This is a genomic window from Oceanobacillus alkalisoli (assembly GCF_022213125.1).
GTDB lineage: Bacteria > Bacillota > Bacilli > Bacillales > Amphibacillaceae > Oceanobacillus > Oceanobacillus alkalisoli.
Genome location: NZ_JAKNRA010000018.1, coordinates 1 through 42,958 on the forward strand (window position 1 = coordinate 1; position 42,958 = coordinate 42,958).

Annotated in this window: 41 protein-coding genes, 1 tRNA gene and 1 pseudogene; 40 read left to right on the forward strand and 3 right to left on the reverse strand. The window is 41.8% G+C overall.

The features are described 5' to 3' along the window. Positions 1-154: 154 nt before the first annotated feature. A pseudogene (locus tag L3V42_RS16270) lies at positions 155-325 on the reverse strand (glutaredoxin family protein); the annotation flags it as partial. Between the two features lie 153 nt (positions 326-478). Here L3V42_RS16270 and L3V42_RS16275 point away from each other — a divergent pair. Together L3V42_RS16275 and L3V42_RS18370 are read left to right on the forward strand one after the other, a co-directional pair. Next, a complete protein-coding gene (locus tag L3V42_RS16275; RefSeq protein ID WP_238472474.1) occupies positions 479-1,642 on the forward strand; it encodes an RNA-guided endonuclease InsQ/TnpB family protein in 1,164 nt (387 codons plus the stop codon). A 257-nt stretch (positions 1,643-1,899) separates the two neighbouring features. Beyond that, a complete protein-coding gene (locus L3V42_RS18370) occupies positions 1,900-2,025 on the forward strand; it encodes a hypothetical protein (RefSeq protein ID WP_255771100.1) in 126 nt (41 codons plus the stop codon). Here the strand turns inward: L3V42_RS18370 and L3V42_RS16280 are convergent. After that, a complete protein-coding gene (locus L3V42_RS16280) occupies positions 2,018-3,712 on the reverse strand; it encodes an FAD-dependent oxidoreductase (RefSeq protein WP_238472475.1) in 1,695 nt (564 codons plus the stop codon). The genes L3V42_RS18370 and L3V42_RS16280 overlap by 8 nt on opposite strands. A gap of 217 nt (positions 3,713-3,929) precedes the next feature. On the opposite strand from L3V42_RS16280, the gene L3V42_RS16285 reads away from it, so the two are divergent. The 24 genes from L3V42_RS16285 (at position 3,930) to L3V42_RS16400 (ending at position 25,748) form a co-directional block, all read left to right on the forward strand. Beyond that, a complete protein-coding gene (locus L3V42_RS16285) occupies positions 3,930-4,190 on the forward strand; it encodes a metal-sensitive transcriptional regulator (RefSeq protein ID WP_235763592.1) in 261 nt (86 codons plus the stop codon). A gap of 24 nt (positions 4,191-4,214) precedes the next feature. After that, on the forward strand, positions 4,215-4,586 hold the full coding sequence (locus L3V42_RS16290; RefSeq protein ID WP_235763633.1) for an Lrp/AsnC family transcriptional regulator: 372 nt from the start codon (positions 4,215-4,217) through the stop codon (positions 4,584-4,586). A gap of 163 nt (positions 4,587-4,749) precedes the next feature. After that, positions 4,750-6,081, forward strand: a complete 1,332-nt coding sequence (locus L3V42_RS16295) for an alpha/beta hydrolase (protein ID WP_235763591.1) — start codon at positions 4,750-4,752, stop codon at positions 6,079-6,081. Positions 6,082-6,158: 77 nt separating this feature from the next. Next, positions 6,159-7,073 (forward strand): sporulation peptidase YabG, encoded by a 915-nt coding sequence (yabG, locus tag L3V42_RS16300; RefSeq protein WP_235763590.1) that lies wholly within the window; start codon positions 6,159-6,161, stop codon positions 7,071-7,073. 507 nt (positions 7,074-7,580) lie between these two features. Then, entirely contained in the window at positions 7,581-7,823 is a 243-nt protein-coding gene (gene veg / locus L3V42_RS16305) for a biofilm formation stimulator Veg (RefSeq protein ID WP_235763589.1), read from the forward strand. Positions 7,824-7,977: 154 nt separating this feature from the next. Further along, positions 7,978-8,157 carry a small, acid-soluble spore protein, alpha/beta type gene (locus L3V42_RS16310; protein WP_156857427.1) on the forward strand — a complete coding sequence of 60 codons (180 nt, stop codon included), beginning with the start codon at positions 7,978-7,980 and terminating at the stop codon, positions 8,155-8,157. Positions 8,158-8,265: 108 nt separating this feature from the next. Next, the gene (gene ispE / locus L3V42_RS16315; protein WP_235763588.1) at positions 8,266-9,120 is read left to right on the forward strand and encodes a 4-(cytidine 5'-diphospho)-2-C-methyl-D-erythritol kinase; all 855 of its coding nucleotides are present in this window, start codon (positions 8,266-8,268) and stop codon (positions 9,118-9,120) included. 65 nt (positions 9,121-9,185) lie between these two features. Further along, positions 9,186-9,995 carry a pur operon repressor gene (gene purR, locus L3V42_RS16320; RefSeq protein WP_235763587.1) on the forward strand — a complete coding sequence of 270 codons (810 nt, stop codon included), beginning with the start codon at positions 9,186-9,188 and terminating at the stop codon, positions 9,993-9,995. A 132-nt stretch (positions 9,996-10,127) separates the two neighbouring features. Next, a complete protein-coding gene (gene spoVG, locus L3V42_RS16325; protein ID WP_156857424.1) occupies positions 10,128-10,418 on the forward strand; it encodes a septation regulator SpoVG in 291 nt (96 codons plus the stop codon). A gap of 396 nt (positions 10,419-10,814) precedes the next feature. Further along, positions 10,815-11,759, forward strand: a complete 945-nt coding sequence (mdh, locus tag L3V42_RS16330) for a malate dehydrogenase (RefSeq protein ID WP_238472476.1) — start codon at positions 10,815-10,817, stop codon at positions 11,757-11,759. Positions 11,760-12,074: 315 nt separating this feature from the next. Next, a complete protein-coding gene (glmU, locus tag L3V42_RS16335) occupies positions 12,075-13,448 on the forward strand; it encodes a bifunctional UDP-N-acetylglucosamine diphosphorylase/glucosamine-1-phosphate N-acetyltransferase GlmU (protein WP_238472477.1) in 1,374 nt (457 codons plus the stop codon). An 18-nt stretch (positions 13,449-13,466) separates the two neighbouring features. Beyond that, complete coding sequence (locus L3V42_RS16340) at positions 13,467-14,420, forward strand: ribose-phosphate diphosphokinase (RefSeq protein WP_235763584.1); 954 nt, start codon at positions 13,467-13,469, stop codon at positions 14,418-14,420. Positions 14,421-14,517: 97 nt separating this feature from the next. Continuing rightward, complete coding sequence (locus tag L3V42_RS16345; protein WP_235763583.1) at positions 14,518-15,144, forward strand: 50S ribosomal protein L25/general stress protein Ctc; 627 nt, start codon at positions 14,518-14,520, stop codon at positions 15,142-15,144. 325 nt (positions 15,145-15,469) lie between these two features. Next, entirely contained in the window at positions 15,470-16,033 is a 564-nt protein-coding gene (gene pth / locus L3V42_RS16350; RefSeq protein WP_238472478.1) for an aminoacyl-tRNA hydrolase, read from the forward strand. A 73-nt stretch (positions 16,034-16,106) separates the two neighbouring features. Continuing rightward, complete coding sequence (fin, locus tag L3V42_RS16355) at positions 16,107-16,337, forward strand: anti-sigma-F factor Fin (protein ID WP_235763581.1); 231 nt, start codon at positions 16,107-16,109, stop codon at positions 16,335-16,337. A gap of 68 nt (positions 16,338-16,405) precedes the next feature. Beyond that, a complete protein-coding gene (gene mfd, locus L3V42_RS16360) occupies positions 16,406-19,930 on the forward strand; it encodes a transcription-repair coupling factor (RefSeq protein ID WP_238472479.1) in 3,525 nt (1,174 codons plus the stop codon). 113 nt (positions 19,931-20,043) lie between these two features. Then, complete coding sequence (spoVT, locus tag L3V42_RS16365) at positions 20,044-20,580, forward strand: stage V sporulation protein T (RefSeq protein WP_235763579.1); 537 nt, start codon at positions 20,044-20,046, stop codon at positions 20,578-20,580. Positions 20,581-20,681: 101 nt separating this feature from the next. After that, positions 20,682-22,259 carry a putative polysaccharide biosynthesis protein gene (locus L3V42_RS16370; RefSeq protein ID WP_235763578.1) on the forward strand — a complete coding sequence of 526 codons (1,578 nt, stop codon included), beginning with the start codon at positions 20,682-20,684 and terminating at the stop codon, positions 22,257-22,259. Next, positions 22,256-23,695 (forward strand): bifunctional methyltransferase/pyrophosphohydrolase YabN, encoded by a 1,440-nt coding sequence (gene yabN / locus L3V42_RS16375; protein WP_238472480.1) that lies wholly within the window; start codon positions 22,256-22,258, stop codon positions 23,693-23,695. The genes L3V42_RS16370 and yabN overlap by 4 nt, the downstream gene beginning before the upstream one ends. A gap of 2 nt (positions 23,696-23,697) precedes the next feature. Continuing rightward, positions 23,698-23,952: an RNA-binding S4 domain-containing protein gene (locus tag L3V42_RS16380; protein WP_235763576.1), complete on the forward strand. Its 255-nt coding sequence runs from the start codon at positions 23,698-23,700 to the stop codon at positions 23,950-23,952. Between the two features lie 52 nt (positions 23,953-24,004). After that, positions 24,005-24,310, forward strand: a complete 306-nt coding sequence (yabP, locus tag L3V42_RS16385) for a sporulation protein YabP (protein WP_235763575.1) — start codon at positions 24,005-24,007, stop codon at positions 24,308-24,310. Next, positions 24,307-24,906 carry a spore cortex biosynthesis protein YabQ gene (yabQ, locus tag L3V42_RS16390; RefSeq protein WP_238472481.1) on the forward strand — a complete coding sequence of 200 codons (600 nt, stop codon included), beginning with the start codon at positions 24,307-24,309 and terminating at the stop codon, positions 24,904-24,906. Before yabP ends, yabQ begins: the two co-directional genes overlap by 4 nt. A 5-nt stretch (positions 24,907-24,911) precedes the next feature. After that, positions 24,912-25,292, forward strand: coding sequence for an FtsB family cell division protein (locus L3V42_RS16395; protein ID WP_235763573.1), 381 nt, complete (start codon positions 24,912-24,914; stop codon positions 25,290-25,292). 72 nt (positions 25,293-25,364) lie between these two features. Then, positions 25,365-25,748, forward strand: a complete 384-nt coding sequence (locus L3V42_RS16400) for a S1 domain-containing RNA-binding protein (protein WP_235763572.1) — start codon at positions 25,365-25,367, stop codon at positions 25,746-25,748. Between the two features lie 469 nt (positions 25,749-26,217). Here the strand turns inward: L3V42_RS16400 and L3V42_RS16405 are convergent. Further along, positions 26,218-26,291: transfer RNA gene (locus tag L3V42_RS16405), tRNA-Met, on the reverse strand. Positions 26,292-26,705: 414 nt separating this feature from the next. Between L3V42_RS16405 and spoIIE the strand changes: the two genes are divergently transcribed. The 14 genes from spoIIE to lysS all read left to right on the forward strand — a co-directional run bounded on the left by spoIIE (position 26,706) and on the right by lysS (position 42,572). Continuing rightward, the gene (spoIIE, locus tag L3V42_RS16410) at positions 26,706-29,153 is read left to right on the forward strand and encodes a stage II sporulation protein E (RefSeq protein ID WP_238472482.1); all 2,448 of its coding nucleotides are present in this window, start codon (positions 26,706-26,708) and stop codon (positions 29,151-29,153) included. A gap of 61 nt (positions 29,154-29,214) precedes the next feature. After that, positions 29,215-29,955, forward strand: coding sequence for a VWA domain-containing protein (locus L3V42_RS16415; protein ID WP_238472483.1), 741 nt, complete (start codon positions 29,215-29,217; stop codon positions 29,953-29,955). Continuing rightward, positions 29,918-30,835, forward strand: coding sequence for a serine/threonine protein kinase PrkT (gene prkT, locus L3V42_RS16420; RefSeq protein WP_238472484.1), 918 nt, complete (start codon positions 29,918-29,920; stop codon positions 30,833-30,835). The genes L3V42_RS16415 and prkT overlap by 38 nt, the downstream gene beginning before the upstream one ends. Before the next feature lie 57 nt (positions 30,836-30,892). Beyond that, complete coding sequence (tilS, locus tag L3V42_RS16425) at positions 30,893-32,284, forward strand: tRNA lysidine(34) synthetase TilS (RefSeq protein ID WP_238472485.1); 1,392 nt, start codon at positions 30,893-30,895, stop codon at positions 32,282-32,284. A gap of 25 nt (positions 32,285-32,309) precedes the next feature. Further along, positions 32,310-32,852, forward strand: coding sequence for a hypoxanthine phosphoribosyltransferase (gene hpt, locus L3V42_RS16430; RefSeq protein WP_238472491.1), 543 nt, complete (start codon positions 32,310-32,312; stop codon positions 32,850-32,852). A gap of 104 nt (positions 32,853-32,956) precedes the next feature. Beyond that, positions 32,957-35,038: an ATP-dependent zinc metalloprotease FtsH gene (gene ftsH, locus L3V42_RS16435; protein WP_235763567.1), complete on the forward strand. Its 2,082-nt coding sequence runs from the start codon at positions 32,957-32,959 to the stop codon at positions 35,036-35,038. Positions 35,039-35,422: 384 nt separating this feature from the next. Next, on the forward strand, positions 35,423-36,199 hold the full coding sequence (locus L3V42_RS16440; RefSeq protein ID WP_235763566.1) for a type III pantothenate kinase: 777 nt from the start codon (positions 35,423-35,425) through the stop codon (positions 36,197-36,199). Positions 36,200-36,212: 13 nt separating this feature from the next. After that, positions 36,213-37,082, forward strand: a complete 870-nt coding sequence (gene hslO, locus L3V42_RS16445; RefSeq protein ID WP_238472486.1) for an Hsp33 family molecular chaperone HslO — start codon at positions 36,213-36,215, stop codon at positions 37,080-37,082. 21 nt (positions 37,083-37,103) lie between these two features. Continuing rightward, a complete protein-coding gene (locus L3V42_RS16450; RefSeq protein ID WP_235763564.1) occupies positions 37,104-38,009 on the forward strand; it encodes a peptidylprolyl isomerase in 906 nt (301 codons plus the stop codon). Positions 38,010-38,154: 145 nt separating this feature from the next. Then, positions 38,155-39,081, forward strand: a complete 927-nt coding sequence (cysK, locus tag L3V42_RS16455) for a cysteine synthase A (protein ID WP_238472487.1) — start codon at positions 38,155-38,157, stop codon at positions 39,079-39,081. Positions 39,082-39,303: 222 nt separating this feature from the next. Beyond that, positions 39,304-40,131, forward strand: coding sequence for a dihydropteroate synthase (folP, locus tag L3V42_RS16460; RefSeq protein ID WP_235763562.1), 828 nt, complete (start codon positions 39,304-39,306; stop codon positions 40,129-40,131). Next, positions 40,124-40,489 carry a dihydroneopterin aldolase gene (gene folB / locus L3V42_RS16465; RefSeq protein ID WP_235763561.1) on the forward strand — a complete coding sequence of 122 codons (366 nt, stop codon included), beginning with the start codon at positions 40,124-40,126 and terminating at the stop codon, positions 40,487-40,489. Before folP ends, folB begins: the two co-directional genes overlap by 8 nt. After that, positions 40,486-40,974, forward strand: coding sequence for a 2-amino-4-hydroxy-6-hydroxymethyldihydropteridine diphosphokinase (gene folK, locus L3V42_RS16470; protein ID WP_238472488.1), 489 nt, complete (start codon positions 40,486-40,488; stop codon positions 40,972-40,974). The genes folB and folK overlap by 4 nt, the downstream gene beginning before the upstream one ends. A 113-nt stretch (positions 40,975-41,087) precedes the next feature. Next, entirely contained in the window at positions 41,088-42,572 is a 1,485-nt protein-coding gene (gene lysS, locus L3V42_RS16475; protein ID WP_238472489.1) for a lysine--tRNA ligase, read from the forward strand. Positions 42,573-42,958: the final 386 nt, after the last annotated feature.

Here is a 42,958-nt window from a genome sequence, read left to right on the forward strand (position 1 = left end):
ATATGGAATTTTATAATGAAGAACGATACCAAACGAAATTAAACAGCCTAACACCGTTAGAATATCGGTACCAGGCTGCGGCATAGATTTTTATTTTTTTACTGTCCACTTGACAGGGCGCAGTTCAATTTTGTCCCAGCCTTTTGTATAGTAATTAATCATTCAATGCCTGCATCATCTTCTCCGGATTAAAACCGGAAATCAATTTCCCATTTATCTTCGTTTGTGGCACAGACAGTCTTCTTGTTTTCGTGATTAGTTGAAGCATGGCGACCGGATTCATATCCACATTCACTTCCTTGTACGGAATTTCTAATGTATCGAGAAAGCTTTTAACTAATTAAAACGATTCATCTCCCTCCTCTTAGTATAGCGTAGGTGGGAGATGAATCGTTTATTTTGTCTGAAAGCATTGATAATGATTTTCCTTTCGGGTATAATAGAACATAAGTTCTGGTAGAAGGGAGTATCATGTATCATGTATCGTGGAAAGCGAGTTTCTTTTCATGCATCGAAGGAAACAATCAATCGCTTGTTTGCATGCAATCGTCTGTCCGCTGATGTGTGGAATGCTTGTTTAGAAGTTGCCAAAAACTATCATCTCCAAACAGGGAAGTGGATCAATCGAACCCACTTACAAAAAGCAATCAAGAAAACGGTCCCCCTTCACAGTCAAAGTATCCAAGCAGTGGCACATAAATACTTAGATGCCAGAGATAGCACTAAGGAAGCGAGAGAAAAGGGAATTTCTGCCGCGCGCTATCCCTACAAGAAAAAGCGCCATTACAATACGAAGTGGGTGGACAAAGCCTTCAAAATAGAAGGAAACAAAATCATCTTATCCATGGGGGCTAAACGTAAACCGATTGTTGTTTTCACCTCGGATTTACCATCTGGCGATATCAAAGAAATCGAGCTTTGTTATGACAACGGCTTATATATGTCCGTTTCTTTTGATGATGGCCAGCTTCCCGAGGAGCGGGCAGGAACCCAGGAGGCGGGTGTCGATATGGGAGAAATCCACTCCTTCGCTTCGATCACGGAACATGGGGAAGGTGTCATTCTGTCTGGCCGGAAGCTGCGAAGTATTCACCGTTTCCGCAATCAAAAGCTAAAAGAACTGCAAATCAAAATGAGTAAATGTAAAAAAGGCTCGAACCAATGGAAAAAATACCAGCGTGCTAAAAAGTACATCCTCTCAAAAAGCGATAAACAATTACGCGATGCGAGCCACAAAATCACGAAAAATTTCGTGGAGTGGGCTGTGGAAGAATCGGTCCACACGTTACATGTTGGTGATGCACGGAATGTCAGCAAACATACGAAAAAGAGAAAACGACTGCACAGAACCAATCGACAAAAAATGTCGAATTGGAATGTAGGACAGCTCCTGGGTTACCTCGTCTACAAGGCGGAGGCAAAAGGTATCCAGATCGAATTAGTAGATGAATCCTACACGACACAAACATGCCCTGTTTGTGAAAAGAAACGAAAACCATCCGGTAGAAACTATCATTGCCCTTGTGGTTACAAGGCGCATCGTGATTTGCATGGTGCGGCAAACATCTTAACGAAATCCAAATACAAAAAGATGCTGCCGGTACCAGTGAGCACCGAGATAACGTATCTACGAGTTGCATAAAGCAATGAGTAGTAAATGGCGTGTTCCCGCCCACATGTATTGATGTGTTGCTTATTATGAGATCAAGAACACCCACCACCATCAGGTGGAGCATCTCCTAACCAATGCGCAAGGGAACTCTTTTTCTTTAAGATAAGAAACCCCCACCTCAAAAGATGTTCATCTTTAAGTGGAGGGAGGCTCATCCATGCCGCATACTGGACATAGTGCTGATGTATATACGATTGTCGTCTGATTCACGATGAATACCCCATTGAATGAATTTCATAATTACCAAAGTCGGCTTTTCCATCGCCATATATAGTTGGGAACGAACCAACTCAACTACATATGGTGATGGTGAAGTATTAAATACGTATTATGAAATTCATTTCATTAGTTAAAGTTATATGCTGTTACAATTTTTTCTCTTCCAGTAACGAGATCATTAAAATATTCATAGAGATTAATACCTAAATAGGAACCGGAAATGTTGTATATGTTTGTATAGCCGAGGTTATTTAAAGCGATGACCATATTATAGCTTCGTTGACCAGAACGGCAGTGGACATACACGGGTTCGTTTGTAGGGATTTCATCTAATCGGTTCCTGAACTCACTTAATGGAATATTGACTGCATGCTTCAGGTGACCTGATTCAAATTCGCCTTTTTCCCTAGCATCGATTATAAAGGCATTGTTCTCAACTAATCCGCGGACTTCGGAAACCTTTACCTCTTGGTAGCGTCCCTCCAGCTGATTAAGGGCTACGAGTGCTGCATGGTTTACAACATCTTTAGCTGTTCCTAACATTGGAGAGTATGATAGTTCGAGGTCTTTTAAGTCTTCCAATGTTCCATTCATTGTGAGCATCGTTGCAATGATATCAATCCGTTTATCGACATTTCCTTTTCCGATTGCTTGGGCGCCGAGAATTCTTCCTGTCGGGTATTCGTAGACTAATTTAAAATGCATCGGATTACTGTCCGGCATCAAGCCCACTTTATCTGCAGGCATGACATAAACCGAATCGTGAGATATACCAGCTTGCTCAGCGGTTGTCACATTCAGTCCAGTTGAAGCTGCATTCAAATCAAAAAGCTTGATGGATGACGAACCGATCACACCCTGATTCCTGTTCGAAATGCCATACATATGATCAGCTGCCGCCCTCGCTTGCTTTTGGGCAGGACCTGCGAGTGCAAGTCTTGTCGGTTTGTGTAAGAGGCGATGATGCACTTCGATTGCATCTCCGACAGCATAAATATCTTTATCGTTTGTTAAATAGTTATGATCGACTTTAATTGCTCCAGTCCCACCAATTTCAAGTCCGGATTCTTCTGCTAGAGTTGTTTCCGGCCTCACACCGATAGCCAAGACGACCGCGTCTGCTTTTATCCTTTTTTCTGAACTTGTTTCGATATAACCGTCTTCAATTTTTGTCAATCCATCATCTAAAATGAGCTCAATTCCGTTATCCACCATTTCTTTATGAAGGATTTGTGCCATATCGTAATCGTACGGTGCCATGACTTGGTTGGCAAATTCAACTAACGATACATTGTGACCAGCTAGTTTGAGATTCTCAGCAACTTCCACGCCAATGAAGCCACCGCCAACAACTGCGATATCTTTCAAGTCCTTTTGCTTAATGAAATTACTCACATTCTCAATATCGACGACGTTACGGATTGTAAACACATTGTCATTATCGATACCTTCCAAGTTTGGCTTAATCGGTTTTGCTCCAGACGACAATACTAATTTATCGTATGTTTCTTCATATGTTTCATCAGCTATTAAATCTTTTACGGTGATTGTTTTTTGATCCCGATTAATTGTAATAACTTCTTGATTGACCTTTGCTTGAATATTGTAGCGTTGTTTAAATATATCTGGATTGATTAGAACAAGCTGCTCGCTATTTTCAACAATCCCACTCAAATGATAGGGTAAGGAACAATTGGAAAAGGATACATGAGGCCCTTTTTCAAACATGATAATTTCTGCATTCTCATCCAATCTTCTCACTCTGGCGGCCACGGAGGCACCACCAGCAACTCCGCCAATGATTACTATTTTTTTTTCCATAAGCACACTCCTATTTTATTTTTCCTTGGATTACCTAACGGGGTATATGTTGCACCTTGTAATACATAATACATCTGACTTCTCGTTAATATCATATACCCCTAAGGGTAATTTGTCAACACTTACGAAGGTGAGTAGCCATGCGGTTATGTTGACAAAATACGGGTTAGGGTATAATATAATGTTGCTTACCATATGTAAAAGAAGGAGAATAACGATGGAATATAATGATCAAATGAAAAATAGAGTAAAGCGCATGGAAGGACAACTCCGCGGCGTTTTAAGAATGATGGAAGAGAGTAAAGATTGTAAGGATGTTGTTACACAATTATCAGCTGTTCGGTCAGCGGTCGATCGAACACTAGGTGTAATTGTAAGCACGAATTTAGTTGAATGTGTCCGTGCGGCAGAAGCAGACGGCACGGATGAAGGAGAATTAATAAAAGAAGCTGTCAACCTACTTGTTAAAAGCAGATAAAAAACAAGAGGTTGATTTTTTTTGATTAACTGTCTATTCCGGGTATTTACCGACAATGTATTAAGACAGGGGGCAGTACATGAAGCGGCGACAGCGCGAGTATTAAAATTAGAAGATGCTGGAGTGATTGAAGGATACACCATCAAAGTGGACCAAGCGAAATTAGGATATGAAGTCCATGCCTTTATTACAGTTTTCGCCCATCATATGAATCATCAGCCTTTCCATACTTTCATCAAAAAACAAGAATCATATGTGCAAAACAATTATAAAATAAGTGGTGAAGGGTGTTATCTTTTAGAATGTAAATTTCCATCCAATGACTTGTTGGACAGTTTCTTAAAAGAACTGAACAAGTATGTAAACTATAAATTGTCGATCGTGATTAGCAAATAGAAGGAATTACGTTAATGTGATAATGGAAAGGTTTTTAATGATAAAATGAGTGGAAGTATTAATGATAGGTGAGAAAAATTCTTATTGGGTGATGTAAATGGTGCTAGGAGAGAAGAAGGAACGCTTATACAGGGCTTTATGGAGGGCATCAGGTGGATTGCTGATGCTTCACGTATGGCTTGAAGGGTATTATGTAGATGCAGTCCGGTCCATAGGTGTAATTATTTTATGTTTGCTTATTTGTTTTATTGTCTTTAGTTTTGTTATTAAAAACAATACAGAAAGGATCCGCGGCACGGCTCTTATTCTCGGTGTGCTTGCTATTTCATTTGAGGTAGCTTGGCTTGCCATGAATTGGTATCCCGCTTTTGTAATTGCCCAAATACTTGTAATTGGGCTTGGGCTCTATTGCCTTATTATCGGCAAAAGTCGATTGGGAAGAGCTAAGAACAAAAGTGGTCGATTGAATGGATGGAAAATTACAGGACAGATACTTAAATCGGCGGGTATTGTTATGTCGTGTTTGATTTCGTTCATTGTGATTGTAAACTTTATAACACCCGCTCCATTGATGAGTATCACACAATCGCAATTAGGATATGGCAATCGTGATTATGCACCTGCTATGGAACAGACAATCCTCGAGCACGGTCATTTAAAGGTAAATGATATTAAATATGGCGAGGAATACCCAAATAGTTATTTGGATGTGTACATTGTGAACAATGATCTGGATACGGAAAGACCAACGTATTTCTTCGTTCATGGCGGTGGCTGGACAATAGGTGATAAGAAGCTTGAGGACAATGCCTATTATGAGCAGATGCTTGGAGCAGGATATAATGTTGTTTCCATCAATTATGCCCTATCCCCTGAATATACTTATCCTGTGCCGTTAGAACAACTGTCTCAAGCCGTCGAATTTATGCAAGAACATGGGAATGAATTCGGAATAGATATGTCAGAAGTTATCTTTGCGGGCAGTAGTGCAGGAGGGCAAATTGTCGGACAGTTTTTGAACGTGCAAACGAATGAGGCATATGCGGAGAAAATTGGCATTGCTCCGGTAATTCATCGAGATGCTATTAGGGCTGCTGTATTAGACTCCGCGGCGCTTGATATAAGGAGGATGGGGAAAACAAAATCCCCAGTCGCTTCTTCTAATTGGACTTTCTATCAATTCAGCAGAAATTATTTTAAAAAAGAACATTTAATTAATGGTACGGATAAAAATGCTGAAGAAGCGAATGTCATTGTCCATGCAACAGAAAGTTTTCCACCTGTTTTCCTGGCAGATGGAAATACTGGAACATTTCCGGATCAAGCGAAAGATTTTGCCGCAAAGCTAAATGATCTGGGGGTAAAGCATGAGCTGTATCTGATTGATAAAAATAAAGCAAGACTGGGACATGTTTTTATGGATACTCCTTCCAAATATACAATTGATTATACGAAGAAAAAGATAGCCTTTTTAACGAATGTATTAAAGCAGTGAAGCCATTGATTTACAAGCACAGATTGTAGACACCTCTCATAGCCTATAAAAGGAATGCTGGGCTGGGAGGTGGATATATGGATATAAAGATTGGTGATATCGTGACACGGAAATCCTATAACCACGATGTAGTTTTTCGTGTGTCCGAATTAGAAAAGCAACTGGTGCTGCTAAGCGGGACAGAAATGCGACTGCAGGCCGATGCACCGCCGGACGATCTAACGAAAGTGAATCGGAAAGATTTGGAAAGCAGGCAAAAGACCTCGAAGGAAAAAGAAGAATTTTCTTATCGTTTATTCCGCCAGGATTATCAGTTGATGCGAGAGAAGAAGGCCCATCAGATAAGCGGTGGTTATGAGCGGAACTTTTCATATTTCCAGCTTCCTGCCAAGGTTTTGCATTTGGATGGCGACCCGATTTATTTACGGAAATGCATCAGTTTGTATCAGCGGATGGGTCTGCATGTGCATGGTGTTCATTTACTTGAAAAAGATATGCCTCAGGCAGTTGGCCCGTTAATTGAACGGATTCAGCCGAATCTGATTATTGTAACCGGTCATGACTCCTATTCGAAAAATAAAGGCGAGAAGAAAGATTTACGTGCTTACCGGAATTCTAAGTATTTTGCAGAAACGGTACGGGAAGCAAGGAGAGTGAATCCTCATCTTGATCAGCTCGTTATCTTTGCAGGTGCGTGTCAATCCCACTTTGAGTCGATTATCAGGGCTGGTGCAAATTTTGCCAGCTCGCCGTATCGAATTAACATTCACGCATTAGACCCCGTTTATATTGCGGCAAAGATTGCTTATACCTCTTTTATGGAGAGTGTCAATGTTTCAGATGTTCTTCGCAATACATTGACCGGAGAAAAAGGCATGGGTGGCATTGAAACCCGCGGTCTCCTCCGAACCGGAATGCCGTACCTCGATGGCACAGAGGAAGAAGAACCTGCTGATCCAAATACCCCAACAAACAATATCATCGAATTTTAATACCAAAAGATGTATCGAGCCTGTCAGTGACCTATTATGCTAAGGCAAAGCGAGTCGGGTTGATGATAGGCTCTATCTGTGTCCTGTAACGGCGATACTGCGTGGAATGCATCACTGACAAGCTATGTCAGTAGCGAAGTGCATGAAAAAGGCCACGGATAAGCTTCCCCAAGTACCAATCGTAATGAGAAAATAAAGGAAATGGAACTGATGCGAGCTGTCAGTGCTCAGGTAAGTTAAAATCAATTACTTCAGGGGTACAGACTTTTTAACCGTGTTCTAGGTCAGGGTATTTACCTGTTTTTTTTACCGGGTTGGCTAGCTATAAAGCGTTATACGGCAAATTTTCATGTAAACCGTACATAAAAAGTTAATAATTACTAATAATACGTAATAAGACCTAAGTTTTATTGTTGACAGGTAAAATACAATCCTGTTATAATATTTAGCTTTATTTGACTAATGAACGAGCCTGTGCTATAATAGGATGCAGTGAGGTGGAGTGTATTGGCTAAAACATTGAACGAAATTAAGCAAGGTCTTGACTGCCAAATAGGTAGACGTTTGCGTTTGAAAGCAAACGGTGGCAGAAGAAAAACGATTGTAAGATCCGGGGTATTAGCAGAAACTTATCCTTCTGTATTTATCGTGGAACTTGATCAAGACGAAAATGCATTCGAACGTGTGTCATACAGCTACGCAGACATTTTAACAGAAACAGTCGAACTAAGTTTTTTAGAACAAAAATAAAGGACGTGCATAAAGCGGTGGAGCGGTAACATTCCACTGCTTTATTTTTTTACGGATTTTCCCACTATTCCCGTAAGCTTCCACGGTTCATTATCCAAAGAACGGTCAAACTATACATGTCGTAACGAGACTAACGAAAAGGAGCTGTTTTTTCATGGGAAGGCGTCGAGGAATCATGTCAGACCAACTGAAAGAAGAAATTGCTAAAGAGTTAGGGTTTTACGACACAGTCCAGCAAGAAGGCTGGGGTGGCATTAAAGCACGAGACGCTGGAAATATGGTGAAACGTGCGATCGAGATGGCAGAGGAGAACCTCGAGAAAGGCAAGCGCTAGTCGCTTGCCTTTTTCTTATGTATTCGCTTTCGCTATTGAAGGTCGCACCTCTTTTTGGATTATGATACAATTTGTTTAACTTTTCGTTTTTGAAGCAGGTGAAGGAGCATGATGATCATAGAGAAGGCACCAGCAAAAATAAATCTGTCGCTTGATGTTATACGTAAACGGGAAACCGATGAATATCATGATGTGGAAATGATCATGACGACCGTTGATCTGGCCGACCGGCTGGAATTCACTTCTCTTGAAGAAGACCGAATTACGATTTCTATGGAAAGCCGTTATGTCCCGAATGATGAACGGAATTTAGCATTTCGGGCGGCGAAGCTTTTTAAGGAAGCATTCGGTATAACAAAAGGTGTCCATATTGCGATTGATAAACATATTCCTGTCTCGGCTGGTCTCGGTGGCGGTAGTACCGACGCAGCAGCTGTGATTCGAGGACTCAATCGTTTATGGTCCCTCGGTCTGGAACTAGCGGAATTAGCTCCGATAGCAGCTAAATGCGGGTCTGATGCGACATTTAGCCTGTACGGAGAGACAGCAATTGCGCGGGGGTTCGGTGAAATTGTGGAAAAGCTTCCCTCTCCGCCACCTTGTTGGGTTATTTTGGCAAAACCGGATATCGGTGTATCGACCCGAACCGTTTTCCAGCATGTGAAGGTGGAGGAGCTGACACATCCAGATAATGAAGCGCTTATACAAGCACTTTATGCAAGAAACTTTTCCGAGATTTGCAATCATATTGGCAATTCTTTAGAAGCGGTTACAGTCTCACTCCACCCCGAAGTAAAACAAATTAAAGATACAATGAAAAATTTGGGAGCACCAGGTGTTTTGATGAGTGGGACAGGCCCGACTGTTTACGGGTTAGTCGAACAACAACAAAAGGCGAAGAAAATTTATAACGGAATGCGTGGCTTTTGTAATGAAGTGTATCTCGTTCGTCTCCTCGGGTGAACATTGCCAAAACACGTATGAAAATGGTATATTTAGATAAAATATACGGGTTTTGAGGTGTCATTATGAAAAGAAGTAACCGTCTAATCGTGTTAACTCAGTTTTTTCTGGAAAATCCCCATACACATACACAATTACCTTACTTTGTGGAATTATGCGGTACGACGAAATCTTCCATTAGTGAGGATCTTGATATTATACATGCTGTGTTTGAGCAGCAAGGGCTCGGAATGCTTTATCGGACGACAGGAGCTGGAGGTGGCGTCCGTTATATTCCAAAAAATACGGAAGAGCATGACGAATCTTTCATTTTGGAATTATGCGAGGAACTGAAAGATCCAGAACGAATTCTGCCAGGCGGCTATTTATATATGAGCGATCTATTAGGTGACCCGAAAACCGTTCGGGAAATTGGCCGGATCTTTGCTTCCAGATTTTCTGAGATAGAATTGGATGCAATTGTTACGGTAGCAACGAAGGGAATTCCGCTTGCCTATGCGGTTGCATCCTTTCTCCAAGTGCCGGTCGTGATTGCAAGAAGGGACCCGAAAGTGACGGAAGGTTCCTCGGTCAGCATCAATTACGTCTCTGGTTCATCCCGGAGAATTCAAACGATGGTCCTTCCAAAGCGGAGTCTGAAAGAAGGATCAAATGTATGTATCATTGATGACTTCATGAAAGCGGGCGGAACGATAACCGGAATCACGAATCTGCTTGCCGAGTTTGATGCGGAAGTGAAAGCGATTGGAGTATTTGCAGAAGCAGATGATGAAGATGAAGAAAGAAAAGTAACGAACTATACATCACTTATCAAAATTTCCGAAGTAGATACAAAGGAAAATCAAATGGAAATTGTGCCTGGTAATTTCACCTAATCTTGAATAGCCTTTTCCCTTTTTTAAATTTTTAGTAAGAAAATTAATTTTTTTATGAATTAAAGCAGGAGTTTTAAGAGTTTTGTTGAACTATACATGTAGAGTTCAAATGGGAAAAGGTGGTGAAACATCGTGGAAGTTACTGACGTAAGATTGCGCCGCGTAAATACAGAGGGCAGAATGCGAGCGATTGCATCAATTACTTTGGACCAGGAATTCGTTGTCCATGATATTCGTGTGATTGACGGAAACAATGGACTATTCGTAGCAATGCCGTCTAAGCGCACGCCGGATGGAGAATTTAGAGATATTGCCCATCCTATTAATTCCAATACGAGAAATAAGATTCAAGAGGCAGTGCTGGAAGCTTATCGGCTATCGGGAGAAAATGAGGTCGAATTTGAAGAAGCAGGTGCTTCCTAAGATGATCAATGATAAACAGGGGGGACTAATCTTACATAGGTTAGCCTCTTTTTTTGTTTTACTTTCCCAATACCCACCTTTCACAGTCTTAAATAGCTAACTATTCCAATAACTCTCCTTCAAAAGTCACACACTTCCATTCATCGTATGTGTTTTGCTCGTTCTCATGAATGGCTCTCTAGTTGCCGTTTAGTTGCCCGGTGGATGGATGCTTTCCGCGGGCATACCAGCCGCTCAGCAGGTGCGAGAGGTGTCTGGACTGCGGATCTTCAGTAGAAAGTTGCAAACACTTACGTTGAATTTCATATTTCGATGAGTGAAAGTTGAGTGATTGGGAACTTTCAGATTGTTATTTGAAATAGAATCATGTTTAAATAGTGGTGTAGAGGTGATGAAATGACGAATTTTAAACGGAGAAAGTTCGCGGTGATTGGAGCTGGATTCACTGGAACGACGACAGCGTTTTTATTAGCGCAAAAAGAATTGGGAGATGTTGTATTAGTCGATATACCTGATGCTGAAAATCCGACGAAAGGAAAAGCATTGGATATGCAGGAAGCTGGCCCGGTGGAAAAATTTAACAGCTCAGTCGTTGGAACGTCAGATTATGCCGATATTGCCGATGCAGACATGGTTATTGTTACAGCAGGAATCGCAAGAAAGCCAGGAATGAGCAGGGATGATCTTGTATCAATCAATGCGAAGATTATAAGGGACGTAGCAAAGCAAGTCGTAACCTATGCAAAAGACAGTTATGTTCTCGTGTTAAGTAACCCGGTGGATGCGATGACCTATACGATATTCCGGGAAACTGGTTTTCCAAAGCATCGTGTGATTGGTCAATCGGGTGTGCTTGATACAGCACGGTTTAATACGTTTGTAGCACAAGAATTGAATGTGTCGGTGGAAGATGTAACTGGATTTGTACTTGGTGGTCATGGTGATAGTATGGTTCCACTTATCCGTTATTCAAATGTAGGGGGCATTCCAATTGAACATTTACTTCCCGAAGACAGAATCAAAGCTATTGTAGAACGGACACGAAAAGGCGGCGGAGAAATTGTCAATCTGCTTGGTAATGGAAGCGCTTATTATGCTCCGGCAGCCTCCCTTGTAGAAATGGCCGATGCGATTGTAAATGATAAAAAACGCGTTCTACCGAGTATTGCTTACTTGGAGGGGGAATATGGTTATCAAGACATCTATCTTGGCGTTCCTACCGTTTTAGGTGGTGGGGGAATCGAACGTGTGATTGAACTGCCACTTACAACTGACGAGAAAAAGCAACTCGATCAATCGGCAGAAGATGTAAAAAAGGTTATCGATTCGTTGCCGCTTTAGTAAATGAGCACTTATTTTATAAAAAAACTTATCAATTTAATGAATTTCATAATACGTATTTAATGCTTCACCATCACCATATATAGTTGAGTTGGTTCGTTCCCAACTACATATGATGGAAAAGCCGACTTTGGTAATTATGAAAATCATTCACTTATTGGATAACATAGGTTTGGGACATAACTCGTCCCAAACTCTTCCTTCTGGTTTACCTTTTCCAGCAATAAAAACATTCATATCCCCAACAATTCTTGAAATCCTCAAACGTTTGCGATATATTTTAAGGTGGACAAATAGAATAATGGAGGTTTCTTTATGACAAATCGCTATGCGGTAATTCTTGCTGCAGGACAAGGTACAAGAATGAAATCAAAGCTTTATAAGGTGCTGCACCCTGTGGTGGGAAAGCCGATGGTACAGCATGTCATTGATCAGTTAAATGCCGTTAATTTAGATAAAAATATTACAGTTGTTGGTTTTGGTGCAGAAAAAGTGCAAGAAGAGCTTGGAACACAAACAGAATATGTCGTGCAGAAAGAACAATTAGGAACAGCCCATGCCGTTCTCCAGGCGAAAGAGCTATTGCAAGATGCTAAAGGAACGACAATTGTTGCATGCGGAGATACCCCGCTTATTACAGGAGAAACGTTTCGTAAGCTAGTTGAGCATCACGAGGAGGTGGAAGCTAGCGCAACCATATTAACAGCCAACACTCCTGACCCTGCTGGATACGGGAGGGTTATTCGGAATGCGGATAAAGAAGTGGAGCGCATTATTGAACATAAAGATGCGAATGATGACGAATTACTCGTTAATGAAATAAATACTGGTACATACTGCTTTAATAATCAGGATTTATTTGAAGCTCTTGAGAAAGTTTCCAATGATAATGCTCAAGGTGAATATTATTTGCCGGACGTTATTGAAATTTTAAAAGCTGAAAAGAAATTAGTTACCGCTTATCTTACCCCAAACTTTGAGGAAACGCTTGGGGTAAACGACCGGGTAGCACTTGCTGAAGCGGAACGGATTATGAAGCAACGTATCAATGAATTGCATATGCAAAACGGCGTTACATTCATTGACCCGAACAATACGTATATCGAACCGGATGCTGTAATCGGTCAGGATGTGACAATTTATCCGGGTACGTTGATTACTGGGGAGACAACCATTGAAGCAGACGCTATAATTGGGCCGGATAGTGAACTGCATAACGCAACGATTGGACAAGGGACAGTAATCAAGCGAAGTGTTGTTCACGACAGTAAAATCGGTGAGGGTGTTGTGATTGGTCCATTTGCTCATGTGCGCCCAGAATCTGTCATCGGTAACCATACGAAGGTCGGTAACTTTGTCGAATTGAAGAAAACCTCTCTCGGCAATAATAGTAAAGTATCCCATTTAAGCTACATGGGTGATGCGAATATTGGAGAACATGTAAATATTGGCTGCGGTACGATTACAGTGAACTATGACGGGAAGAATAAACATCTTACGACAATTGAAGACCATGCATTTGTTGGCTGTAACTCCAATTTGATTGCGCCAGTTACAATCGGTGAAGGTTCTTATGTCGCTGCAGGTTCAACAATCAATAAAGACGTACCGAAAAATGCACTATCGATTGCAAGAGCAAGACAGACAAATAAAGAAGATTATGCAGAACGATTTAAAGGGAAAAAATAACAACGGAGGGTTCATTCCATGGCATCTAAATATGAGGATGGTTCGCTAAAACTATTTACACTCAATTCAAATCCCGCGCTGGCAGAGGAGATAGCAGAACATCTTGGCATTCCACTAGGGAAATGCACCGTATCAAAATTCAGTGACGGTGAAGTTCAAATCAACATCGAAGAAAGTATTCGTGGCAGTGATGTTTACGTTCTGCAGTCGACTTCAGCACCAGTTAATGATCATGTAATGGAATTACTCATTATGATCGATGCACTGAAACGTGCTTCAGCAAAGTCAATCAATATTGTGATGCCTTATTACGGCTATGCAAGACAGGACCGGAAAGCACGCGCCCGTGAACCGATTGCAGCTAAACTCGTTGCTGATATCTTGGAGACAGCTGGTACGACTCGCGTTATCACGCTCGATCTCCATGCACCACAGATTCAAGGATTCTTCAATGTACCAATTGACCATTTACAAGGTGTGCCAATTCTTTCTGACTACTTTGAGGAAAAGGACTTACAAGACATTATTGTTGTCTCCCCTGACCACGGTGGTGTAACAAGAGCGCGGAAACTAGCAGACCGTCTGAAAACACCACTCGGAATTATTGATAAGCGCAGACCGAAACCGAACGTTGCGGAAATCATGAATATCATCGGAAATGTAGAAGGTAAGACTGCGATTTTAATTGACGATATTATTGATACGGGTGGCACAATTACACTTGCAGCAGACGCTTTAATTGAAAATGGTGCGACAGAAGTGTATGCTTGTTGTACGCATCCTGTTTTATCAGGGCCAGCTATTGAGCGAATTGAAAACTCTGCGATTAAAGAGTTGGTTATTACAAACAGTATTCCACTCCCTGAAGAGAAGAAGTTGGATAAAATCACTGCTTTATCTGTTGCACCTTTAATTGGTGAGGCGATCATTCGTGTCCATGAAGAGCAATCTGTAAGTATTCTATTCGACTAATAGTTTCAATCATTACCCAAGAAGGTATATATTTATATTTATTAATATGAAAAGATTTGCTTGTTTTTAGCAGAAAAATATTTGGAGGATGATGAAGATGGCAATAAAGCTTAAAGCCTTAAAAAGAGATGATTTTAGTAACTCAGTAACAAAACAATTACGTGCAGACGGCCAAGTTCCTGCAGTTGTTTATGGAAAAGGTAAAGAATCAAAAACTGTTGCAGTAGATAGCATTGAACTACTCAAAACAGTTCGTGACGAAGGAAGAAACGCAATCATCACATTGGACATCGAAAATGACACTTCTGTTGATGTGATGCTTCACGAATATCAAGTCAATCCAATTAAAGACTCTTTAATTCACGTCGACTTTTATGTTGTCGATATGTCCGAGGAAATGGAAGTTTCTGTTCCAGTGCGTATCGAAGGAGAAGCAGCTGGTACAAAAGAAGGCGGCGTTATGCAGCAGCCACAGTACGAAGTGCTTGTTAACGCAAAACCTGCTAACTTCCCGGATGAAATCACAGTGGATGTATCCGAACTTCAAATTGGAGATGTGATCGCTGTTCAAGATCTGCCGACATCTGATAAGTATGAGTTCGTGGATGAGCCGGATGCGGTTATCGTTACAATCGTACCACCGACTGAAGAAGAACCTGAATCACAGCTTCCAGACGAAGGTGCAGAACCTGAACTTGTCGATGCAAAAGAAGACGAAGAATAATTTAAGCATTTCAATGATATATTAAAGAACAACCCTCCTATCAGGTGCATATTGGTTTCCTGTGGGAGGGCTTGTTAAGTGTTAAAGGCTGTTCAAAAAGTCCGGTAAAAATGACACATCGAAGGGAAGTTCTACTAAAACCGTCCACGGTCCTGTGGACAACGTAGAACTCACGACATCCTGTGGAAGCAACAGGACGTTGCTTATTTAGCCGACCTCGGTCCTTTTTATCCTCCTTTTTGAACAATGAAAACACAGGAGTCAGTTTTTGGAAAATTCTGTTTGCGTATAGGGAATAAAATTTTTACAAAAGGAAGAAGTAATCATGAAATTAATTGTCGGGTTAGGGAACCCTGGAAGAAAGTACAAGAAAACACGTCACAATATTGGGTTTATGGTCGTTGACGAGCTGCTTTCCCGCCATGGATTCGAATTAAATAAGAACAAGTTTAATGGCGATTATGCAATGGAGAACCTTGCTGGGGAAAAAGTGATTTTCTTGGAACCTCAGACCTTCATGAACTTGTCCGGTAATGCTGTTCGACCATTGATGGAGTACTTCGGTGTTGAGGCGGAAGATGTGCTCGTTATTTATGATGACCTCGATTTACCGACTGGAAAGATTCGTTTGCGGGCAAAAGGCGGACATGGCGGTCACAATGGAATGCGCTCTCTCATCGAACATCTTGGTACGAAAGAGTTTAACCGGATTCGTTTCGGAGTGGGGAGACCAACAAATGCAGTCGCTGTCGTTGATTATGTGCTTGCTGACTTTGCGAAGCAGGAGCAGGAAACGGTCAGGGAAAGTATTGCAAAAGCAGCAGATGCCTGTGAAGATTGGGCTGGGGGTAAGGCGTTCATTGATGTTATGAATGATTATAACCAGTAAGTGCAGGAGCTTGCGTATAATTGGGGCTGAATCGGATAAACTTTTATTATAGATATCCGAGGAGGCGATTAACGTGGCAATTATCTATCAATGCAGACATTGCACCCAAGAGATTGGCAGACTGGAGGAACAAGTTCTAGATGCCGCGCTTCTGGGAATTGATCGATTAACAGCAAAGGAAAAACAAGAAATGATGGAATATCAGGCAAATGGTGATATAAAAATTTATGCGATTTGTGATACGTGTGAGGCTGCCCTACAGGAGCATCCCCATTATCATGAACTCGATTACTTTATACAATAAGTTGAACGGGCTTTGGTACGGACCAAAGCGTTTTTGCATTTATTTTGATATAGGTAGAGTGGTATGAGATGAAAGAAATATATCAGTTTTTACAAGAAAAAGAAGATTTCCAGTCGATTATGAATGGATTATCGGGCGGCATGAAGGAGCAGCTCGTGGCAGGTCTTGCTGGACCTGCCAGGAGTATGCTCGTTTCTGCTATTAATGCGTCGTTAAAACGGCCGGTATTATTAGTGACCCATCAGCTGCTGCAGGCGGAGCAATTATATGACGACATAGCTGGACTCGTTGGGGAGGAGCGAGTACATCTATACCCGGTGAACGAACTGATCGCCTCAGAAATTGCGACAGCCAGCCCCGAATTAAGAAGTCAGCGTTTGGAAGCACTTACCGCATGGACCGAGGGGAAGGCAGATATTTTGATTGCTCCGATTGCGGGTCTGAAACGAATGCTGCCGGACCGTAATGAATGGTTGAAATACCAACTGTATTTCAAAGAAGGAGAAGAAATTGATATAGATGCTTATTTTTCTTTTCTAGTGGAGATGGGGTATGAACGGACACAGATGGTGACAACACCGGGAGAATTCAGTCAACGTGGTGGAATTATTGACATTTATCCCTTGACGGAAGAACATCCTGTCCGGATTGAACTATTTGATGTAGAAATCGATTCCATCCGCTTTTTTGATGCGGACACTCAACGATCCCTTGAACGTACGGAGGAGATTACAATTGGTCCTGCAACTGAGCTGCTTCTCACCCAAGAAGAGCTGCTTGCTGCTGCGGAACGGATTGAAAAGGCGCTTGCAGAAAGCTTAAAAAATAAAACATCGAAAGAAGCAAAGGAAGAGTTGCTGGAAACAGTCGAGTATGATATTAGTCGACTCAAGAACATGGAGCGCTTCCAGGAAATGTATAAGTATATTGGATTTTTCTATGAGAATCCTAAGAGTTTACTAGATTATCTTCCGAGCAATGGCCTGCTTATTTTAGAAGAGATGGGAAGAGTTCAAGAAACGGCTATGAATCTTGATACAGAAGAAGCGGAATGGTACAGCAGCTTACTTGAATCGAACCGCATGGTGAAGGATAGTCATTTTTCCTTTGACTGGCAGGCTGTAGTGGAGAAAATGAAGCATCAACGCATTTATATGTCTGTTTTTCTCCGTCATCTCCCAAATACACAACCGGAAAATATTATTAATCTCTCATCCCGTGCGATGCAAGAATTCCACGGTCAGATGCATTTGTTTAAAAGTGAACTCGAGCGCTGGGAAAAAGGCGACGTATCTGTCTTGATTCTAGCTCCAAGCGCGGAACGAGCCGGAAAAATACAATCCATCTTAGAAGATTATCAAATCGAAGCAGCTATTTCGAAACAATTACAGCTTCCGGTTACGAAACCAACGATTGTGGCGGGTAATTTATCAAGCGGTATTGAGCTTCCGATGCATAAGTTAGTCGTCATTACGGAAAGTGAACTCTTTAAAAAACGGACGAAACGGAAACCGAAGTCTCAAAAAATCTCTAACGCAGAGCGTATTAAGAGCTATCAAGAGTTAAATGTCGGGGACTTTGTTGTCCATGCGAATCATGGAGTAGGGAAATATTTAGGAATTGAAACATTAGAAATGAATGGCATGCATAATGACTACATGCTGATTCATTACTCTGGGGATGACAAGTTATTCGTCCCGATTGATCAGATCGATCTCGTACAGAAATTTGTCGGTTCGGAAGGAAAGGAACCGAAGCTTTATAAACTTGGCGGATCAGAGTGGACAAAGGTAAAACGCCGGGTCCAGTCTTCAGTTGAGGATATTGCAGATGATCTTATTAAACTTTATGCTGAACGGGAAGCGCGTATTGGATATGCCTTTTCCCCGGATACTGAAATGCAGCGGGAGTTTGAAGCGGCCTTCCCGTATCAAGAAACGGAGGATCAACTGCGCTGTATTGTGGAAATTAAGCAGGATATGGAGAGACAACAGCCAATGGATCGGCTGCTTTGCGGCGATGTTGGATACGGGAAGACAGAAGTGGCCATTCGGGCTGCATTCAAGGCGATTATGGACGGAAAGCAAGTCGCTTTCCTTGTCCCGACAACGATCCTAGCCCAACAGCATTACGAAACGGTCCGTGAACGGTTCCAGGATTACCCGATTAATATCGGATTATTAAGCCGTTTCCGCACAAGAAAACAACAAACAGAGACATTGAAAGCCTTGAAGAAAGGTACTGTTGACATTGTTGTAGGTACTCACCGGTTATTATCAAAAGACGTGGAGTATTTTGATTTAGGCTTATTGATTGTTGACGAAGAGCAGCGCTTTGGTGTGAAGCATAAGGAGAAGATTAAACAGATTAAAACGAATGTAGATGTCCTTACTCTAACAGCAACACCAATTCCGCGTACCCTTCATATGTCAATGCTCGGTGTGCGTGATTTATCTGTTATTGAAACACCGCCGGAAAATCGTTTCCCGATTCAGACGTATGTAATGGAATACAATCCAATTCTCATACGGGAAGCAATTGAACGGGAGATGGCTCGCGCGGGGCAAGTGTTTTTCCTTTATAACCGTGTCGAGAATATCGATAAGGTTGCCCGGGATGTCGGCATGCTCGTTGACGGTGCTCGTGTTGGGGTCGCCCATGGACAGATGAACGAGTCAGAGCTTGAAAATGTAATTATAAGCTTTCTTGAAGGTGAATTTGATGTGTTGGTGAGTACGACGATTATTGAAACGGGTGTTGATATTCCAAATGTGAACACACTTATTGTCAATGATGCGGACCGCATGGGATTAAGTCAGCTCTATCAGCTGAGAGGACGTGTCGGTCGTTCGAACCGAGTCGCTTATGCATATTTTACCTACCGAAAAGATAAAATCTTAACTGAAGTTGCTGAGAAGCGTTTACAGGCGATCAAGGAATTCACGGAGCTAGGCTCTGGATTTAAGATTGCGATGCGCGACTTATCGATTCGCGGTGCAGGAAATCTCCTCGGTTCCCAGCAGCATGGATTCATCGATTCCGTCGGGTATGATCTGTATTCGAAAATGTTGAAAGATGCAATCGATGCCCGTAAACAAGGGAAAGAAATCGAGGATATTACGCCATTTGATCCAGAGATATCCTTGAAGATTGATGCTTATATTCCGGAAGACTATATCCCGGATGGCAAGCAGAAGATTGATATTTATAAATTATTCCAGACGATCGATTCAGAAACGGATATTACGGACTTGCAGGATGAGCTCATTGATCGATTTGGTGACTATCCGGAAGAAGTGGAACATTTATTCACTGTCTCGAAACTTCGCTTGTATGGCCGCAAAGAAAGAGTTGAATTTATTACCGAGAAAAATAAAAAATTAGAATTGTTATTGGAAGAAGATCGGAGCCACATGGTCGATGGTGCGAAGCTCTTTGAACTCGCAAACCGCTTTGGTCGTAATGTCCAACTCGGAACAGAAAACACGAAACTTAAAATTGTCGTCACATGGAAGAGGGAAACCGAACATGAACGATATAAAGTGGCAGAAGAGTTGATTAAAAATTTGGCAGAAGTAAACCGCGAATCCTAAACTTTTCTCATCATGTATATTTATCCCAAGTTGCCTCATACTAAAACAACACTGGTGATATTTACAACTTCTTAAGAATTGTAATTTTTAGTTGAAAGTGAGGCAGGCATGGTATGAAAGCGACAGGAATTGTACGACGGATCGATGATTTAGGCAGGGTTGTTATTCCTAAAGAAATAAGGCGTACATTACGCATTCGAGAGGGAGACCCGCTAGAAATTTTCGTCGATCGGGATGGAGAAGTTATTTTAAAGAAATATTCGCCTATTAGCGAACTGGGACATTTCGCGCAGGAATATGCAGAGTCTCTATTTGATTCATTAAAAATACCAGTGTTAATTTGTGATCGTGATGACGTCATTGCGGTTGCCGGTGAATCGAAAAAGGACTATTTAAATAAAATGATTGGTTCAGATGTCACGAAAGCAATAGAAAATCGCTCCCAACTACTTAAAACCAATAAAGAAACGATGGAGCTGTTGGAAGGCAAGGAATTGGAACTTGATTCCTATTGCTTGAGTCCAATCATCGCTAATGGCGACCCGATTGGCTGTGTATTTCTATTCTCGCGAGAAGGGGATAAACTGACCGATGTAGAAGCGAAAGTAACCGAAACGGCGGCGGTATTTTTAGGAAAGCAAATGGAGTAACTTAAAGGAATGAGTCATTCAGGGATATCCTTGGATGGCTCATTTTTGTGTTTTAAGTGGTATAATGGACACAAATTATGTATTGTAAGGGACGTTTTTTAATGAGTAGTGATAGTAAATGGCTCAAGGGAGCATTGCTTTTAACGGTTGCCGGACTGATTAGTAAAGTGCTAAGTGCCGGATACCGGATTCCGCTCCAGAACCTTACAGGTGATATCGGCTTTTATATTTACCAGCAAGTTTACCCGCTGCTTGGGATGGGAATGATTCTTGCATTGTATGGGTTTCCGTCCGCAATATCAAAGCTGACAGCGGAATCGAAGAAGAAGGGCAATACGCGGACGACTGCTAATTTTTATTACCCTATTTTTCTGATTTTATTCCTTGTGATGGGAACACTTGCTGTTCTGCTATTTGTATCCGCTAGTAGTTTAGCAAGCTGGATTGGAGACCCTGGTTTAACCCAGGCCTATCAGCTCGTTGCTTTTAGTTTCCTGCTTATCCCTTTTACCTCTTTGCTGCGAGGAGTTATGCAGGGAAGCGGGAATATGAAGCCAACCGCTTATTCTCAAATAGGAGAACAGTTCTTTCGTGTATTGCTGATTCTTGCTGTTGCGGTTTATGTTAGCTTTTCGGGAGCGGACCTTTACCGGATTGGCGAAGGGGCGGCAATTGCGGGTATTGGTGGGGCGCTTACCGCTATTTTCATACTAACCCTGTTTGTTCGTAAGTCGGAACAGCCGCCTCTATTGATGCAGACTTCCGTTCCTTGGCGCTATTATATCCAGACGATTCTATTGTTCGGGCTTGTTGCCTCACTGAATCATATGGTACTCCTGCTGTTTCAGTTTGCCGATGCGTTTACGCTCGTGTCTGGATTACAGGAATATGGGCTTTCACAAGTGGATGCAATGGAGGCAAAAGGGGTGCTCGACCGTGGGCAGCCGCTGATACAGTTAGGTACAGTACTCGGTTCTTCATTTGCATTAGCGATGATTCCGTCGGTTTCTCAACATAGATTGCAAGAAGATGCGCCGTCATTTTATCAACATATCCGCAGCAGTATTGCAATTGGTTTTTATTTGGCAGTTGGTGCAACGGCAGGACTGATTGCGATCATGCCAGAAGCGAATATATTGTTATTCGAGGATACGAAAGGAACAAGTGATTTGCAAATTCTCGTCTTTGCAATTTTGCTCAGTTCCATAGGGGTTACCTGTGCGACAATTTTACAAGGACTAGGTTGGACAAAGCGGACTGCTATTTTTATTATCCTATCTGTTTTCGTGAAAGGGCTTGGAAATGAATTACTCGTGCCAATTTTCGGAATAACAGGAGCGGCCATTGCAACCATTCTTGGTTTAGCATGTTTTTCTTTACTCGTTTTCATAGAGCTGAAGCGAAAGTTACCGAAGCTGATGTTAATAAGGCAAATCAATTGGCAGGCTGTGTTACTTGCTGTTTCCGCTATGCTTTTATATATTTTTATTATCGATTTATTTATTCCTGAGCTCTCACGGGTTGATGCCTTACTTTATGTCGGCTTTGTAGCTGGGACGGGAGCATGTATTTATCTTTTCATTTTACTGCGCGGGAGAGCATTTATTTCCGAGGAAATAAATATGCTGCCATTTTCCCATATTTGGATGCGGATTTATAAGGAGAGGAAGAGAACATGATAGAAGTTATTGGCCTAGGAGCTGGTGATATCAATCAGTTGTCCATAGGTGTCTATAAAAAATTACTAAACTCAGAAGCGATTGTTTACACACGAACATTAGACCACCCTGTCATTACTGATTTACAACAAGAAGGTGTTCGTTTTTATTCGTTTGACAAGATTTATGAAGAAATGGAGGATTTTGCGGGCGTCTATGAAAAAATTAGCACTTACCTCCTGGACAAGGCAAAAGATGGTCCTGTCATTTATACCGTTCCAGGTCACCCGATGCTTGCAGAACGAACAGTGCAATTATTGTTGGAGCAAGATGAGGTTCCTGTTGAAATATCTGGTGGTCAAAGTTACTTGGATGCATTATTTACTTCGCTCGAAATTGATCCGATTGAAGGATTTCAATTTGTCGATGGGACAAGCTTTGAGCGGAGACAGTTGAATTACGAACAGCATCTTGTCTTTTGCCAAGTGTATGATTCATTTATTGCCTCAGAGGTGAAGCTCAGCTTACTTGAAGACCTCCCGCCTGAATATGAAGTAACAATTGTAGAGGCGGCTGGAACGGAAAAGGAGCAACTAACGAAATTACGGATTGAAGACTTAGACAGGACTGTAGAGGTTAGTAATCTGACGAGTGTTTATGTTCCGCCAATTCAACATGATGAACTTTCTCATCGATTTTCTCGTTTAGTAGAAGTGATTGCTGCCCTGCGCGGGCCAGGCGGTTGTCCGTGGGATCAAAAGCAAACACATGAATCTTTGCGTGCCCACACAATTGAGGAAGTTTATGAATTGATTGACGCAATCGATCAAGAGGATGATGACAATATTACGGAAGAACTTGGTGATCTTCTCATGCATGTCGTCCTGCATAGTCAAATCGGTGCGGATTCCGGATATTTTTCAATTGAAGACGTCATCCTGTCAGCTACTGAAAAGATGATTCATCGTCATCCCCATGTTTTTGGCGACGTTCAAGTGGATTCGGCAGCTGAAGTGCTTACGAATTGGGATGCACTGAAGCAACAAGAAAAGGGTAAACAAAGGGATTCCATCCTAGAGGGGATCCCGAAGCACCTGCCAGCACTTGCTAAAGCTGCGAAAATCCAGCAAAAGGCAGCAAAGGTTGGCTTTGACTGGGCGGAAGCAAAAGACGTTTGGGCCAAGCTTGAGGAAGAAGTGAAGGAAGTCGAAGCAGCAATTACAAGTGGAGTAGCAGAAGATATTGAAGATGAGTTTGGTGATGTTCTGTTTGTGCTCGCTAACTTGACTCGTTTTTATCAGATAAATGCGGAAGTTGCCTTAAACCGCGCGAACAGAAAATTTACTTCCCGGTTTACGCATATCGAACAAAGAATCAAAAGACAGGGGAAAAGATTAGAAGAAGCGACTCTAGATGAGATGGAAGCATACTGGCAAGAAGCAAAGGAGAGTGAATAAGGATGCGATTGGATAAATTTCTAAAAACATCCCGTTTAATCAAGCGGCGGACATTGGCGAAAGAAGTTGCTGAGCAAGGGAGAATTTCAGTGAATGGTAATCAAGCGAAGGCCTCGACGACAATAGTTCCAGGTGACACCCTTAAAATCGAATTCGGACAAAAGCTTGTCACCGTCCAGGTTAATGACACACGTGAAACGGTAAGAAAAGACGAAGCAGAAACATTGTATACGGTTGTCAAAGAAGAAAAAATATAAGTTCTATACTTGTCCCTCCTCTCATAAAATACAGTGAGAAGGAGGTTTTTTTATGAATGAATTGGGGAATTATCCTACTAATAATAATCGGACAGAACTAGATCACCAAGTAAAACTTGTGAATCGCAAAACACTTGAAATCAGTGGTGTAAAGGAAGTCGACAGCTTTGATAATGAAGAGTTTCTACTAGAGACAGTGCAAGGCTATCTCATCATCCGCGGCCAAAACCTTCAATTGAAAAATCTTGATGTTAACGCTGGCAATGTAACGATAAAGGGCAGAATTTATGAGCTTTCCTATATTGATGAAGTAAGCGGGGAGAAAGCTAAAGGATTCTTTAGCAAGTTATTCCGATGACGCTCTCCGTACAGTTTACAACAATGGCTGTCATGGTGCTAAGTGGAATTTACTTAGGGCTTGCCCAAGATACGTTCCGCCGGTTTTCCGTTCATTGGAAGAATCGTACAGTCATCAGCTATTTACTTGAAATCGGCTTTTGGCTTCTACAGACACTTATTGTTTTCTATTTTTTATTCCTTGTTAATTCCGGAGAAATTCGGCTTTATATATTTTTAGCTTGTCTGTTGGGCTTTTCCTTTTATCAGGCGTTATTGAAAACGGTCTACCGTAATGTGCTGGAAGGGGTAATCTCGGTACTACGAACCATTTTCCGCTTTATCAAGCAGGTATATCTAATTTTCATCGTCACACCGCTTAAATGGATCTTTTTTCTATTGTCAGGCATCATTGTATTTATAATTAATTTGGTAGTAAAACTACTAGCCATTATATTGAAAATTATCCTATTTCCATTCCTAATGATTGGTAGAATTTTAAAACCGCTTATACCAGAAAATTTCATTAAATTTTTCCACAAATTGCATCCGATTTATAGTACAATAAGAAATATATTAAAGAAGGGCTTGGAGTATGCCACGTTTAAGAGGAGGTAGGGTAATTGTCCGCAGAAAGAAAAACGGTAACAAGATTAGATTCGAATTACGTCCAACAGTATGATGCATACATAGAGAGACAGAATCGAAAGAAGCAGCGTTTAATTCGTCGCCTTGTGTTATCCACCATTGTAACAGTATTGATTATCGGCTTTATGGGAGTCTATCATTGGAACCAACGGGCACTACATGCCGAAAAAACGGAGAAGTACGAGCAACTGCAATCCGAATTAGCGGGATTACAGCAGGAAGAGGCTCAACTGCTTGAAGAAATTGAACTGTTGAATGATGAAGACTATGTCTTAGATATTGCAAGAACGAATTATTTCTTTACGAAAAAGGGAGAGTTAATCTTTAAACTCCCAAATGAAGACCCGTCATATTGACACTTTACATGAACAGCCATATACTATATGTAGAGAATTTTACTCAAACTTTTAAGGAGGAGCATTTTTTTTATGTCAATCGAAGTAGGCAGCAAGCTGCAAGGTAAGGTTACAGGAATCACAAATTTTGGAGCGTTTGTTGAGCTCGAGAAAGGTAAAACAGGCCTGGTCCACATTAGTGAAGTTGCTGACAACTATGTAAAGGACATTAACGATCACTTAAGTGTTGGCGATACTGTTGAGGTTAAAGTAATCAATGTCGAGAAGGATGGCAAAATTGGCCTATCGATTAAGAAGGCAAAAGAGCGTCCGGTTCGCCAAAAAAGTGTAAAAGAGCGTCAAGAAAGTTTCGAATCGAAAATGAGTCGTTTCCTTAAGGATTCTGAAGATCGTCTAGCCTCACTTAAGAAGCATACGGAGTCCAAACGTGGAGGTCGAGGTGCTAAACGCGGTTAATAGTTTGCTGCCCGAAGGAAATTACAATGCTCTGTGATAGAGAAGCAGCAGATTCATCCTAAAGGATGGGTCTGCTGCTTTGTTTTTTGTTGATGTATAGATTGAAAAAGACCGGTTAGGGAATGGTGTGGAAATCCCTAACCGGTCTTTTTTACTTTTGTATTGTCTAGCTTCAAAGTGCAGGGATGAACCGAACTTCCCGCGCTTTCAGTCGATAAGTCAACATCGGTTCGTTGCCTCACCGTGTTTCCTTTATCTTCCTGCATCACAGTCCAATTCGTCAGTCCCTAACCGGTCTTTTTTACTTTTGTATTGTCTAGCTTCAAAGTGCAGGGATGAACCGAACTTCCCGCGCTTTCAGTCGATAAGTCAACATCGGTTCGTTGCCTCACCGTGTTTCCTTTATCTTCTTACACCGCAGTCCAGTTCGATCATCCCTAAACGCACTTTTCAGCTTTTGGGTTGTATATAGCGGCGGAGGGGATCGAACCCACGACCTTACGGGTATGAACCGTACGCTCTCGCCAGCTGAGCTACGCCGCCAAAAATGTCAACGAGATTTATAATACAACAGAAATTAGGTTGTGTCAATGGTTTTTTGTGAAATGTTGAAGTTCTTATTGAAAATGCCGAAGTTCAAGAAAATATCCACCGGAGTCTACAATTAAAATCTTGATGTTCACAAATATGCCTTCCCATCTTACGCTTCTCACTCCCTATTTCCCACTTTTTCGTCAAACATTCATCATTTCCGCAAATTGCCACACCTTTCCGTTTCACCCCATCCAGACTACAGCCACTGAGTTTACTAGATTTCAAACAGACAGGCGTTCGTGCGTTAATCTTGGATTCTTTATCTCTTTCCGTCGAACGATTTTTAGGACGAGCACTGAAATTTTGACAACAAAAGTTTTCTGAATATGGTTTACTAATCAGAAAAGAATGGAGTGATGGTGAATGATGCAATCGGTTGAATCAGCGGGATATGTCGGTTGGAAAGAAAATATCCAGAAAAAGAAACAACATCCATGGAAAACAAAGGCAAAAGTATTATTTATCGATCGAGGCCTGTTGCTGGTGATGATTGGCTTTTTACTTGGGAGGGCGGTCATTTTATCAGCAGTTTCTCCGTTTGCTTTAGCATTTCTTGCGAGCGTCTGGCTGATGCAGCGGAAGAAAACGCTACACGCGCTGCTTGCCGTTTCTTTAGGGGCAGTGACTTATACATTTGAACATACAGGCTTTATTATGCTTTCTGTCCTTGTATTTCTCATTCTTCTTGCAGTATTTATGCAGATCAAAAGGGAAAAAGTAATCCTTCCTTTTGCAGTTGGATTTGCGACAATGTTGCCGCGTATTTTCTTCTATTCATTGAACGGACCAATAACTTCCTACGAGTGGCTGCTCATTGTTGTAGAAAGTGTGCTTGGTGCCGTGCTTGTACTTATCTTTATGCAAAGCATTCCTTTATTATCACCAAAACGCTATAAACCAACGTTAAGAAATGAAGAAATCGTCTGTATGATTATTTTAATTGCCTCGATTTTAACCGGTACGATAGGTTGGGTCATTTACGGTGCTGCGGTGGAGCAAATTTTTGCCCGTTATTTTGTTTTGGTCTTTGCTTTTGTTGGCGGGGCGGCAATCGGTTCAACAGTGGGGGTCGTTGTCGGACTGATTTTATCCCTTGCCAACGTGGCAAACCTATTCCAGATGAGCTTGCTCGCTTTCTCCGGATTATTAGGAGGGTTATTAAAAGAAGGAAGGAAGTTTGGTGTTGCGGCCGGTTTATTGGTCGGGACATTACTCATCGTCATCTACGGAGAAAGTTTTACATTGGTGAATTCCTTAACCGAATCTTTTATTGCTATCTTCCTCTTCTTTATTACACCGGCGAGCTGGTTTTCGAGTATTTCCCGCTACATACCAGGCACAGAGGAACATGCACGGGAACAGCAGCAATATTCACAAAAGGTACGGGATGTGACGGCGAATCGGGTGAAACAGTTTTCTGGTGTGTTTGATGCGCTCGCCCGCAGTTTCGCTGTGGTGGAAAGTGATTCATCCAGTCATGCAGCTAAGAAACGGGATACGGATCAATTCCTAAGCCAGGTGACGGAAAGGACATGCCAGAGCTGCTTCATGAAAGAACGCTGCTGGCAGAAGGACTTTGATAAAACGTATCAGCTCATGGAGGGAATGAAGGAAGCTTATGCGAGTAATCAGGAGCCGAGTTTGAAAATAAGGAAGGAGTTTGAGAACCATTGTGTCAAGTCGAAATCAACACTTGAAGTGATGAAGGAAGAGATGACCTATTACATGGCAAACCACCATCTGAGACGTCAGGTTCAGGAGAGCAAGCGAATTGTGGCAGATCAATTATTCGGTGTTTCGGAAGTAATGGATGATTTTGCCAATGAGATTTTAAAAGAAAGGGAGCATCACGAAAAACAAGAAATGCAAATCATTGAAGCGTTAAAAGGACTTGGGATTGAACTGGAAAAGCTCGATATCTATCAGCTGAACAAAGGGAATGTCGATATTGAGATGATGGTCTCCTTCTATGATTATCACGGCGAAGGGGAAAAGCTCATCGCCCCTGTATTAACGGATATTTTAGGAGAGATGATTGTTGTAAAAGAGGAAGAAATCTCCCCGTTTCCAAATGGCTATAGTTACCTGTCCTTCGGGTCGGCAAAAGAATATGTTGTGGAAACAGGAGCGGCCAATGCGGCAAAAGGCGGCGGCTTCATTTCCGGTGATAGCTTTAAAACGATGGAGCTCGGTGAAGGAAAATATGCGATGGCGATTAGTGACGGGATGGGGAATGGTAGACGAGCCCAAGAGGAGAGTGAAGAAACGCTGCGGCTTCTTCAGCAAATTTTACAAATCGGTATCCCGGAAAAGGTGGCGATTAAATCAATTAATTCGATTTTAGCACTACGCACGACCGATGAAATGTTCGCTACGTTGGATCTTGCTGTCATTGATTTGAATCATGCGATGGTGAAATTCCTTAAAGTGAGTGCTGCACCAAGTTTTGTGAAACGGGGGGATGAAATAGTAAAGATTGAAGCAGGCAACCTGCCGATGGGGATCCTACATGATGTCGATATTGATATTGTTAGTGACCAGCTCATCTCCGGAGATCTTTTAATTATGATAAGTGATGGGGTGTTCGATGGGCCCCGACATGTGGAAAATACGGACCTTTGGCTGAAGCGGACACTAAAAGAAATGAAAACGGAGGATCCACAGGAAATTGCTGATCTTTTACTGGAGGAGGTGATCCGTACAAAATCAGGAGAAATTGATGATGATATGACCGTCCTCGTTGCGAAGATTAACAAGAATCAACCGAAATGGGCATCCGTTCCGATCTATCCAAATAAAGCTCTGGGCTGAGTATATCCTCCCCGTTTTCTGGTGATGCTAATAAAACTAGGAACGGGAGGGTAATATAATAATGAAAAAAGGAACATTAAGGCAAATTTTATTATTAACAGATGGCTGTTCGAACCAAGGGGAGGATCCGGCAGCAACAGCGGCTCTAGCATTTGAGCAGGGAATCGCTGTGAATGTTATCGGTATCCTTGATCATGATGAGAGTGAAGAGAGTCATGGTCTGACGGAAGTGGAAGAGATCGCTCTGTCAGGGGGCGGAGTAAGTCAACTTGTTTATAGTGAAGCATTATCTCAGACGGTCCAAATGGTGACAAAGCAGGCGATGAACGAGACATTACAAGGATTCGTCAATCAGGAATTGAAACAAATTCTTGGAAAAGACCAAAGCCTCGAAGATATCGAACCAGAAAAACGCGGTGAAATTGTGGAAGTAGTCGAAGAACTGGGTGAAACTACTGATCTTGAAGTATTAATTTTACTAGATACGAGCGCAAGTATGCATCATAAACTGCAGATGGTGAAAGAGGCCTTGATCGATCTCTCGATTAGTCTCAATGCCCGGACAGGAAAAAACCGCTTTGCCATCTATAGCTTCCCAGGGAAAAGGAAGAATATCCAAAAGGTGCTTGATTGGACACCGAAGCTTGATTCGATTTCTTCGGTATTTCCGAAGATCACGAGTGGTGGAATCACCCCAACAGGACCTGCTCTTCGGGAAGCCATTTATCAGTTCGGTAAAAAGAGCTTATTAAGGAGTTTCCGTCATGGCGATGAACCGGGATTGGAAGAAACAGGTTACTAGCATACCCCCTGGGACTCTTATCCAAGGGAAATTTAAAGGAAATAATTATATGATGAAGCGGAAGCTCGGTGAAGGGGCAATAGGAACGGTTTACCTTTGTCAGCACGGGAATCAGACAGCCGCACTCAAAATAAGTGAAAAGCAAACATCGATGACCCTGGAGGTCAATGTGTTGAAAGCATTAAAGCAGGTCCGAGGGAATCTTCTAGGGCCTGCTTTATTAGATGTGGATGATTGGCTTGCACCGAACGGACGAACATATACATTTTACGTGATGGAATATGTGCAGGGTGAAAGTGTGCAGCAGTTTTTCAGGAAAAATGGTGCAAGCTGGCTAGGCTTGTTTATGGTCCAGTTGCTGGAGGACTTGGAAAAACTTCATGAAGCGGGCTGGGTATTTGGAGATTTAAAGACCGATAACCTTTTAATTAGCCAAGCGCCTCCGCGAATTCGTTGGATCGATGTTGGAGGAGTGACGCAAATCGGACGTGCTATTAAAGAATATACGGAGTTTTATGATCGGGGGTATTGGGGTCTTGGATCCCGGCGGGCGGAACCAAGCTATGATTTATTCGCACTTGCAATCATCTTCCTCGAAATTTTTTATCCACAGCGATTCTCACGACCAGAGACTAGGCGGGCAAGTTTTTTATTTAAAAAAATAGACAGGGAGAAAGCATTACAACCGTATGCACCGGTATTGAAGAAAGCCATTACCGGAACATACACGTCAAGCAACCAAATGAAGCGTGAAGTAAAACAGATTATCTTTTCCCGAAAAAATCAGAGCAAACGTGAAACAGGGAAAATAGGCTTATTGGAGGCTATGTGGATTTTCCTATTCAGTATCCTTTCGATCCTCACTTCATTGTGCTTTTAGAGGGGAAGAAAACTATGATAATATAAGAACAGTATATACGATGGACGGAGAGACAAAATGGAAAAAGCAGTACGTTCTTTTATAAAAAAACATCAGCTTCTACATAAGGGAGCACGAGTACTTGTCGGCGTCTCGGGTGGTCCGGATTCCGTGGGCTTATTGCATTTGTTGGTGAAATGGAGAAAGAGTTGGGAATTGGATATACATGCCCTTTCCCTTAATCACCAGCTACGGGGAGAAGAAGCGGAAGCAGATTTCACTTATGTAAAAAATATGTGCGAGAGCTGGGGTATTCCGTTTCATGGCGCTAGCTTTGATGTGCAGGCATTCGCGGATAAGGAGGGGCTTAGTACGGAGGTTGCTGCAAGAGAAATTCGGTATAAATTTTTTAAAGAGAAGATGAATGCACTGGAAGCGGATTATCTCGCTCTTGGTCATCATGGCGACGATCAGGTAGAAACACTTGTGATGAAGCTTGTCCGAACAGCATCCTCTCAAGCCTTTCAAGGAATTCCCGTTACACGGCCATTTGGAAAAGGTATGATTATCCGGCCGCTCCTTGCTGTCACAAAGGGAGCAATCGAGTCCTATTGTGCGGAGAACGGAATCCAGCCGCGAATTGACGCAACGAATTTTGAGCGTACTTTTACAAGAAATTATTACCGCCATCAAGTCGTCCCGCTGTTGAAGGACCGGAATGCGAACATAGCAAGAACAGCCCAGCATTTAAGTGCGACGCTTGCGGAAGATGAAGCATTTCTGCAAAAGGAAGCAAAAAGTGCGGTTCAAGAAGTGGTCATTTTTGAAAAAGAAAAGCAGCAGGCAACACTTGAAATTAATTTGTTTAAAAAGTACGACCAATCTTTACAAAGACGTGCCTTTCATCTAATATTGAACTATCTGTACGAAACATTACCTAATCAACTTTCGTATGAACATGAGGAACAATTTCTCACCCTCATCAGAAGCCCCATGGGAAACGCAACACTTGATTTTCCACTAGGCTTGAAGCTGAACCGGGCATATAACAAACTGACTTTTTACTTCGAAGCAAACAATCCTGGGCAACAATTCTTTCATTTAACCTTAAGGGTCCCCGGCAAAACCAATTTGCCGGATGGATCCGTACTAACAGCTACATATACAGTTACACGCGATAAAGCTACCCCTTACTCGCTCTACATTCCCGTGGAGAAGGTCACGTTTCCTCTTCATGTGAGAACACGTAAAGATGGAGACCGGATGAGCTGGAAAGGACTTCGCGGCTCAAAGAAGCTAAAAAGTGTCTTTATCGATGCAAAAGTCCCCCTCCATAAGCGAGCGTCATGGCCCATCGTTGTGGATGATGAAGATCACATTCTCTGGTTAATTGGATTAAAAAAAAGTAAACAAACAGAAGAAGATGGGAAGCAGTTTGTAAATATTCAATTTGATAAAGGCAATCAGTAGGAGGATAAGAATGCTAAAGGACAGTATGCATAAGGATATAGAGGATATTCTAATTACAGAAGAAGAAATACAGGCAAAATGTAAAGAAGTCGGAGTACAGCTTTCCAAAGAATACGATGGCAAATTTCCGCTTGCAATCGGTGTATTAAAAGGTGCTCTACCCTTTATGTCAGATCTCGTCCGTCACATGGACATTCATGTTGAACTCGATTTTATGGATGTGTCGAGCTATGGTAGCGGGACGAAATCAAGCGGGGAAGTAAAGATCGTAAAGGACTTGGATACGAAAGTAGAGGGGCGCGACCTGCTTATTATTGAGGATATTATTGACAGTGGACTGACGCTTAGTTATTTAGTCGACCTCTTCAAGTACCGGAAAGCGAACTCTATTAAAATTGTAACCTTGCTGAATAAGCCGTCGGGGCGTACCGCTGCAATATCTGCAGACCTGGTAGGGTTTGAAGTGCCGGATGCATTCGTCGTCGGTTATGGCTTGGATTATGATCAACGTTACCGCAACCTTCCGTATATCGGGGTGTTAAAGGAAGAGATTTATCAGGAAAAATAGTCCTGAAAAATAAAAAAGCATGATAAAGCTAAATTAGTTGTATAATGACTTTTTCATATGGTACTATGTAATATAGTTTTTCCCGGTATGGGAGGAGGTTGGCAATGAGTCAGATATTTCGTAATGTGTTCTTTTGGGTCCTGATATTCTTCGTCATTATCGGCGTAATCGGCATCATAAATGGCCCAGGAGAAGAAAGTGAACAATATGATGTGGAGCAATTTATAAGTGCTTTAAATAATGGTGAAATAAAAGAATTGACACTGCAGCCGGCAAATGGAATCGTCCGTTTCACCGGTATATTGAATGATGGTGACCAATCTTTTGTTGCCCAAGTACCAGACAATACAGATGTAATCGCTGAAATTACAACACTAGCAAGAGATCAAAGTATATTAACTGCAGAGGAAGAAGAACGACCAAGTCCATGGATGACATTCCTTACGACTTTAGTTCCCTTCTTATTAATAGGTCTATTTTTCTTATTCATTCTTAGTCAAGCACAAGGTGGCGGCGGTGGTGGCCGTGTCATGAACTTCGGGAAAAGTAAGGCTAAGATGGTTACTGGCGATAAAGAAAAAGTGCGTTTCAAAGACGTAGCCGGTGCGGATGAGGAAAAACAGGAACTTGTAGAAGTTGTCGAATTCCTGAAAGATCCGCGTAAGTTTACAGCAGTTGGTGCACGAATTCCGAAAGGGGTACTTTTAGTAGGACCACCTGGAACAGGTAAAACATTACTAGCCCGTGCTGTTGCGGGAGAAGCTGGAACACCGTTCTTCTCCATCAGTGGTTCGGATTTCGTTGAGATGTTTGTAGGGGTCGGTGCATCCCGTGTACGTGATTTATTTGAAAATGCGAAGAAAAATGCGCCATGTATTATCTTTATTGATGAAATTGATGCAGTCGGACGTCAACGCGGTACAGGTCTTGGTGGCGGACACGATGAACGTGAACAAACATTGAACCAGTTGCTTGTTGAAATGGATGGATTCAATGCGAACGAAGGTATCATCATTATCGCTGCTACAAACCGTGCAGACATTCTTGACCCTGCCTTGCTGCGTCCAGGTCGTTTTGACCGTCAGATCATGGTGGATCGTCCAGATGTTAAAGGACGGGAAGCGGTACTGAAGGTTCACGCACGTAATAAACCATTGGATAGTACTGTTGATTTGCAAGTAATTGCCCAGCGCACTCCAGGATTCTCTGGTGCAGATCTTGAGAACCTGTTGAACGAAGCAGCGCTCGTTGCTGCAAGGGATAACCGAAAAGCAATATCCTCACTTGATGTCGATGAAGCGACAGACCGAGTGATTGCCGGAGTTGCGAAGAAGAGTCGCGTAATTTCGGAAAAAGAAAGAAATATTGTTGCCTATCATGAAAGTGGCCACACCGTAATCGGAATGGTCCTGGATGATGCGGACGTCGTACACAAAGTAACGATTGTACCCCGAGGTCAAGCGGGCGGTTATGCGGTCATGCTTCCGAGAGAAGACCGTTACTTCATGACGAAGCCGGAACTGTTTGATAAGATTACCGGTCTGCTTGGTGGACGTGTCGCCGAGGAAATCATCTTTGGCGAAGTGAGTACGGGAGCACATAATGACTTCCAGCGTGCAACAAGCATTGCTCATAAGATGATTACTGAATACGGGATGAGTGATGAAATCGGTCCATTGCAGTTCTCCAGTGGAGATGGCGGCAATGTATTCCTTGGTCGTGATTTGCAGAATAACCAAACATACAGTGAAAAAATCGCTTATGAAATTGATAAGGAAATGCAGAACTTCATTAATTATTGTTACGACCGTGCGAAGAAAATCCTTACCGAGCACCGTGAGCAGTTAGAGTTAATCGCTCAGACGCTTCTCGACGTTGAAACACTTGAACGCCGTCAGATCGAATCCCTTTTCCATAAAGGTGTCATGCCAGAGCCGTTGGAAGCTATCGTGGAAGATGACGATGTGAAGGTAACTATTCATTCTAAAGAAGAGGAAGACGACACAGAACAAGTCGGTAAGTCTTTTGAAGAAGTGAAAAAAGAAGTCGAAGAGAAAAAGCAAGAAGAGCATGAAGATGAAGCTAAAGACGACTCTAATAATAAGTGGCATATCAATGACCCGATCATGGGTGAAAAACCAACAACTCCAGCAGATGAAGATGACAATAATAATAAAGATAAATAATGAATCAAGAAAGCAGCCATGCTAAGACCGTGGCTGCTTTCTTTACTTGGTGCAAAGGGAACTATAAACTAAAAATACTGTGAACAACTTTAATTCCTAGCGTTAGCCACGTCCGCTCTGCGCCCAGCAACTATCAAACTTCACACTCCTCCAATCGATAAAGAAGACTTGTTGATTGGCTTCAGCCAGAGGCTTAGTCGCACTTATACCCTTGTGGTGAAAGTCAACATCGGCTCCTTACGTCACCGTGTTTCCTTTATCTCCCTTCCGGAGTGCTCCAGTTTGTACCTTGCTAAACGGACGCTTACGCCTTTGTTCTGATTTTCTTTTTTGCTGTGACCTATGCTATATTTAAACTTAGAAAAATAGGAAGGTTTGATTGTTATGTTATTTGTTCTGGATGTGGGGAATACAAATACCGTTTTAGGGGTTTTTGAAGGGGACAACCTATTGTATGAATGGCGAATTAAAACCGACCGCCATAAGACGGAAGACGAATTTGGCGTGCTCATCCATTCCTTGTTCGACTATAAAGGAATTACATTCGCTGATATAAGCGGAGTCGTCATTTCCTCCGTTGTACCACCCATTATGTACGCACTGGAAAAAATGAGCCGGGATTATTTCGCGATTGAACCAGTCGTTGTAGGGAAACAGGATATTTCCAAATATATTAAAATGAGTTACCCTAATCCAAAGGAAGTCGGGGCAGACCGGATTGTGAATGCTGTGAGTGCGATTGAGCATTACGGAGCACCGGTAATCGTCATTGACTTTGGTACAGCGACGACTTTTTGTTACATCGATGAAAATAGTTCTTACCATGGTGGAATCATCTCGCCTGGAGTTAATATTTCCATGGAGGCATTATATAGTAAAGCGTCCAAGTTACCAAAGATTGAAATCAAAGGAACGAAAAAAATTATTGGGTCGTCAACAGTTGAAGCGATGCAATCTGGAATTTATTACGGGTATGTATCCTTGGTAGATGGTATAATTGGCAAAATAAAAGAAGATATCAACCAGGATGTTCAGGTGATTGCTACTGGAGGAATCTCTGGCCTAATCGGTAAAGGTTCGCGAACAATTGATGTCGTGGATCGCCATCTGACTTTAAAAGGATTGTGCATTATTTATCGCAGGCTAAAAGATTTTCATTAAAGGAGATATAGACATGAAAGATTATTTAATTAAGACAACTGCTTATAACGGGAGAATCCGTGCATATGCAGCAACATCCACTGCGACGGTGGAAGAAGCAAGGAGAAGACAGGATACATGGGCAACTGCCTCTGCTGCATTAGGTCGAACGTTGACGATTGCTGGTATGATGGGTGCCATGTTAAAGGGTGAGGACTCCAATACAATTAAAATTGAAGGTGGCGGCCCGCTTGGAGCGATTGTAGTTGATACAAATGCAAAAGGACATGTACGCGGCTATGTATCGAATCCTCATGTAGACTTTGAGTTAAATGAAAAAGGAAAGTTAGATGTAGCGCGTGCTGTAGGAACGTCAGGTAACTTGAGTGTTGTGAAAGACTTAGGACTCAGAGATTATTTCACAGGTGAGGTTCCAATTGTTTCGGGTGAAATCAGCGAGGATTTTACGTACTATTTTGCGACCTCAGAACAAGTACCATCAGCAGTTGGCGCAGGAGTGTTAGTGAACCCGGACCATACGATTTTAGCGGCCGGCGGATTTATCGTGCAAGTAATGCCTGGTGCGGATGAAGAAGTAATTGAACGGTTAGAGGAGCAGATACAAGCTTTCCCGCCAATATCCAAGTTAATTGAAGAAGGATATACACCAGAGCAGCTTTTAGGAAAGTTATTTGAAGGGGAAGAATTTACGATTCATGAAAAAATGCCTCTAGAATTCCGTTGTCGCTGTTCGAGAGAAAGAATTGCTAATGCAATAAGCGGTCTTGGCAACGAGGAAATTGATGCAATGATCCAAGAAGACGGCGGAGCAAGTGCGACTTGTCATTTCTGTAATGAGAAATATGAGTTCACACCAGAAGAGTTGGAAGAATTGAAACAATAAACGAGGGAGTAAGAAAATCGTATGTCAAGAAAATTACTATGGGGGATTATCACTGTCCTCCTTATTACAAACATAGCCACCCTCCTGTTCATGAGTCAGAATGATGATGTCATTGTGAGTGAAGACGGCGAAGAAAAGGCAATCAGAAGTAATGAACCCGTTGCAACGATTGATGGAGAAGATGTAACGTATGCTGATTGGATGACCGTTCTTCGTGAAAACCACGGAGAAAAGGCGTTACAATCCCTAATTGATCGCCATCTTGTCTCTAAATTGGCAGAAGAGAAGAATATTGAAATCAGTGAGAAGGTTATTGAAAGAGAACTTGCTTATTTAACATCCATGCAAGGCCCACTTGAAGAAGAAGAGCTGGCAAGAGCGGAAGAAAAATGGAGAGAAGAAGTTATTTATCGCTACCAACTCGAATTTTTACTGACAGAAGATGTCCCCATCCCGGAAGCTGAAGTAGAAGAGTATTATAACGTGTATAAAAATCAATATGATTTCAGCCCCGCCATGCAACTATCCCATATTCTTGTGTCTGATATGGAAACAGCGGAAAGAATCTATGGGGAGCTTGAACAAGGAGCAAACTTTGAACAGCTGGCAAGGGAAAATTCCATAGATGATGAAACGAAAAACAGTGGAGGTTACCTGGGATTCATTAATACGAGCAGTCAGTTTTTCCCTGACGGTTATGAAGAGATTGCAAATGAGATAGGAGAACATTCTTATAGCACGCCGTTTGCAGCAGGTAACGGAGTCGCTATTATTTATTTACATCAAGCGCTCCCGGAAATTGAGTTCAGCTATGAAGAAATTAAACCATATGTGGAAAACGAACTTGCTTTGCATGAAAAGAATATCTCACTTCAAGCAACACCATTATGGGAAGAACATGAAATAGACTGGCTCTACGGCAACTAAACAAAACGTTGGTACAGCACGCAAAAAATTGCTACTTCCATAAATTCCATAAATCAGTCTGTTAAAACAGTTGACAAATCAGTTAATTAAACATACATTATAATTAACAATTCATATAAAAATGCTAGGAATTAGGAGTGATCACATGCGCGTGGCAAATGATATTACCAAGTTAATCGGGGCAACACCAATTGTGAAATTAAACAATCTGACAGATGAAGACTCAGCTGACGTTTATGTAAAACTTGAATTCATGAACCCAGGGAGTTCGGTAAAAGACCGGATTGCTGTATCCATGATTGAAGCAGCGGAAAAGTCGGGGGATTTAAAGCAAGGAGATACAATTATCGAGCCAACTAGCGGAAATACAGGAATTGGACTTGCGATGGTGGCTGCGGCTAGAGGGTATAAAGCAATTCTTGTTATGCCAGACACGATGAGTCAAGAGCGCCGCAATTTATTACGTGCGTATGGTGCGGAACTTGTTCTTACACCAGGAGCAGATGGAATGAAGGGTGCCATTAGCAAAGCGAATGAACTAAAAGACAAGCATGGATATTTTATGCCGCAACAGTTCGATAACCCAGCGAATCCAGAAGTCCACGAGGCAACTACAGGAAAAGAAATCGTCGATCAAATGACAGATGGCCTTGATGCATTCATTTCTGGAATTGGAACCGGTGGAACAATTACAGGTGCGGGTAAAGTATTGAAAGCTCATTTTGAAGGAGTACAATTATTCGCTGTAGAACCAAAAGATTCTCCGGTTTTATCTGGTGGTTCTCCGTCCCCGCATAAAATTCAAGGAATTGGGGCGGGCTTTGTACCGAAAGTGCTCGACACAGAGCTTTACGATGGCGTCATTCAAATTGAGAACGACGAAGCATTTGAAGTATCTCGTAAACTTGCAACAACAAACGGTATTCTTGGCGGAATTTCTTCCGGAGCGGCAGTGGCGGCAGCTCTTAAAGTTGCTAAAAAGTTAGGCAAAGGAAAGAAAGTGTTAGCCATTTTACCAGATAACGGGGAACGTTATTTATCAACTGCCCTATATCAATTTGATGAAGAATAAGAAGCTTGATATATAGAGGATTAGCGGATCGCATCTGCTAATCCTTTTTGTTTGTGGAAAGATAAGTATAAATCCTCTCTTCCTGCATAAGTGCAGCTAAAACATTTGCAAAAAAGGCTTGGTGAAAGCTAAATCTTCCAAGGTAATAATAAACAGGTGCCTGTATTTTAGGAATATGATAGGATAAAGGAATAAAGTGACGATGAGGAGAAAGAAATAAACATGATTTTAAAAACAAGATCGAAACAGTTACATTTGCTAGAGCGAACGCATATTATGGGGATTCTAAACGTAACCCCTGATTCCTTCTCCGACGGTGGCAGCTATACTACAATAGAAAAAGCTGTTGCACAAGCAGTCCGAATGGTTGAAGAAGGTGCAGATATTATCGATGTCGGCGGTGAATCAACACGTCCCGGACACACCCCCATTACGAGTGAGGAAGAGATTTCGCGGATTGTTCCAGTCATTCAATCCATTAAGACGAAAGTGCAGGTGCCAATATCAGTAGATACGTTTAAAGCAGATACAGCTGAAGCGGCAATTGAAGCTGGAGCGGATATTATTAATGATATCTGGGGAGCAAAGAAGAACCCTGAGATTGCAAAAGTAGTAGCGAAGCATCAAGTTCCGATCATATTGATGCACAATCGCACAAATGAAAATTACAATGATTTGATGGAAGACATGCTGGAGGACTTAAGAGAAAGCATTGCCATTGTAAAAGCTGCGGGTGTTCCTGATGAACATATAATTATTGATCCTGGAATTGGGTTTGCCAAGTCACGGGAAGATGATTTACGAGTCATGCAACAGCTGGAAAGACTGCAAGAACTTGCTTATCCTCTGTTACTCGCAACATCAAGGAAGCGAATGATCGGTCATATCCTTGACGTTCCGTCGGCTGAAAGAGATATTGGCACTGGAGCTACAACTTGCCTCGGGATTGTTAAAGGTGCTCATATGGTGCGGGTCCATAATGTCAAAGTAAATGCGGAACTTGCGAAGATGACAGACGCGATGCTTGGAAAAGGAGCATATCATGGATAAAATAATTTTGAAACAATTACAGTTCTACGGCTATCACGGCTTATTTCCTGAAGAGCGTAAACTTGGTCAGCGTTTTACAGTTGATCTTGAACTCTTCCTTGATTTATATCAGGCGGGTACAACAGATGCGATGGAGGATTCGGTCCATTATGGAGAAGTATTTGAAGTCGTTCAAAGCATTGTCGAAGGAGAACCGAAGAATCTGATTGAAGCAGTTGCTGAAACAATTGCGGCCAGACTCCTCGGAAATTTCCAATTGCTTTCTGCCTGCCGCGTACAGGTCACTAAACCGAACCCGCCAATTAATGGACAGTATCATTCTGTTGCCGTAGAAATTTATAGGGAGAAAAAAGAATGAATAAAGCGTATATTGCACTAGGGACAAATATCGAACCGCGAGACTTTTACTTGAGTGAAGCATTGAATTTGCTGGAAGCACATGAATCAATTGCTATTCAACAGCGTTCATCGATTTATGAAACCGATCCGGTAGGGTTTTTGGACCAAGCTGATTTTTTAAATATGGTGATAGAAATTCAAACCTTGCTTGACCCGCTTGAATTATTGGATACGACTCAAGGAATAGAAGAGAAATTAGGCCGAACTCGCGATATTCGTTTTGGTCCGCGGACAATTGACCTTGACATTTTGCTCTATAATCAAGAAAATAGTACAGAAGACCGTTTAACATTGCCGCATCCGCGTATGTGTGAACGTGCTTTTGTGCTCGTTCCGCTTGCAGAAATTGCAAGTAATGAAATACTGCCGGACATAGGTAAAGCAGTTCGGGAACAACTTGCAGAACTCCCGCAGAAAGAACTGGATACAGTAAGGAAAAAATAATTCAAAGAAAAGGCTCTGCCGGTGTTTACTGGTAGGTTTTTCTTTGTTGTGGTACGCTTAAATAAAATTCCAGGATAATTCATTTTTACATATATCAAAGACAGGAGTGATTGATGGTGTCAGAAGAACTTACAGAGCAAATGCAGGTGCGAAGAGATAAGTTGAAAGATTTACGGGAACAGGGAATCGATCCGTTTGGCGATAAGTTTGAAAGAAACCATTTTGCCGCAGACTTAATTAAAGATTATGATATTTTTTCTAAAGAAGAATTAGCAGAAAAGGCTATTCCAGTAGTTGTTGCAGGTCGGATTATGACAAAACGAGGCAAAGGGAAAGCTAGTTTCACCCATATTCAAGACATGAGCGGTCAAATCCAAATCTATGTACGTAAAGATGAGGTTGGCGATGATGTTTATGAAATGTTTAAAACGCTTGACCTCGGAGATGTTATTGGAGTATCCGGTAAGATGTTTAAAACAAACACCGGAGAACTTTCCGTCCAAGCAGAAGAACTACAATTAATGACGAAAGCTTTACGTCCGTTACCGGAGAAGTATCATGGGCTGAAAGATGTGGAGCAACGTTATCGTCAACGCTACTTGGATTTAATCACGAATCTTGAAAGTCGTGAAACTTTCATTCAGCGCAGTAAAATCATTCAAGCGATGAGACAGTATTTGAATCAACAAGGGTTTCTTGAAGTTGAAACGCCAATGATGCACAGCATTCCTGGCGGAGCGGCAGCACGTCCATTTATTACCCATCATAATGCGCTAGACATTGATCTTTTCATGCGAATTGCTATCGAATTACATTTAAAACGTCTCGTTGTTGGTGGGATGGAAAAGGTATATGAAATTGGACGAGTCTTCCGTAATGAAGGAGTATCGACCCGTCACAATCCTGAGTTTACAATGATTGAGCTTTACGAGGCATATGCAGATTATAAAGATATCATGCGACTCACGGAAAATATGATAGCTCATATTGCACTTGAAGTGCTTGGATCGACAGAAATCTCATATGGTGACTACACAATCGAATTGAAGCCAGAATGGAAGAGACTCCATATGGCTGATGCTGTAAAAGAAGTAACCGGTGTAGACTTCTGGCAGCAACTTTCTGATGATGAAGCACGTGCATTAGCGGAAGAACATAATGTAAAAATTACCGAAAGTATGACATTTGGACATGTTTTAAATGAATTCTTCGAGCAAAAAGTGGAAGATACACTTATTCAGCCTACATTTATATATGGTCACCCAGTAGAAGTCTCTCCTTTAGCGAAGACAAATAAAGAAGATTCCCGCTTCACGGATCGCTTTGAATTATTCATTGTAGGTCGTGAACATGCGAACGCCTTTAGTGAGCTGAACGATCCGATGGAACAACGTAAACGATTCGAAGCTCAGGTGGCTGAAAGAGATGCAGGAAATGATGAAGCTCATTTAATGGATGAAGATTTTATTGAAGCATTGGAATATGGGTTGCCGCCAACCGGAGGGCTCGGAATCGGGATTGATCGTTTAGTAATGTTACTAACAAACGCACCTTCCATCCGCGACGTCTTATTATTCCCGCAAATGCGTACAAAATAAATATTAAAAAACAATATCCAGTTTATTTTTATAGTAAGCTGGATATTTTATTTTGTAAGCCTATAATAGGAAGAAATTAATTCCAATACTTTTTTTAAAAAATAACCTTGCATTTAAAACTCAAACATGGTACATTTATATTCGTTGCCAAAACAACCGCAACAAAACAATTGAAAACAACGAAAAAGATTAAAAAAGTTGTTGACATTACTTTTTGAACGTGCTATATTAGAAAAGTCGCCGTTAAGAAACGGCAAACAAAATTTGCTCTTTGAAAACTGAACAAAACAACCAGTATGAAAAAGAGGTAAGAAGTAAAACGTTGGATTGATCTAACGAAAGCTTTTTATCCCTGAATCAATTTTTGAAGCTAAGAATAGATGACG

Bases quoted from the DNA above. Each gene is read 5' to 3' on its own strand.
- L3V42_RS16275 (WP_238472474.1), top strand. From the start codon at position 479: ATGTATCGTGGAAAGCGAGTTTCTTTTCATGCATCGAAGGAAACAATC.
- L3V42_RS18370 (WP_255771100.1), top strand. From the start codon at position 1,900: ATGAATTTCATAATTACCAAAGTCGGCTTTTCCATCGCCATATATAGT.
- L3V42_RS16280 (WP_238472475.1), bottom strand. From the start codon at position 3,712: ATGGAAAAAAAAATAGTAATCATTGGCGGAGTTGCTGGTGGTGCCTCC.
- L3V42_RS16285 (WP_235763592.1), top strand. From the start codon at position 3,930: ATGGAATATAATGATCAAATGAAAAATAGAGTAAAGCGCATGGAAGGA.
- L3V42_RS16295 (WP_235763591.1), top strand. From the start codon at position 4,750: ATGCTTCACGTATGGCTTGAAGGGTATTATGTAGATGCAGTCCGGTCC.
- yabG (WP_235763590.1), top strand. From the start codon at position 6,159: ATGGATATAAAGATTGGTGATATCGTGACACGGAAATCCTATAACCAC.
- L3V42_RS16310 (WP_156857427.1), top strand. From the start codon at position 7,978: ATGGGAAGGCGTCGAGGAATCATGTCAGACCAACTGAAAGAAGAAATT.
- ispE (WP_235763588.1), top strand. From the start codon at position 8,266: ATGATGATCATAGAGAAGGCACCAGCAAAAATAAATCTGTCGCTTGAT.
- purR (WP_235763587.1), top strand. From the start codon at position 9,186: ATGAAAAGAAGTAACCGTCTAATCGTGTTAACTCAGTTTTTTCTGGAA.
- mdh (WP_238472476.1), top strand. From the start codon at position 10,815: ATGACGAATTTTAAACGGAGAAAGTTCGCGGTGATTGGAGCTGGATTC.
- glmU (WP_238472477.1), top strand. From the start codon at position 12,075: ATGACAAATCGCTATGCGGTAATTCTTGCTGCAGGACAAGGTACAAGA.
- L3V42_RS16340 (WP_235763584.1), top strand. From the start codon at position 13,467: ATGGCATCTAAATATGAGGATGGTTCGCTAAAACTATTTACACTCAAT.
- L3V42_RS16345 (WP_235763583.1), top strand. From the start codon at position 14,518: ATGGCAATAAAGCTTAAAGCCTTAAAAAGAGATGATTTTAGTAACTCA.
- pth (WP_238472478.1), top strand. From the start codon at position 15,470: ATGAAATTAATTGTCGGGTTAGGGAACCCTGGAAGAAAGTACAAGAAA.
- mfd (WP_238472479.1), top strand. From the start codon at position 16,406: ATGAAAGAAATATATCAGTTTTTACAAGAAAAAGAAGATTTCCAGTCG.
- spoVT (WP_235763579.1), top strand. From the start codon at position 20,044: ATGAAAGCGACAGGAATTGTACGACGGATCGATGATTTAGGCAGGGTT.
- L3V42_RS16370 (WP_235763578.1), top strand. From the start codon at position 20,682: ATGAGTAGTGATAGTAAATGGCTCAAGGGAGCATTGCTTTTAACGGTT.
- yabN (WP_238472480.1), top strand. From the start codon at position 22,256: ATGATAGAAGTTATTGGCCTAGGAGCTGGTGATATCAATCAGTTGTCC.
- L3V42_RS16380 (WP_235763576.1), top strand. From the start codon at position 23,698: ATGCGATTGGATAAATTTCTAAAAACATCCCGTTTAATCAAGCGGCGG.
- yabP (WP_235763575.1), top strand. From the start codon at position 24,005: ATGAATGAATTGGGGAATTATCCTACTAATAATAATCGGACAGAACTA.
- yabQ (WP_238472481.1), top strand. From the start codon at position 24,307: ATGACGCTCTCCGTACAGTTTACAACAATGGCTGTCATGGTGCTAAGT.
- L3V42_RS16400 (WP_235763572.1), top strand. From the start codon at position 25,365: ATGTCAATCGAAGTAGGCAGCAAGCTGCAAGGTAAGGTTACAGGAATC.
- spoIIE (WP_238472482.1), top strand. From the start codon at position 26,706: ATGATGCAATCGGTTGAATCAGCGGGATATGTCGGTTGGAAAGAAAAT.
- L3V42_RS16415 (WP_238472483.1), top strand. From the start codon at position 29,215: ATGAAAAAAGGAACATTAAGGCAAATTTTATTATTAACAGATGGCTGT.
- prkT (WP_238472484.1), top strand. From the start codon at position 29,918: ATGGCGATGAACCGGGATTGGAAGAAACAGGTTACTAGCATACCCCCT.
- tilS (WP_238472485.1), top strand. From the start codon at position 30,893: ATGGAAAAAGCAGTACGTTCTTTTATAAAAAAACATCAGCTTCTACAT.
- hpt (WP_238472491.1), top strand. From the start codon at position 32,310: ATGCATAAGGATATAGAGGATATTCTAATTACAGAAGAAGAAATACAG.
- ftsH (WP_235763567.1), top strand. From the start codon at position 32,957: ATGAGTCAGATATTTCGTAATGTGTTCTTTTGGGTCCTGATATTCTTC.
- L3V42_RS16440 (WP_235763566.1), top strand. From the start codon at position 35,423: ATGTTATTTGTTCTGGATGTGGGGAATACAAATACCGTTTTAGGGGTT.
- hslO (WP_238472486.1), top strand. From the start codon at position 36,213: ATGAAAGATTATTTAATTAAGACAACTGCTTATAACGGGAGAATCCGT.
- L3V42_RS16450 (WP_235763564.1), top strand. From the start codon at position 37,104: ATGTCAAGAAAATTACTATGGGGGATTATCACTGTCCTCCTTATTACA.
- cysK (WP_238472487.1), top strand. From the start codon at position 38,155: ATGCGCGTGGCAAATGATATTACCAAGTTAATCGGGGCAACACCAATT.
- folP (WP_235763562.1), top strand. From the start codon at position 39,304: ATGATTTTAAAAACAAGATCGAAACAGTTACATTTGCTAGAGCGAACG.
- folB (WP_235763561.1), top strand. From the start codon at position 40,124: ATGGATAAAATAATTTTGAAACAATTACAGTTCTACGGCTATCACGGC.
- folK (WP_238472488.1), top strand. From the start codon at position 40,486: ATGAATAAAGCGTATATTGCACTAGGGACAAATATCGAACCGCGAGAC.
- lysS (WP_238472489.1), top strand. From the start codon at position 41,088: ATGGTGTCAGAAGAACTTACAGAGCAAATGCAGGTGCGAAGAGATAAG.